Raw genomic sequence first — 57,671 nt, 5'->3', positions numbered from 1 at the left:
TGCTGTTCATGAGAAGAATCTCAGTACGGTACGCCCGTTTTGCATTTTCCTCATTCTGCCTCTGTATCTTTGACACAATCCACGAGGTCAGAAGACTGACTGCGAACATCATGACAAAAGTTACCGGATAGCTGGCATCATAGGCTTCCAGACTATGCAGAGGTATTGTAAAGAAATAGTTGAACAGCAGGACACTCAGCACAGACGCCAGTACCGAGCATATATAGCCGGATGTGGTGATGGCAGTCAGCATGACCCCCAGCAGATAGACCATAATAATATTGGCCTCTGTCAGTCCCAGATATTTCATTCCCAGAGCAGCTGCCGTACTTGCCGCCATCATTCCAAGCATAATCAGAATGTCCGGACCTCTTATAAGACCTTCCAGAAATTTACCATTTTTCCTTATTGTATAATGTTTTTGCCCGACTCCGTTATGCAGATCAGGGATAATGTATACATCCAGGTTGGGCGCATACTGATTCAGACTTTCGACCAGTGTTTTTCTCGTCTGGCCAAACAGGATCTTGTGGGCTGTTCTTCCCATGACAATTTTCGTTACATTGCTGACCTTAGCGTATTCTGCAATCTGTCTGGCCACATCCTCTCCGTTTACGCTGGCAATTTTTGCGCCCAGAGTCCTTGCGAGACGCATATTTTCATCTCTTCTTTTTTTAACCTTCTCGTCTGCATTCTGAAGGTTTCTTGTTTCTACATACAGTGCGGTAAACTCAGCATGGAATGCATAGGCCAGCCGTGCTGCAGTGCGTATTACTTTTTCATTGGAAGGTGCCGGTGATATACAGGTCAGTACATGTTCGCCCGTTGAGTAGTCCCCGGAACCAAGCAGTTTTTTTTCTTCCTCTGCAAGGTGATTCACACGGTCAGCCATTCTTCGAAGGGCGATTTCCCTTAAGGCTATTAGTTTATCTTTTGTAAAGAAGTTCTGCAGTGCTCTCTGGGCCTGCATTCCCTGATAGATCTTGCCTTCCTTCATACGCTCGATTAGTTCTTCAGGTTCGATATCCACGAGTTTAACCTGAGACGCCTTATCAAAGACACTGTCTGGTATTCTTTCCTTTACCTGTATGCTGGTAATGCTGGATACATTATCGTTGAGGCTCTCCAAATGCTGGATATTTACTGTGGTATATACATTAATGCCGTGTTCCAGCAGTTCTTCGATATCCTGATATCGTTTCTGATGCCGGCAGCCCTGTGCATTCGAGTGGGCCAGCTCGTCAACGAGGATAACCTTTGGCCGCCGCTTAAGAGCTGCGTCCAAATCGAATTCCCGGATTTTTACCCCCTTATATTCCACCATCAGGAATGGAAGCTGTTCGATTCCTTCCAGAAGTGCTGTTGTCTCCGGACGGGCATGAGGCTCCACGTATCCGGCGACAACATCCACAAAGTTCTTTTTTAGATCTCTGGCCGCCTCCAGCATCGCATATGTCTTCCCGGTTCCGGCCGCATAGCCGAGAAATATTTTAAGGCGGCCAAACTCTTTCATGTGTATCTTATTTTCTTCTGCCTGAAGTTTATCAAGCATTTCTCGTGGACTTGGCCTTTTGTCTTCCGCCATAAGCGCCTCCTGCACTTTTTAGTTCTATATTTCTCCGATTGCTTTTGCAATGTCAAGATTACACTTCAGGACATTTACCCTGTCATGTCCAAATACGCCGAGTACCTTACCTTCTGTATTATTTTCAACAATTTTATCTAACTGTTCTTCACTTAAACCAGTTTCCTCAGCGATAGATGGAATTTGAATTCTGGCTGATTCCGGCGTGATATGCGGGTCCATCCCGGAACCAGAGGCAGTTAACAGATCAGCCGGAATATCGCCTTTCTTTACATCAGGATTCTGCTTGAGAAACTCTTCTACAGATTTTTCAGCACGTTCCTTTAATTCCTCATTGGAAGGGGCAAGGTTGGAACCGCCTGATCCCACTCCTGCGTATGTGCCGTCTTCCTTTTCTTCTTCGGTGTAGGTATTATAATTTACCCCTGATATACGGCCCTGGAAATATCTAGGATCGCCGGAGAAGTCCTGTCCGGAGATTGCGGAACCTGCCGCCTCTTCTGGGTCATTCGTATTTTTTCCGTCCGCGGTAATCAGGCTTCCATTTGCCTGATGCGGAAAGAAGAGCTGCCCTAAACCTGTCAGGGCTGCGGGATATGCAAAGCCACAGACAACAAGCATCAGGACGGTCAGGACGACAGCGCTTTTTAAGTATTTTAAAAATGATTTCATGAAACTTCCTCCCTACATTCCCAGCATCGCCAGAAGCGGTGCTACCAAACAGTCAATAATCTTGATACCGGCAAACGGTACAATGATACCGCCAAGTCCATAGATGCCCATATTCTTAAACAGCATCCGTTCTGCGCTCATCGGTTTGTATTTTACGCCCCGCATTGCAATCGGGATCAGACAAGGTATGATAATTGCATTAAATATAAGAGCCGACAAAATAGCAGACATTGGGGTTGCAAGATTCATAATATTAAGCATCTGCATCTGGGGAATCACAAGTGTGAACATTGCCGGAATAATTGCAAAATATTTCGCCACGTCATTTGCAATACTGAAGGTGGTGAGAGAGCCTCTTGTTATGAGCAGCTGTTTTCCAATTTCCACCACTTCCAGAATTTTTGTCGGGTCAGAGTCCAGATCCACCATATTTGCAGCCTCCTTAGCTGCTGATGTACCTGAGTTCATCGCAAGCCCTACATCTGCCTGTGCCAGGGCCGGTGCGTCGTTTGTGCCGTCACCGGTCATGGCTACAAGTTTTCCTTCTGCCTGTTCTTTCTTAATGGCTTCAATCTTATCCTCCGGCCTGCATTCAGCGATAAATCCGTCAACACCGGCTTCTTTTGCTATAGTTGCAGCAGTAAGCGGGTTGTCACCGGTACACATAATCGTCTTGATACCAATATCTCTTAGTCTCTGGAACCGCTCAACGAGCCCTGGCTTTACCGTATCCTTCAGGTATATAACACCATAGATTACACTGTCAGCCTCCACAACAAGCGGAGTACCTCCTAGCGACGCTATGCGCTCGACAATATCATCAAGATCTTCCGGAATTATTCCGCCCTTTTCAGACACCCGCTCTTTGATCGCATCCGCCGCCCCTTTTCTTATCTTGGAGCCGCTTGCCAGGTTCGCACCTGACATCTTGGACTGTGCCGTGAATTCAATGAATTCCAGCTGGTCTGCGGCGCTGTCATCGATTTTGGTGCCTATAGTGCGGGCCAGCTCCACCGTTGATTTTCCTTCCGGCGTAGGGTCACACAGGGAGGTCAGAACCGCATAGTCAATCAGATCCTCCTTTGACTTCCCATTCACTGGGTAAAACTCTGCTGCCAGACGGTTCCCGAATGTAATGGTTCCTGTCTTGTCGAGGATCATTGTATCCACATCTCCGCATGCTTCTACTGCCTTGCCGGACATCGCAATGACATTAAATCTTGTGACACGGTCCATTCCTGCAATACCAATCGCCGATAACAGGCCGCCTATAGTAGTAGGAATCAGGCAGACCAGCAGGGCAATCATAGTAGATATCGGAATCTGCACTCCGGAATATGTTGAGAACGGGTACAGGCAGACTACTACAATTAGAAAAATGATAGTCAGTCCTACAAGCAGTGTATTAAGCGCAATTTCATTCGGTGTCTTCTGGCGTGACGCACCTTCTACAAGTGCAATCATTTTATCCAGAAAGGATTCCCCCGGTTTGGAGGTAATCTTTATTTTCAACCAGTCACTTACGACCGTAGTTCCGCCTGTAACAGATGAAAAATCTGTCCCTGCTTCCCGGGTGACCGGTGCAGATTCTCCGGTGATCGCTGACTCGTCTACGGAAGCAATTCCTTCGATTACCTCCCCGTCATTGGGAATTACTTCACCTGCTTTGACAAGAACAATGTCATCTTTCTTAAGCTGGGAAGCATTCACGGTTGTCTCAGACCCGTCTTTATTGATAAGTCGGGATTTTGTATCCTGCTTTGTCTTTTTAAGGGAAGCGGCCTGGGCCTTTCCCCGGCCCTCCGCTACAGACTCTGCAAAATTTGCAAATAGTACAGTTATAAAAAGTATGACACAGACAATTCCATTGTACGTTCTTAAATATCCAAGTGATGCGTCATCGCCGAATATTGTCGGGATAATTGTCATGATAAGAGTCAGAAGGCAGCCGGCCTCCACAACAAACATAACCGGATTCTTTATCATATATTTTGGATTTAGCTTCTGGAACGCACCAATAATAGAACTTTTTAAAATGTCCCTTGTCACGAACTTTGATTTTTCTTGTTTCTTAGACATTTTCATTTACATCCTTTTCTTAAAATTTGCTAATACCATAGTGTCAGATGCTCCGCAACCGGTCCCAAAGCCAGTGCCGGGAAAAAAGTCAGGGCTGCGAAGATATATACAATAAATACAAGCAATATTGTAAATACTACATTATCCGTACGCATCGTTCCAATTGAGGCCTTCGTACGTTTCTTGGCAAACAGTGAACCCGCAATTGCAAGCTGTGCGACGATTGCTATATAACGCCCGAAGAACATTACAAGTCCGGCGGTTATATTCCAGAAGTAGGTATTGTCACTGAGTCCTTCAAATCCGGAACCGTTATTCGCCGCTGATGAAGAATATTCATATAGTACCTGTGAAAGCCCATGAAAGCCCGGATTCGTGATTCCTTCCAGACCAGCGGGAACTGCCAAGGCAAGAGCGGAGAATCCAAGAATCAATAACGGGTGTATAATCAGGACAAGTGCTACCAGCTTCATTTCCTTCCCCTCTATTTTCTTTCCCAGATATTCCGGTGTACGGCCTACCATCAGCCCGCAGATAAATACAGTGAGGATGGCGTACATGAGCATGTTCATCAGACCGACACCCTTTCCTCCGAACACACAGTTCAGCATCATATGTAACAAAGGTACCATTCCGCCAAGTGGTGTCAGTGTGTCGTGCATATTATTGACTGTACCTGTGGTGAATGACGTAGTGGTAGTCGTAAAGAGTGCTGACTGGTCAATGCCGAACCGCACTTCCTTTCCTTCCATGCTTCCCATATCCTGGCTGATTCCTGCTGTATCAAGTACCGGATTCCCGGCTTTTTCAGATACAAAGCAGATGGTTAAACCAATGAGGAAGATTACGGACATAGCAGCAAATATGGTTCTGCCCTGTTTTCCAAACAGAGGTTCTTTTGCCGTTTTATCTTCTTTTTTCCTGTCCTGACACATCTTGCCGAATGTAAGCACACATGCGCCCGGAAGAATCATCATAGAGATAAGTTCTATAGTGTTTGTGATAATTGTCGGATTCTCGAACGGTGTGGATGAGTTTGCACCGAGGAATCCGCCTCCGTTGGTTCCCAGATGTTTAATGATTTCCAGCGCCGCGACCGGTCCCATCGCAAAATCCTGAAGTTTACCAGTTATTGTATTTACTGTAATATTGCCTCCGAATGTTTCAGGGCATCCCTGCCAGATTAATATCAGGCCGAATATGAGAGACCACGGGAGCAGAATACGTGTTGTTATACGAACCATATCCTCATAAAAATTTCCAAGATCCTTGCTTTTGCCGGCAAGTCCCCGTAAAAATGCCATACATGCAGCATATCCGGAAGCAGCAGATGTGAACATCATGAAAATGATAACAAGCATCTGGCTCAAATAAGAGAGCCCGGATTCCCCGGAATAGTGCTGCAGGTTCGTGTTTGTCATAAAGCTTATAATTGTATTAAATGAAAGGGTTGGTTCCATCCCTTCTATATGATTGGGGTTTAAAAATAATATATACTGTAATCTTAAAACGAGATAACCCACAAACACCATGACCGCGTTGGTCATCAACAGACTTAATGTATAATCCTTCCAATTCATTCCTTTTCTATTTATACGGCAGACTTTATAGATTCTATTATCTACCCTGTCAAAAAAAGGATCTGCAAATGTCTTTTTCTTAACCGCAATATGGTACATATATCTTCCCATAGGTATAACGGCCAGAATGAAGACTACTAAAGTCAGCGCAATTTGTAACATGACTTTTTTTCCTCCTGATTTTATTTACTTTCATATCTTTATAATTTTTCTGGGTGAACAAGTGCATAAAATAAATATGCCGCCATTAACAGAATAACAATTCCCAGTAATATCATTTCGCGTCTCCTTCCTCTTAGTAGTTCATCTGTCTCGCTATTCGTTATTCCCATTGCCTGTATCCACCTGGCTGCTGCACCAGTTGGTGAAAAGCTTCATTAAGCTGAAGCATACAAACAGTATGGCTATCATAGCCAAATCCATCATGATAGTTCCTCCCTTCCTCTATTACACAACCTCCTCTACTGGTTCAACAAAAGGATACTGCGGCTGCCATAAATTAGGTATTAGTAAAGAGGCCGATAAAATAAAGATGCTATAAAGATGGAAGGCATATAACTGCCGTGGGCATAAAAAAAACAGGCATTTAACTGCCTGCTTTTTTGTGCTTATTCATCTGTTAAACGGTATCCTACTCCGATTTCGGTCAGTATATACCGCGGTTTCGCCGGGCTTTTTTCTATCTTGCGGCGAAGCCCTGCCATGAGGGCACGCAGCGCCTGTGTATCAGTACCGTAGCCGATACCGTATATTTCTCTTAGAATATACTGGGTTGTAAGTACCTTGCCGATGTTTTTGAAAAATAGTGCCAGAAGATTGTATTCCAACGGTGTGACATGGATTTCTGATCCATTCAGGTGGACCAGCCTCTTCTCAAAGTCTATTGATAAATCACCAACGTGTGCTTCCTTTTGTTCTGTATGGCTGCCTGCCTTGTACAGGTGCCGCAGGGCCACCCGGATTCGTGCCATCAGTTCCGTGGCAGAGAACGGTTTAGTCAGATAGTCATCCGCACCATTGTCCAGAGCCAAAGCCTTCTCTTTATCCTGATCACGGGCCGATACCACAATAATCGGCAGTTCCGACCAGCTCCTTACTTTGGTGATTACCTCCATTCCGTCAAAATCCGGTAAACCCAAATCCAACAGCATCAAATCAATCGGCTCTGACACAAGGGTGGAAAGTGCATTTTGCGCTGTACCAGCGGTTTCCACCTGAAAACCGTCCTGCTTCAACGCATAGCAGATAAAGTTGCGAATTTGTGTATCGTCCTCAACAACTAATATTTTTTCATTTCTGAGCGTCATCCTGTTTTACCTCCATTGGTAGTGAAAATGAAAATTCGGCGCCGGCCCCGTCTAAACGGTTGCGGGCAGTAATAGTGCCTCCGTGGGCATTTATAACAGATTCACAGATTGCAAGCCCCAGACCTATGCCACGCTGTGTATCCGTATCTTTTCCGTGTGTCGTATAGAATACCTGAAAGATGCGGGGAATATCTTTTTCTGCGATGCCGCAGCCGCGGTCTGCCACGGAAAAAACAGCCATATTTTTTCCCTGTTCCACCCATACTGAAACAGTAATATCACCTCCGACAGGAGTGTGCTTTACTGCATTGTCCAGAAGATTTACCAGTACTTGTATGATGAGACGGGCGTCCATCGGCACGAGCAGCACATCATCTGGGATATTTACAGAGATATCGTAGTCGGGGCGGCGTTTTGCCATAATTGCAATTGCACTGCCGATTACTTCCTCAACGGCTTCTTCCTGCTTGTCCAGAATCAATTTCCCTTCCTGCAGACGAGTTAAATTTAATATATTTTCAACAAGTGCATGGAGCCAGTCCGCATCTTTAAAGATACCTTCAGCCAGAGAATAACGTTCATCATTCTTTTCAGTCATGCCCATCAGCATTTCACTGGTTCCCATAATCCCGGAGAGCGGGGTACGAAGGTCATGTGAGATAGCCCGCAAAAGGTTTCCGCGGTAACGCTCCTGTGTTGCCTCTTCGAGTGAACGGAGTCTTTCCTGAACACTATGGAAGCGGTCCATTGCCATAGCCGTACTTTCTATCATGGTATGGAGCAGCAGTTTTTGTTCTTCGCTTAACTGCTCATTGATTTCTACAGGAATGCGGACAGTCCCCAGAACAGAATCCTGTCCGTGGATCGGCCAGTCACAAAATTCTTCCCCTGCATAATAGGACGTGCGGAGATTATCAATGTTGTGTCTCAGTTCGGAACCGTTTTTTATATGGCGGCGTACCAGTTCATGCTCATTTTTTTGCTGAATATAGCCCGTCTCGGGAATTCCACTTTCATCAAAGCATAAACACGCAGCATGACAGTTAAAAATCTTACTTATGGTATTTACTGCGACATTTACGATTTCATCTATGTCAGAAGTGGCAGCCAAATGATTAGTAAGCTGGTAAAGGGCAGTAGTTTCTGCTTCCTTTTCTTTCGCCTCTAACGCGTTTTGTTTAACCTTGGATGTCAGTGCACTGGTTATGATAGACGTCAGCGTCATGATTGCAAAAGTGATAAAGTATGTGGGGTCATTTACTGAAAGGGTAAAATAAGGGTCAGTAAAAACATAATTAAATGCAGCGGTAGCTGCAATTGTGGCAATAATACCATATACATAACCTTTTGTAAAACGTGCCGTTAGAATAACTGATAAAATATACACGACAACAATATTTGTTTCCGGAAAACGGAGTGACCGGAACAGCCATCCAGTGACTGTTGCAATTAAGATAAAGCAACACGTAATTAGTGTACAGGTAAGAACCTGTGCTTTCCTACTTTCAATTTTTTCGCTCATTGTACTTACCCCTTTCAAGCATGCATCCAGATATAAGTATAATATCCTTTTCAGGAAGTACAACACCTTTTTTAATTTTTATTGGACGGAGGGCCAGATTTTCCTCAATTCTATCACATACATTCCTTAGAAATTTTTAGTTTATCTAAAGGTTCTTTTTTAAAATTCTCCACAGAGTACTTCTGCTGATACCAAGCCTTTCGGCTGCTTTTGTTTGATTATTATTTTCATCTGTAAGGACTCGTAGCACTATTTGGTAGGTTATCTCAGAAAGTTTGCCTGACAAATCCAATCCGTCCGTAAGGAGGGACTGGTTGTATTTCTTTGGCTCTTTACTGAGCATGTTTTCAGTATTATCCGCAGTAATATAGGGGGTGTTGCAGGTAATGACAAGTTCTCTGACAATGCGTTTGAATTGGGTCAGATTGTTCGGCCAGTCATATTCTTCTAGAATTTTTATCGCATCAGTTTCAAACCCTGTAATCTGCTTTCCTGTCTGCATATTGACCTCATTGATGTAAAGGCTGCATAAGCTTGGAATATCCGCCAGCCGTTCCCTGAGTGGAGGTAATCTCAAAGTAAGGCAGGATATGTGACTTGTAAGGTAACTGAAAAAACTATTTGTTTCAGTGTTATTGGTGGAGTTCAATGAAAATAGTAGGTAGTTCCTTTTTAAAAGGTTAGAGTATTCGATGAACTCGATAAGTGATTCTACTTGAGGTTTCCCAAGTGCATCAATATTGTTAAAGAAGATTGTACAGTTATCTTTAAGCAAAGGTGAATCCGGGCTTGTTGTAAAGGTTTTCCAGTATTGAGAGGATACTTTGCCGCACAGAATGGTATATATTGGAAATCCGTGAAAACGGCTCTCCTGATATAATATAGATGCGGCTTTTGATTTGCCGGTCCCGGGTTCTCCTAGAATAAGAATAGGCTGTGGTGCATTTTGGGCATATTGACTGATTGTATGCTTCAGACCGCCAAGGGAATTTGCACTATTGAAATACGCGTTATAAAAGTCTGGGATGTCAGACCCCCCTTCATTGATTTCTATTGCCCCGCTGTTCATATACTGTGGCATGGGCGAGGACGCAATAAAAATAAAAAGATATTTTTGATTCTGAACTGTCTCTTGTCTGGAAGAAAAAAGGTACATTTTATTATTGATATTTTGTTCAGCAGTAAAAGTAGCAGAGCCCCAAAATGTGGTAAGCATTCTGGAAATATATTTAAATACTGCTGTATTTTCATCTGTATCATCCATAGAACTATACAGTGTATTATTATTTGAATCGAGTATAATAGCAGTCTCTGGTGAAGATGAAAGTGCCTGTGTAAATATTCTTAACTGTTGTTTAATGTGCGTGTAGCTTCGGCTCACTTTTAAAGCCTGGTCAAATGCATTTTCAATACTTTCAGTACCGGAAGTAATGAGGATGGCATTGAGCCCAAGGGAACGAGAAAGGTTATAGACAATAGTATCACAGAGAATAATCTGGCACTTTTTTTGCTGAAGCCGTTCTAATGTGGTCAGAGCGTGCTCTTTACTGGTTACAGTAATAATTTCAGATTTGTACCGGAGTAAATCACATAATATTGCTGCACAGGATGTTATGCCTGAAAAACCTACGATAGCGACTGACTTCCCATAACCCTCTGCAAGTTTAAGACCGCGTAGGATATCATATACAGAAAATGAAATTTCAATGACTGGAATAGTGGTATTTTTAGAAAGCAGCTCCGCAGTTTGACCGCGGGATATGATAACATCAAAGTTTTTTTTATTCAGGTGTTTTACAATATTAACGCCTTCGTTTAAATCCGCCTCATAGACAGTTAATTCTATCGTGTTTCGTCTCTTTCCTAAGAGAAGGATTAATTCATACATCCCTCGATATGGTGCAATTGCTAAGATTTTTGTTTTTTCCATAACCGTCACCCCTTTTTGATTGTTTTAAAATGAAACGAAATATAATAAATAATGATAAATGTATTGAAATGAAACAATAATAATGTAAAACATAACTTAAATTAAAGCTGTAATATCATTATAGTATAGATATGAAACAAAAACAAATGCTTTTTGAAAAGGGAGGGAAAATATGTATAGTCCTATAATTGGGATATCAATGGGAGATCCGGCGGGAAATGGAGCGGAGCTTACAGCGAAATCCCTATCTAAACGTAAAGTGTATGAAAAGTGCAGACCGATTGTAATTGGTGATGCAGAGTGCATGAAGATGGCTTTAAAAGCCATAGGTAAAGAAGAGATTCAAATCCATGCCATTTCTAAAGTGCAGGAGGCAGAGTATTGTTATGGCGCCATAGATGTTTTAGATATGCATCTCGTAGAAATTGGAAAGCATCAATACGGAAAGGTTTCTAAAATGTGTGGCGAGGCATCTTTTCAATATGTAAAAAAGCTGATTGCTCTGGCTATGGAGAAAGAAGTTGATGCGACAGTAACTAATGCAATTAATAAGGAGGCTATTAATCTTGCAGGGCATCATTATTCGGGACATACAGAAATCTATGCGCATTATACAGGAACTTCCCAATATGCCATGATGCTGGTCCATGAAAAACTGAGGGTAGTGCATGTTTCGACACATATTGCACTTAGGCAGGCGTGTGATGCAGTAAAGAAGGACAGGGTATTGGAGGTTATTCGGCTGGCAGATGACGCATGCAGAAATATGGGAATTGTAAATCCAAAAATTGGTATTGCAGGGCTGAATCCACATTGCGGTGAGAATGGTATGTTTGGAAGGGAAGAGATAGAAGAGATACAGCCGGCTATAGAATTGGCTATGAGAGAAGGAATCTGCATACCGGAAAAGAAACCAACCCCTCCGGATACTGTATTTTCTAAGGCATTGGGTGGCTGGTATGATATTGTTGTGGTTATGTACCATGACCAGGGACATATTCCTTTAAAAGTGAAAGGGTTTGTATACAATGAACAGGCAAAGGCGTGGGATGCAGTATCCGGAGTCAATATAACCTTAGGATTACCCATTATAAGGACGTCTGTAGATCATGGTACAGGATTCGGACATGCAGGGGATGGAAGCGCCAATGAAATCAGTTTGATGAATGCGATTGATTATGCAGTTTTAATGGCTGGAAATCAGCGTAAATAGGAGAAATGGCATGGTTGAATTGCTGGTAATAGCGGATGATTTTACAGGCGCATTGGATACAGGGGTACAGTTTACGAAAAAAGGAATTCAAACAAAAATCATAGTAGATTCCAAGTGTCAGTTAAAAAATCAGGACAATAATGTGCAGGTGCTGGCAGTGAACACAAATTCAAGAGCAATGGATCAGAAACAAGCCTATGAAGCTGTATATAAATTAGTTCATGAAGCCAGAGAAATAGGGATTCCTTATATTTATAAAAAGACGGATTCTGCCCTGAGGGGAAACATAGGAGGAGAACTGAGCGCAACGATAGATGGGAGTGGCCAAAGGAGGATGGTATTTATTCCCGCATATCCTGATGCAGACCGTACGACAGAAAATGGTATCCAATACTATAAGAGCATACCCATCAGTGAGACTGCATTCGGAAGAGATCCTTTTGAACCGGTGAAATTCTCTTTTATTCCGGATATCATAAAGCAGCAGAGCCATGTACCTGTACATATAGCCAATGTCTCTGAATTGGAAAAGCTACTCGATACAGTGAGTGAAAAAGAAGTATGCGTGGTTAATTCGAAAAGTAACGAAGATATCCGAAAAGCGGCAGACATTTTGAAAGAAAAGGAAGGGTATAACGTATTTGCAGGGTGCGCAGGATTTGCATCAATGCTGCCTTATATTTTGGGTATGGAAGGAAAATATTTTTTTAAGCCGAGAATGACCACAGGAGTCATTGTATCCTGCGGAAGCCTGAACCCTATAACGGAAAGGCAGATAAAATATGCAGAACAGAATGGTTTTGGAAGAGTTCATTTATCCGCTTTAGGAAAATGGGATACCCAGAGTAAAGGGATTGAGAAGTTTCTGCAGTCAATTTACAGGCAGTATGAAGAAAAAAAATGTGTGATTATAGACTCTTTTGAAGAAGGAAAGGAATTAGATGAAAATACGTTACAGAAGGAGAAGATGGAAGAAACGAGATTTCAGGTAGCGAATATACATGGGCTAATTATGCAGAAACTTTTAGAAACGGGATTTGATGCTACTTATGTAGTGACAGGTGGTGATACCTTAAAAGGGATTATGGATGTCATCGGTTGTGAGAAATTGAATCCTGTCACTGAAATTGAAAAAGGTGTTGTACTGTCCAAAATGGAACTGAAAGGGAGAGAGATTCAGGTGGTATCAAAATCAGGAGGTTTTGGCGGGACAGATATATTTTGTAAAATACGCCGGACGGTAACGCGAGTACGTTTAAGAGGAGGTACGTTATGAATATGGAAATAAGAATGCTGGTAGCCTTGGGGATAGGGCTCATTTTAATGATTTTATTAATTGCCAAAACAAAGCTGCATCCGGTAATGGTACTTATTTTTGTGTCGGCTGGAATTGGTGTCGCGGGGGGAATGGACATAGCAGAGATAGGAGGCGTGATTAAAAATGGGTTCGGCAATACCCTTGGAAGCATAGGCATTGTAATTGGCTTTGGTATGATGATGGGACAGATCATGGAGAAGTCAGGGGCGGCCAGAGTTATGGCAAATACTTTTTTGAAACTGCTAGGTAAGAAAAATGACGATTTAGCATTAGGAATAACGGGATTTGTCGTTTCAATTCCTATTTTTGCAGACTCTGGCTATGTAATTCTTCTGCCATTAGTCAAAGCAATTTCAAAGGCTACCAAAAAGTCTATTGTAACTCTGGGTTTTGCCTTGGGGATGGGGCTGCTGCTCGCTAACGTATGTGTGCCACCGACACCGGGACCATTAGCCGCTGCCGGGATTTTTGAAGTGAATATGGGGTTGTTCATACTTTTCTCAATTGCAATGTGCCTGCCTTTAATCGGTGTATCCACACTATGCGCACGCTATTTTGGAAAAAAGTATTATAGAATACCGGGTAATGAGGAAGGCGAGTTTATTACGGCTAAGAACGGAGATGAAAGGGATGATTCAACAGAGATAGAGAGAGAGGACAGAGAACTTCCATCTGCATTGATATCGTTTATGCCCATCATAATACCACTGCTGTTAATTATGATTAGCAGTATTATTGGTATGGTTTATGGTAGTGGAGGAGAACTGCCGGTTATATTGAAGTTTTTAAATCTTCTGGGAAATCCGATTATCGCAGTCGGTTTAGGAACACTCGCGGCTATATATGGCTTAGTTGGGAGTACGCCAAGGAATGAAGTGATGGACATTATGGAACAAGGACTGAAAGGTGCGGGAATGATATTGTTGGTAACAGGTGCCGGAGGGGCACTTGGAAATATAATCAGTGCGAGCGGGGCAGGAGACTCTATTGCCCAGATGCTGTCAAAAAGCCCGATTCCAGTTATTGTGATTCCATTTGTTATATCAGCTGTTTTAAGGCTGGTACAGGGGAGTGGTACAGTAGCAGTCATAACAGCGGCATCCCTGACAGCGCCTATTTTAATTCCGATGGGGGTTAACCCGATTTTTGCGGCATTTTCAGCCTGCATAGGATCACAGCTTTTTGCTATATTTAATGATAGTTTTTATTGGCTGGTTGTTAGGTCGACGGGGTTAAAGACTGTCAAAGAACAAATCAGTGCATGGAGCTTTACAGAATTTATAACTGCTTTTGCAGGTCTGATAGAAATTTTAATTGTAAACGCAATCTTTGGATAGAGAAAAGAGAGGGAAGCATATGAGTAGTAAGTATGAGGTAAATCAAGAAATAAAAGCGGGAGTTATGGCGTCAATGCCTATTATTGGTGAAATTAATGATGTGAAATTAAGGGACAAGGTGTTGGATGCGTGGGCTCTGACCTTAGAGGAAAATGAATTCAAAAGAATGGAGGAAATACCGGGGCTGCCTGTACTGGGGGAATACTGCAGCCAGCCTAAACATATTACGGCAGTAACGAAAATGGTATTGGGGATGGTGGAATGTATGAATGAAGCTTTAGAAGAACCGCTGAAGCTTGACCGTGATTTGCTTTTGGCGTGTGCAATCTGCCATGATTTGGGGAATCCATATGAGTATAATATCCGGAAACGGAAAAGGTGGGAGGAACATCCTTCAAAAGAGGGATACCCATGCTTAAGACATACTTTCTATGGAGCCCATATTGCGCTGACAGTGGGGCTTCCCGAGGCAGTAGCCCATGCCTGTGCCTGCCATTCACCGGAAGGGCAGTTTGTGGAGCGGAGTTTGGGGACAACAATTTTGTATCATGTGGATGATGCATTTTGGAAAATTCTGAGGTCAGCTTACGAAATAAGCTAGGAAGGAAAGAGATATATTATGGCTAATAAGTCACATTATCAGTTTAACGAAACAAAAAGAGTGGCATATTCTACGATAAAACCTTGGATAAGACAAATATTCTGCACAAATGGATTAAAAGAGGCTGATGCAGAGATTGTAGCAGATTCTTTGGTAACAGCTGACGCAAGAGGGGTATATTCTCATGGGATTCTCAGGACATCGATTTATAGAAAGAGAATACAAAAGGGTTGTGTTGATGTGAATGCTGTTCCGCAAGTGATTGTAGATAATGCTGCAACGATGGTTGTTGAGGGAAATAATGCGATGGGACAGGTCGTAGGGCAATATGCTATGGAGAAAGCAATAGAAAAAGCAAAGGTATATGGGATATCTTTTGTCAGTGCCAGAGGAAGCAACCATTATGGAACCTGTGCCTATTATGCACAGATGGCACTTGCGGAGCAGATGATAGGCATATCAGCAACCATTGGCGGGGGAAATCTTATGGCGCCTTGGGGCGGAACGGATGCAAGAGTTGGAAATAATCCATTTGGTATAGCAATACCAGCTGAAAATGCTTTTCCTGTTGTGTTAGACATGGCCCAGAGTGTGGTTGCCAAAGGGAAAATAGTAATGGCAACAAAAACGAATACACCAATCCCAAAAGAATGGGCATTTGATAACAACGGCAGAGAGACGACAGACCCATTTAAAGCAATGCAGGGAACAGTTAGGCCAATTGCAGATTATAAAGGATATGGGATAGCGGCCACGGTAGGTTTTCTCTGCTCTGTAATTAGCGATGCGGCTATAGGTTTATCATTAAAAGATGTTTATGAAGATTTTTCAGGAGGATTAAATAAGGGGCAAATGTTTATAGCGATAGACCTTGCACATTTAACAGATGTTTCCGCATTCAAAAGACGCATGGATAGAGAAATTGCTTATATAAAGGCTTCTCCGCCAGCAAAGGATATGGAGGAAGTATACCTCCCGGGGGAATTGGAGGCAAGGAAGCAGGAACAGCAGATGAAGGAGGGGATTTTATATCCAATTGAGGTTCTTGATGAAATAAAAGAAATCAGCACTAAAGATAAGGTAAAAATACCGGCAGGAATATGATGCAGCTTGGGTCATAGCGGATATCAACCAGCAGTATGATATCTGCCATGACCTGCCATTAGCAAAGAAATATTTCAAGAACTCCTTGAAACAGGATTCTTTAATTATGTACTTCGCCTGAAAGAAAAAGGTGATCGTAACGCCGGAGGATTAAACTTCCCTCAATTTTATCGCCGAGGCCGCCTTCCTGCGGCGGTTTTCTTCCAGGGCAGCGTAATGTTTTCTGGTTGTATCCACATCGCTGTGCCCGAGTGCATCGGCCACGAGATAAATATCCCCGGTCTCCTTATATAGAGAGGTTCCAAATGTGGAGCGGAGTTTATGGGGGGTTATTTTCTTGTTCGGCACGAAGACCTGGGCATATTTTTCGACAAGATTTTCAACTGCATGGACACTGATCCGTTTTTTCTGGACGGAATAGAAGAGTGCATTTTCATGTCCGGCCAAGGCCTGCGCAGCTATTAACTTTCTGGGGCCGTCAATGTAATCTAGAAGGGCGTCCTCCACCTCCCGGCCAAAGTATAAAACCGCTTCATCCCCGCCCTTGCGGATAATCCTCATGCTTCCTTCGCGGAAGTTCAGATCGTTCAGATCCAGACCGACACATTCTGACACGCGGATTCCGGTCCCAAGCAGGAGAGTAACGATCGCCAGGTCGCGGACTTTGGTCTTTTCATAATAGGCTTTTTTCTGTCCGGTCAATTGGCTTCCATAACTTTCCATGCCGTCCAGAAGAATCGCCACCTCATCCGGTTCTAAATGGATAATAGCCTTATCATACTTCTTAGGCATATCTACCTGCATGACAGCATTATTTTTTAAAAGCTGCTTTTTATAGAAGTAATTAAAGAAACTACGCAGGGAGGAAAGCTTTCTGGCAATGCTGCCGGTCGAGTTTTTCTGTTTGGCAGTTTCAGTCTGATAATATTTTAAATATTCCTGATATTCTTCAATATCATCACTTTTTAGTTGGTCTAAATCATTTAGAGTGATTTCCCATACCTGTTTTCCGCATAAAGAGGGGTTATTCTCAAGTAAAAAATGAAAGAAAACCAGAAAATCATAGGCATAGGAAATACGTGTACGCGGACTGGTTCTTCCTTCAACAGCCCGAAAATAATCTTTCGCATATGGAGGTAACGTCCCTAGCAGTTCCCGTAACTGCAGTGTGTAGTCAATGTTCTTTTGTTCGTGGTAACTTAAATTTTTTCCGCCCATCAGGTCACCGCCTTGTTTCTATTAAATTTGTAATTAGATTCTGATACGTTTTGGAGTAATTATATACTGCATTAACTGAAAATGTCAATGATCTATGAATTAAACAAAGATTTGTTTCATAGATTGAGGTTATTCAAAACGTGCCGTACACTCTCCTGCACGGCACGTGAATCAGTAAAGTCAACGACCTGTAGCTAAATTTATAACGCAGCCAACGGCAGGGGCAAAGAGTTATATTTTCTCATACCGCTCTGTTCCCCACCATCTTGGCGTGAGTTCCTCCAGCCTTACGGTTTCTCTTGTATTGTAGTCAACCATAATTTCAATATCTTTATTCTTTATAGATAACTGCATCAGAAATTCACGTCTGCTGCTGCCTTTTCATATAATTTTTCCCAGATATCCATAGGTGCTTCCTTTCCTATTTACTCTCACTGCCAATCAGAACCTTTTTCCCCTGAAATGCAAATCCATATTTTCTGATTTTATTATCCGGAATTCCCTTTTGGATAAGTGATGCCGCATAATTTTTTTCGTTTATCTGCCGAATTGCTGCCTGTACAGTGTCGGAAAGCTCCCGTTCATCATCCATATCCTGTACTTTAAACTCCAAAATCACAGCATCATCCTCATGGTTTTTAGGTACCAGCATTACGTCATATCTCCCGAATCCACTTTCCCGATTAGAGGTTAATTCATACCGGTTTGCCAATTCTACGATCAATCCGAGGACAAACCCATGATAAAAGCGCTCCGGTTCACTTTCTGAGGGCTTCCTGCCTGTGTCAAAGTAACTGAATGTGGATGCAGAGATTCTATTCATATAAATATTCATGGCTTTTAAATCATCCTGTAACAAAGCCCGTATAAATTCGTTATAATTAGAGGCAGAATAAGCAAACCAGTCCCGTACCATATCGTGAAACATAACCTTGACTTCATAATTGGTAATTTCTAACTCGTAAACATGTTTCCATTGCCCGTAATCCCCCTCGTGGATTGACTGCCCTTTTACCTTGAGGTAACCACTGGCTAAAAGCAGGCTCCATATTGCCCCCTCGTCCAGATTGAGCTGGTTATATATAATTTGTTCGTCAATTGCGGTGGATATGCTTCCACCTAAAAGTAAAGTCTCGAAGGTTTCCTTTACCTGTTTTGTACCTTCCTGAATCACTTTTCTCACAAGGCGGTTGCTGCTTGTATTCGTCCAATACGGTCCGACTTTTTTCTTATCCAGAAAGTTAATGATTGACCACGGGTTATAAAGCTCTTTTTTCTCACCAAATGTAAAACCGTCATACCATCGTTTGACTTCTGCCTTGCGATCCCATAAATCATATTCTTTCAAAGCCACATCAACTTCTGCTTCTGTAAAACCAAACATTTCATCGTATTTTGAAGAAGTTGTTGTAACAATTTCAAGATTATTCAGATCTGAAAAAATAGATTCTTTGCTGATTCGCGTAATCCCGGTCATGATAGCCCGCTCAAGGTATGGATTGTTTTTAAATGTTGCATTAAAGAGACTCCTTGTAAAAGCAGTAAATTCATCCCAGTAGTCTCCGACAAAAGACTCCTGCATGGGGGTATCATACTCATCCAGAAGAATGATTGTTTTTTTCCCGTAATACTTAAACAGATAACCTGACAATCTGCGTAGTGCGATCGTAATTTCGTAATCTTCCATTTCAGCGGATACTTTGCGGAAATATTCTTTTTCCCGGTCATTTAGGATATCACCGTTCAGTAAAAAATCGTTATCATTATATAGATCCACGATAATCTCACATATTTTTTTCCTCATCTGTTCATATGAAGTCTCCTTGACATCAGAAAAAGTAAGTGAAATGACGGGATATGTTCCCTGTAGTTTTTGAAATTCTTTGTCAGACCATATATATAATCCTTCAAAAATCTGACTGCATTCCGAATACTTTATTGAAAAAAACTGTTCAATCATACTCATTGTGAGTGTTTTCCCAAAACGTCTGGGTCGCGTGATCAGAGTGACATCATCTCTGGACTCCCACCATTCTTTAATTAATTTTGTTTTATCTACATAAAAAGTATTCTGCTCTCTTATCTTTCTGAAGTCCTGAAGTCCGATTGCTATTGTTTTTGACATAATCTCATCACCCCGATTTCCATATTTTCATTATTAATGGTAATATTATATCGAAATTATACTATGTTTTATTTGCGAAGTAAACTATAATGCGGGCTGATGAGTTTTTATTCAGCCTTATAAACAGTAAAGTGATTGCGGCTTGTGAAAAAGGAAATATTACGTATAATGGTAATTATAGTTATAGATTGTAAAATCAGTTAGGCGGTGCGGCATGGAACTTAAAAGGGATATATACAAAAAATTACTTGACTGGAAAAATAAAAATACTCATAAAGTATTGGAATTAGAAGGTGCAAGACAGGTTGGAAAAACATACATTTTAGATAAATTCGCCAGACAGGAATATAAAAGATATCTTTATATTAATATGGTTGGCTCAACAGGTGCTGACTTTTTAAAGTGTCTGGATGCAGCGAGCAGTTGGGAGCCAGGGCAGAAACGGGAAGAACATCCGATTCACAAGGCCTTACTGCTTTATGATCCTGAATTTAAAGATGAGGAAGAAATTCTGGTTGTGATTGATGAAATACAGGAATCAGCAGTGGTCTACAGTAGGATCCGGGAGTTTGCAAGGGATTTTAAAGCTCATTTTATTGTGACTGGTTCTTATTTGGGTAAAACGCGGGATAAGGAATATTTTTTATCGGCCGGGGATGTGGATACGCTTACGATGACCACACTTACATTTCCGGAATTTCTGGATGCATTTGGGAAGAGGGATGAATATGAAAGCATCAGTCTGTATGGTGAGTCAGAGCATGTATTATATGATGAATTAAGACAGTATTTTGAAATATACCTTCAGATTGGCGGATATCCGGAAGTTGTGATTACTTATCTGCAGAGTAATAGTATTCAGGAATGTGAAGCAGTTATTGCGAACTTGATACACATTTTTGTGAAGGAATCTTCCAAATATTTTGAAAGCCCTCTTGAACTGGAGATGTTTGAGAAAGTGTTTTCATCAATTGCAGTTACTCTTTTAAAGGAGAAAAAAGGTACAAAGGATTTAACTACAGATCTGACAAAAATTATATTTAAGGAAGAAAGTGGCAGGATATCTAAAAGAATGACAAATTATGCTATAAGCTGGCTGTACTTATCACACCAGATCGGGTATTGCAGTATGAGCGTAGACTGTAGTAATCTTGATATCGTGGATAATTGCAGATATTATTTTAACGATTTGGGTGTGGCAGGGTATTTCCTTAAACTTACAGGAGAGCCGCTTGAAACTATAGAGGGGGTTTTGTGTGAGAATTTCGTATATCTGGAGCTCATGAACCGGATTAGAAAGCGTGAAATTGCGGGGCAGGTACCGTGGTTTGCTATAGATAAGAAGATAATGGTATTAGATTAAATAATGGCACATGATCTGTTGGTACGGGTCATGTGCCATTTTAATTCACAGTGTCGTATACTTTACTTTCAGTTTTCGGTATGCACCATGATTTTCTCCCCTTTGGCATCGCACTTTCCGTTAAAATGAAAACCGAGCTGCTGATACATGGCAATTGCGGCCGTATTGTTATCGTATACGCTCAAATAGATCTGGTCTTTGCCATATTCCCGGCGCAGACGTTCCAGCAGGGCGAGAACCGCGGCCTTCCCATACCCTTTTTTCTGATACTTCCTGTCAATCAGGAGGCGGTCCAGCCACACTTCCCCCTCTGGCTGTAAATCAGCGAAATAACCATACATGGCAAATCCGACCAGCAATTCATCATCATAAATTCCCACTGGTTTCCATTCAGGATATTCATCGGCCTCTGTCAGGCAGTCCCTGACACTTTCAATAAAGCCGGCCTGTTCCGGCAATGTCTGTAATCTTTCTACTTCTCTCCTGTTTGCCGGAAGGACCGGCTCAAAATGTAAATTCATAATCATACTCCTGTTTTCTATCTTATTTTCATAACAAAGTCAAATGCAAACAGGCGCAGGCTGTACAAAGCCTGCACCGGATTTCACTATAGGTCCCGAACCCGCAGGGCACGGATGGCGTTGAGGATTGCAATAATCATGACGCCTACATCTGCAAAGATAGCATACCACATATTTGCGATACCGACAGCACCTAATGCCAGACATGCAAATTTAATTACTAAGGCAAAGCTGATATTTTCGTATACAATGCGGATACACTTTCGGGAAATTTTGATTGCCTTCGATATCTGCATAGGATCATCATCCATCAGCACGACATCTGCCGCCTCGATGGCTGCATCTGAACCCATAGCGCCCATAGCGATTCCAATGTCTGCACGGGTCAGTACTGGAGCGTCGTTAATGCCGTCGCCGACGAATGCCAGTTTTGATTTTTCATTCTTGGCGGAAAGCAGTTCTTCCACTTTGGAAACCTTGCCGGCAGGAAGCAGCTCACTGTACACTTCGTCGATTCCCAGCGTTTCAGCTACCTGCTCAGCCACGCGTTTTGTATCGCCGGTAAGCATGACTGTTTTTTCCACGCCGGCTTTTTTCAATTCTGCAACAGCCGCTTTTGAATGTGGTTTAACAATGTCTGAAATCAGGATATGGCCGGCATATTCTCCATCGATAGCGATGTGTACGATCGTTCCTGCACTGTGGCATTCATAATACGTAATACCAAGCTTTTTCATCAGTTTGCTGTTACCTGCGGCAATAGATTTACCGTCTACCTGAGCGGTAATACCATAGCCGCCGATTTCTTCGATGTCATTCACACGGCTGTGGTCGATTTCCCTGCCATATGCCTTTTGAAGGCTCTTGCTGATCGGATGGGAAGAAGCACATTCGGCCAGTGCCGCATATTCCAGAATCTGTGCATTTTCCAGCTCGTTATGGTGCACTCCGATGACTTCGAATACACCCTGCGTCAGAGTACCGGTTTTGTCAAATACAACACATTTCGCCTGAGACAAAGTTTCCAGATAGTTGGAGCCTTTGATTAATATCCCTTCTTTACTGGCTCCGCCGATACCGGCAAAAAAACTGAGGGGGATACTGATAACCAAGGCACATGGACAACTGATAACGAGGAAGGTTAATGCACGGTAAATCCAGACACTCCACTGCGCAGTTGACCCCATAATCATCTGGACAAGAGGCGGCAGGAAGGCTAATGCCAGTGCACCATAGCAAACGGCAGGTGTATACGCTCTGGCAAATTTGGAAATAAAATCTTCAGACTTTGATTTACGGGAACTGGAATTTTCCACCAGTTCCAGAATTTTTGAAACTGTAGATTCTCCAAATTCTTTTGATGTCCGGATTTTTAATACGCCTGTCATATTGATACAGCCGCTGATGATCTCATCTCCGGTTTTGGCGTCTCTGGGCAGGCTTTCACCTGTGAGCGCACTGGTATTTAAGCTGGAACTTCCTTCTATAATAATACCATCCAAAGGAACTTTTTCCCCGGGCTGCACGATGATTATACTGCCGATGCTAACTTCGTCCGGGTCAACCTTTATAAGTCTGCCATCTTGTTCAATATTGGCATAGTCAGGGCGGATGTCCATCAGGGCACTGATGTTCTTACGGCTCCTGCCCACGGCATAGCTCTGGAACAGTTCGCCGATCTGGTAAAACAGCATGACTGCTATGGCTTCATTGTAGTCCCCGCTGCCGGAGTAGATGGCCAGAGCAAATGCGCCTACGGTAGCTACTGACATCAGAAAGTTTTCGTCAAAAACCCTGCGGTTCATGATGCCTTTTCCGGCCTTTTTCAGGATATCATAGCCGATAATCAGGTAGTCAGCCAGATAGAAAAACAGGCGAAGAAATCCGGAAACCGGAATAAAATTTAATATAACCAGCATGACAGCCGCAATAATTATGCGGGCCAGCATTCTTTTTTGTTTTTTGTTCATGGAAACCCTCTCTTTCAATCTGAATCGCCAGATACGCGGATCAGAGTTCAATCTCGCAGTCAGGCTCTACTTTTTTGCAGGCTTTGAGTACTTCTTTCATAACCTTTTTCGGTTCCTGGCCCTCAGTAAATTCTACAGTCATCTTCTGTGTCATAAAGTTTACAACAGCAGAGTCCACACCGGAAGTTTTGCGTGCAGCGTCCTCCATCAGGTTTGCACAGTTTGCACAGTCTACTTCGATTTTGTAAGTTTTTTTCATAATAAGATACCCCTTTCAATGAATAAATATTTTCAATTATACAATTAAGCACTTGTTTAATTGTTATGACTGAAGTATAATGCAGGTAAGGATTCAAGTCAATGCCCCGAAGGTAATGCCTGCCAAACGGGCTAAAATCATTTCTATTTAGAGCAAAAGAGTAACTGTTTATGGTTCTGAACAGTTACGCAAAAGGAGGTTTTATATGGAGATTATGGAATTACCGCATCACCAAGGAACGCAGGATACGGCGGTTGACTTACGGGAACAGCTCTCCCATATCGATCATTTCCAGATGGTTACGGAAGTATTCAGACAGTTAGGGGACACTACCAGAATCCGTATTTTCTGGCTTTTATGCCATTGTGAGGAATGCGTCATCAATATTTCGGCAATGATGGAGATGTCAAGCCCGGCAGTCTCCCACCACCTTCGTCCACTGCGTGACAGCGGTCTGATCGTCAGCCGGCGGGCGGGGAAAGAAGTATACTATAAGGCGGCAGACACTAAACAGAGCCGTCTGCTGCATGAGATGATAGAGAAAATGATGGAAATCACTTGTCCTGATTAGAGCATGTATAAAGAATGAACGAATAGGTTCTGGAACAGGAGAACAAATATGGAACATAATTTAGAACAAATAGAGCAGGGACTTTCCCTGCTTCATGATGGAAGCCAAATGGAAACCTGCCGGCTTTTCCTCGGTATAGAGTTGTCTTTCTTTACTTTCAGATCTGACCAGCTTACGCTGCCTCACGATGCCCTGGCACACGTTCTGGAAATCAATTACTGCAGGGCCGGACGGATGGGCTGGAAAATGGAAAATGGGAACACAGTTTACCTCGGGCCGGGGAATTACAGCCTGCACACGATGGACGTCTGTGCCAATTCTGTTATGACATTTCCGAATAATTATTATGAAGGATTTGCACTTTGTGTTGATTTGGATCTGCTTTCCAGTGATCCACCGGAACTGCTGGTGGGCACAGGAATCACCGGGGAGTTTTTGCACCAGAAGTTCTGTAAAAGCGGAATCCTGACCTCTTTTGCGGGAAACGCACAGACGGAATCTATTTTTTCCGGGTTCTATGACCAGCCGGATGAATTTTCCCTGCCCTGCCGGAAGTTAAAAGCCTTGGAACTCTTGTTGTACCTTGGCAAATGCAGTGTCTCTGCCAATGAACATCTGGCTGATTATCAGGCCGATCAGGTCGAGATTATCCGGAATATTCACGAGCAGCTCACCAGACACATGGAGCAGCATTTTACAATAGAATCTCTGGCAAAACAATATCTGATAAATCCAACGACCCTGAAGACCGTATTCAAAGCAGTCTATGGAAACTCTATTGCCGCACACACAAGAGAACACCGGATGGAGCGTGCCGCCAGTCTCCTGCTTGAAACGAACGACAGCATATCCCAAATAGCACAGGCTGTAGGGTATGGAAACCAAAGTAAATTTACAGCGGCGTTTAAAGAATACTTTCAGGTACTGCCGACGGAATACCGCAGGCAGCACCGGGGCTAATTATTATTGGGTATTCTATAAGTCCTCTCCGTTACTTTCGATCACCTTTTTATACCAGTCAAAGGATTTCTTTTTGATTCGCTTTAAGGTGCCGTTACCTTCGTTATCTTTATCTACGTAAATAAATCCATAACGTTTTTTCATCTCACCTGTTGTGAATGACACGCAGTCGATACAGCCCCAAGGGGTATATCCCATCAAATCCACACCGTCTGAAATAACGGCTTTTTTCATCTCTTCTATGTGGGCTTTCAGGTATTCAATACGGTAATCGTCACGGATAGTCCCGTTAGTCTCTACCTTATCTATAGCGCCAAAACCATTTTCCACAATAAAAAGTGGGATCTGGTAACGTTCGTATAATTGGTTCAGTGCGTAACGAAGGCCGGCCGGATCAATCTGCCATCCCCAGTCACTTGTTTTTACATAGGGATTCGGGACACTGCCGGGGAAACCGTCGACTCCATTGCCGTCTGATGCTTCATCCGCTTTTACTGCATTTGTCATATAGTAGCTGAGACCGACATAATCCACAGTCCCTTCTTTTAATATTCGGGCATCTTCCGGCTCCATCCTGATATGGATATTTTTCCTCTCCCATTCCGGCCATATATAGGATGGATAGTATCCGCGCACATGAACGTCCCCGAAAAGGTATCTGTCATGCATAGCTTCCACGGAATACATCATATCAGCAGGATTGCATGAATATGGATAAAGCGGCACACAGGCCATCATACAGCCGATCTGAAAATCAGGATTGATTTTATGCCCTTCTTTTACGACAAGGGCGCTGGCCACGAGTTCGTGGTGGACAACCTGATACATGCATTCTTCCGGATGTGGGGAGTTATTGAAAATGACCCCGGAACAGGTATATCCGAATAAAGGGTACTGATAGTTTTTCTGGTTATTGATTTCGTTAAATGTCATCCAGTATTTTACTTTATCCTTGTACCGTTCCATAACCGTCAATGAATATTTTACAAAGAAATCAATGACTTTCCGGTTCGCCCATCCGCCGTATTCCTTTACCAGATGATAAGGCATCTCGAAGTGTGATAAGGTTATAACAGGCTCAATGTTATATTTAAGGAGTTCGTCAAACAGGTCATCATAGAAATTCAGTCCCTCTTCGTTTGGTGTTTCTTCATCCCCCTTCGGGAATATTCTAGTCCATGCAATGGAGGTCCGGAAACATTTAAATCCCATTTCTGCCAGAAGTTTGATGTCCTCCTTATAATGTCCGTAGAAATCAGAGGCCTCATGATTTGGATAGTAATATCCCTCCTGAATCCCGTCTGTAATCCTGCGGTCCACACCGTGGGCGCCTGCCGTAAGTACATCGGCGATACTGATGCCCTTCCCGCCTTTATCCCATCCGCCTTCGACCTGATGAGCGGCAACTGCGCCGCCCCATAAAAAATCTTTCGGTAATGTACGCATATTTTATTCCTCCTAAACAGTCCTGATGACGCTGTCTTTCAGTGCTTCGTGTCTGCCTTTTTCGATCTCGATTTCTCTGTCGGCATCGGTGATAATATAGATGACAGTAGCGTCATACCCTGCCTTCTGGATTTTTTCTTTATCAAATTCAACAAGCAGATCTCCTTTTTTTACAGAGGAACCCTGTTGGACATGTGAGGTAAATCCGTCACCTTTTAGTTCTACGGTATCGATTCCAATGTGGATTAAAAATTCATTTCCGTTCTCATCAGTCAGCCCGACTGCATGCCCTGTCGGGAATACCACAGATGCCGTGCCGTCAAAAGGTGCATAGACCCTGCCCTCTTTTGCCTGGATACCAACGCCCTTTCCCATAGACTCTGATGCAAACACCTCGTCATGAACCTCTTTGACCGGAATAACGTTTCCTGTCACCGGTGAGGCGAATTCTTCTCCGGATTCTTTTTTTACTTCTATATTTTCGGCAGCTATGTTTTCAGCTACAGGTTTTTCTGTCTCGTCTTTAAATCCGACGATAAATGTTAAAACTGCTCCGAGTACAAATGCAACAGCAATAGAAAGCAGAAGTCCGAAAAACTGTGTTGTGTGGCCGGATTTGAAGTATGCTGGAAGCGTTGCGATTCCGGGCATATTGTATCCCCACGATACGGCGTTGAATGCACCTGCAATTGCGCCGCCGACCGCACCTGCAATACAGCCGCAGATCATTGGTTTCTTTAGCCGCAGGTTAACACCATAGATGGCGGGTTCCGTGATTCCAAAGAGTCCGGTAAGCGCCGCAGAGGCTGCTACCCCTTTCATCTCTTTATTTCTCGTTTTGAGAAATACTCCGAGAGCGGCCCCTGCCTGTGAAAATACAGCCGATGCCTGCAGGCCGGTGAATGTATCATATCCAAGGGCCGCATAATTTCCAACAGTAACAGGAGTGATACCCCAGTGTACGCCAAAGATAACAAGAACTTCCCATAATCCGCCTACTACAATACCTGCTATAATCGGGCTTAATCCGTAAAGTGTATTGTAAACCCCTCCGATCGCCCCACCGATTGCATTTCCAACAGGTCCGAATGCCAGCAGTGTGAGGGGAACCATAATTGCAATGGTAAACATAGGGGTAAAAAGGTTACGCACCACAAGTGGAATGTATTTATCAAAAAATTTCTCTATATAAGATGCAATCCAGATCGCCAGAATAATCGGGATAACCGAAGAGGTATAGCTTAGGAGCTTCACATGAATACCCAGGAAATATACTGGTTCTCCGGCATTTACCATAGCAATGTAATCCGGACAGACAAGTGCACATGCAATTACAATACCGATAAACTGATTTAGGCCGAATTTTTTAGATGCTGTCACTGCGATCATTACGGGCAGGAATGTAAATGCTGTCCATGATACAAAGTTCAGAATCTGATAGGTTCCGCTTGCGGTATCCATGATATTTGCTGCAACGAGCACACCCAGAATTCCCTGCAGTATACCGCACGCAGCCAGTGTGTAAAGGAATGGTGCAAAGATTGCGGAAATAATGTCCACAATGCGGCTGACAACGCCGACTTTCTGGCCGCCGCCCTCATTTGCAGTATCTTCATTGACCGTTACCTGACTGATGACAAAACCATAGGCATCCTTCACGTGGTTCCCGATCACCACCTGAAACTGTCCTGAGGCCTGTACCGTAGTAATTACCCCCTGAATTTTTGAAACCTTGTCTTTGTCGACAATGGATTCGTCTTTCAGAATAAAACGTAGCCTCGTTGCACAATGTGTAACATTCTTAATGTTTTCATTTCCGCCAAGCTCTTTCACGAGTTCATCTGCTGTTTTGCGATAATCAATAGCCATCTCTCTTTCTCCTTTTTCCCTTTCCTGCTTCAAATCATTTTTCTGTATCGTTTTACTGTTGCAATTGTACCACTGTATTTTTTTATTATCTACAAAAAACAAAATCCTGAAACATGTATGGAATATAAAACATTTGTTACAAATCTGAAACATGCTGTAACGAAAAAGACGGCCATTACAGCCGTCTTCCAATTGCTTCTATGAGATAAACTACGGGGACCTGTGTTGTTGTATTAATATGGTTCCCCATGTTCTGTTCCATTACATAATAAGAGAGATTGTAGTCAGATATCTTTGCAAGTGTTGTTGAACTCCTGTTTGTAATGCTGATGATTTTACACTTATTTTCCTTGAACTGGTTTACCATCTGGATCACCTGTTCCGTCTCCCCGGAGACAGACAGGGCGATGACTGCCGTTCCGGCGGCTGCATCTACAACCGGAAAATACGGATCTTCAATATACTGGCTGAACTTTCCCAGATTAGAGAAATACCTTGCCCCGTATTTTCCGAGAATACCGGAAGTGCCAAGACCAATAAATATCACCTGCCTGGCCTCTCTCACAATATCAGCTGCTTCGTTCAAATTCCGCTGGGAAGCCTGTGCCCCTGCTTTCTGGAAATATTCCTGCATCTCCTGCAGGTCCTCTATATCCTGTTTTGCTTCGTCTTTTTCCATGTACATCTTAAACTTGACTTTGAACTCTGAATACCCGTCAAACCCCGCCTTTTTACACATACGCATCACGGTGGAGGTTGAAACATGAACTGCCTGCGCAAGCTCACGCACAGTCATATAGACGACTGTCTGCTTATTTTTCATGATATAGTCATAGACAAGCAGCTCCAGGTCATTCAGGGACTTTACAACTTCGTAATTAAATATTTCCATAGCATTGGAATCCCCCCGATAAACTTCTCATTTATAAAGTATTATACCAAGTCAGCGGGAGACGCACAATAGAAGTTTCGGTGTAACATATAAAAGCAAAACTTATTTTGCCCGTTTCTTGGATTCCACATCAAAGATGACTGCCGCAAGCAGGACAGCTCCTTTTACTACTTTCTGCCAGTTAGCATCTACTCCCATGATTGACATTCCCAGATTGATTACACCCATCAATGTAGCACCGATAATTACGCCCGGTATTGTACCGCTTCCGCCGTATGCTGATGCACCGCCGATGAAGCAGGAGCCAATGGCATCCATTTCGTAACTTTCTCCTGCTGTCGGGCTTGCCGAGCTTAGTCTTGCAATTGTGACCATTGCGGCAACTGCGGCCAGAAGCCCCATATTTGCGTATGCAATGAAATACACTTTATTTGTATTGATACCGGAAAGCTGGGCCGCCTTTTCATTTCCTCCGATTGCATAAAGGTGGCGCCCTACAGTCGTTTTAGATGTAATGTACCCGTAGATAAGAACGATGACAGTAATCCAAAGAAGGATATTCGGAATTCCTTTATACTGTGCCAGTCTCCACATGAGAAGCATAATTGCCAGACCGATAACGGCACATTTCATGATATCGCTTCCTAATGGAGTAACGGCATAGCCTTTTTTTACTTTGGCCCTTCTGCCCCGGAATGTAATAATGATGAAGACTGCCGCTGCAAGTATTCCGACAAGGAGACATGTAATATTCAATCCGTCACCGTGGAAAAAGTCGATAATATAGCTGTTAAAAAGCATTAAGTATTTTTCGGGCATAGGCGCGATGGTATAACCGTCGAGTACGATATTGGACAGCCCGCGGAACATCAGCATACCAGCAAGGGTGACTATGAAAGGGGGAATACGACGGTAGGCGATCCAGAAGCCCTGCCATATACCGATTACAAGTCCTGTGGCAAGCATAATCAGTATACTTGCGAATATGTTCATCTTCAGGTTAACCATGCAGGTTGCCCCGACTGCACCAACGATACATACGATAGACCCGACACTCAGGTCAATGTTGCCCCCCGTTAAGATACATAAGAGCATACCTGTTGCTAGGATAAATACATATGCGTTCTGTGAAATCAGGTTGTTGACATTCTGTGGAAGAAGCATTCTCCCTCCAGTCTTCCATGTAAAGAATAATGTTACAATGATTAATACAATTACCATTGTATATTTCTTTAAAAATGCTGAAACATTTGCCTTTTCCATACTCTATTCTCCTTTGCTTGATTTCAGGATCCGACCCATGATGATCTCCTGTGTTGCCTCTGCTGCATCCAGTTCACCGCAAATCCGGCCTTCGTTCATGACATAGATGCGGTCCGACATTCCGAGGACTTCGGGTAATTCCGAGGAAATCATAATCACAGATTTACCGGCTGCCACAAGGTCATTGATAATGCAGTAAATTTCATATTTTGCCCCGACATCAATTCCACGGGTGGGTTCATCCAGAATTAATATATCCGGTTCTGCAAACATCCATTTTGCAAGAAGGACCTTTTGCTGGTTGCCTCCGCTTAAGTTTCCTACATTCTGCTCTACGGACGGGCATTTCGTCTTCAATTTGCCCCTATACTCTTCTGCTACGGCAATCTCCTTATCCTTATCTATCACACCGTGGCTGCTGACTCCCGGTAAGTTTGCAAGAGTTGTATTTACACGGATCGGGTTGCTCAGGATTAACCCGTTCCCTTTTCTGTCTTCTGTCACATATGCGATCTTGTGTTCGATCGCTTCACGCACATTATGCAGCTTTACTTCCCGGCCTTTTATAAATAGCTGCCCGGAAATATCGTTCCCATAGCTTTTTCCGAAAATACTCATGGCGAGCTCGGTGCGCCCTGCTCCCATAAGCCCTGAAATCCCAAGGACTTCACCTTTCCTGACATGCATAGATACGTTATCTACTACTTTCCTGTCAGTATATACCTGATGGTGTACGGTCCAGTTCTTTACTTCTAATGCCACATCGCCAATATTTTTCTGCGTTCTTTTCGGAAAACGGTCAGTCAGTTCCCGGCCTACCATGCCCTGAATAATACGGTCTTCTGTAAATGTATCTTTTTCTTTGTCCAGTGTTTCAATCGTGGAGCCATCCCGGATGACAGTAATCTTATCTGCAACATAGGCAATTTCATTCAGCTTATGTGAGATTATGATGGAGGTCATGCCCTGTTTTTTGAATTCCAGCATCAGTTCCAGAAGGGCCTGGGAATCTGCTTCATTCAGGGAAGAGGTCGGCTCATCCAAGATCAGAAGCCGGGCTTTTTTGGCCAATGCTTTAGCAATCTCTACTAACTGTTGTTTTCCAACCCCAATGTCCTTAATCAATGTCCGGGAAGATTCTGAAAGACCCACCTGCCTCAGATATTTATCTGCCTCACCGTAAGTCCTGTTCCAGTCAATGGCAAGCTTTTTCCCCTGCTCATTTCCCAGATACATATTCTCTCCTATTGTCATCTCGGGGACAAGCGCCAGTTCCTGATGGATGATAACGATTCCTTTTTCCTCGCTGTCTTTAATCTTATGGAACTTACAAGTCTCACCCTCGTAAATAATATCGCCCTCATAGGAGCCATGAGGATAGATTCCGCTCAGGACATTCATAAGCGTGGATTTGCCTGCTCCGTTCTCACCAACCAGGGCGTGTATTTCACCTTTTTCCACTTTCAGATTCACGTTGTCCAGGGCTTTTACTCCCGGGAAAGTTTTGGTAATATTTCTCATTTCCAATAAAATATCTGCCAATTTTATTCCTCCCTTTCTTCACAGGCACAGGCGGACATAACTGCCCGCCTGCCCGTTTACCCACATCACTTATTTGAGATCGTCTTCTGTATAATATCCTGAATCTATCAGCATTTCTTTATAGTTATCGATGGTTACAACTGTAGGATCACAAAGGTAAGAAGGGATGATTCCTGTTCCATTGTCATAAGATTCATTATCATTTGTTTCTGCATCTGAACCGCCCATAATTGCGTCTACCATTTTAACGGTCTGTTCTGCAAGTTTTCTGGTGTCTTTAAATACTGACATGGACTGTTTGCCTGCTACGAGGTTCTTTACATTCGGCTTGTCACAATCCTGTCCCGTGATGATTGGCCATTCGCCGTTATAGTTTGTATCCAGTGAATTCTCGACTCCAAGTGCTGTTGAGTCATTGGAGCAGAGTACCACGTCAAGATTCTTATCTGCATAGTGGGAAGCAAGGATGGCATCCATTCTGGACTGTGATTTCTCTGCAGACCAGTCTTCTGTTGCAACTTCCTCTTTTGCTACCTGTCCTGACTGGACAACCAGTTTTCCGGAATCAATATATGGCTGAAGTACATCCATTGCGCCGCCATAGAAGAAGTTTACATTGTTGTCACCCGGGTCACCTGTGAAAATTTCCATATTGAAAGGACCCGCAGCATTGTCCAGATCAAGGGCTTCTACAATATATTCCCCCTGTTTCTGCCCTACCAGATAATTGTCAAATGTTGCATAGTATGTTACTGCGGAAGAATTCATAATCAGGCGGTCATATGAAATAACCGGGATTCCTTCTTCTTCTGCCGTTTTCAGTGGTGTTCCCAGAGACTCTCCATCTATGGAGCCGATGACAAGTACTTCACAGCCGCCGGAAATCATATTTTCAATCTGTGAAACCTGAGTATCTACTTTATTACTTGCAAACTGAAGGTCTACCTCATATCCGGCTGCCTCCAGCTGTTTCTTCATGTTCTCTCCGTCCTGATTCCAGCGCTGAAGGTCTTTCGTCGGCATTGCGACACCAATTTTTCCGCTTCCGGCCTCTGTCTTTTTTTCCTCTTTCTTTCCTGAGTCAGTACTGCCTGTTTCATTTCCGCTTGTACATGCTGCCAGTGAGAATGCCATTGCCCCCGCAAGTCCGATTGCCATAAGTCTTTTTGCTCTGTTTTTCATAATGCTTCCTCCATTCGTTTCTTGTTTTTTGATAGTTATAATATACCAATACTGCGTCTGGAGATGTTTGTTATCATCTGCACATATTTACCTGATGAGACAGCAAAAAAAGAGACCAGCATTTTTTTGCCAGCCTCTTTTTGCCAGTGCTATCATTAAAAAGTCTTCTTCCTGTTCAGATCCGGTTTACTCTACATTGAGATAAACATCGCTTCTTGGATGGAAGCCGGAATCTACGATAACCTCATCCATATTGTCAGCAGTTACCGCTACCGGGTCCAGACCATAATAGGGTACCTGGTCGCCATTTTTATTTACCTTATACTCGGACCTTCCAATGAGATCCCCGACCAGACTTTCCCCTTTTGCCAGCTTCACTGCGCATTCGGCAGCGATTCTGGCCAGTTCTTCAATTGGCTTATACACGGTCATTGTCTGTGTACCTTCTACAATCCTCTGGCACGCATCCAGATCTGCATCCTGCCCGGTAACGATAACCTTGCCTGCCATCTGGCGCTCACTCAATGCTTTGATTGCATATCCGGCCAGTCCGTCATTGCCGCACATGACTGCATCAAATTCGCGGATATCCTGAAAAGCTTCCGTAACCGCCTGAAATCCATTTTCCGGCGCCCAGGATTTGGCGTTGGTCTCACTGACAATGTTTAGTTTACTGCCCTCTATTTCTGCCTTAAAACCATTCAGGACATCCATGCTGTTTGTATCTGCTTTTGGTCCGCTGATCAGCACGACATCTCCGCCATCAGGGAGTTTTTCCATCATCGTATCTGCCATAAGCCTTCCAACCTTCCCGCTGTCTACTGTAACATATAAATCTGCGCCAGTGCTCTGCAGCAGCCGGTCATAAGAGATCACATCTATCCCCTTTTCTCTTGCCTGCGTGATAACTTCTGACAGTGTGTAACAGTCCACCGGGATTACAACAATGGTATCGACGCCTTCTTCAATAAACTGCCTGATCTGCCGTTCCTGTTTCTTGACATCTCCATTTGCATTCTGCACGTCTACCTGTGCTCCCAGCTTCTTAGCTGTGTTTACAAAAATTTCCCGATCCCTGATCCATCTTTCCAACACAAAAGTGTCAAAGGTAATCCCGATTTTCAGCTCCTTACTTTTTTGATCTTCTTTCTTATCTCCCTGTTTTTCTGCCGTATTGCAGGATGCCAGCAGCATAGCTGCTGCCAGACAGATACTAAGGAGCCGCCATTTCTTTTTATACATCTGTCCTTCCCCCTTCCCGGTACTCAGTCGGTGTCAGCCCTGTCCATTTTTTAAAGATACGGCTAAAATAATTAGGATCACTATAGCCGGATTCATGGCAGATTTCCTTGATACTTTTCTGGCTGTAGCCCAGCTCGTTTTTTGCATATTCAATCCGAAGCTTCGTTACATATTCTATGTAATTGACGCCCTCAGCTTCTTTGAAAAGTTTGCTGAGATAATAAGGGCTTATATTGACCTGTTGCGCCACTGTCTCCAGAGATAAGTCACTGGAAAAATGAGACGCGATATAAGAGAGCGCTTTTTCTACTACATTATCTGTCTTTTCCTGCTGCTTCATGGCTACGTGCCGGCATGCGGCAGACATTTTTTCGACAAACCATACCTTCAGCTCATCATAGTTCTGCAGGGCCATTACAATATCCAGATATTCCTTCCTATCCTCAAGGCGGTAAACAATTGCGCCCTGCAAATATGCAGTCTGCTCCGCAAATAAAACAAATTCCATGACCTTGAGCCTTGCTACATTGTTCAGCTCCTTTGTCGTTTCACGCAGCCATTCCATGAACTCAATTGCACATTTACGCATATTCTGTTCATCTCCTCTGGAAATTGAGGCAAATAACTCTTTTTCGAGCTCGCTCGGATAATTATCTTCGTAAATGCAGCCGACGGACAGATCTTTTGCATGTGTAACTTTCCCGACACCCTGGCGTACCGCCTCCAAGGCCTCTTTGTAAGATTCAGTAGCTGCCCCCCACTGTTTCACCAGACCAATTCCCGCTTTAAATTTTAGCTCGGTCTGCTGCTCAAGTTTACGGAGCAGGGAACGGATATTATCAATTTTTGCTACCCGTTCTTCATAGGACTCCTCCTCTTCATTACATGGCACAAGTACAATGACCTTGTTGGCCATGAGGGCGCCGACAATCCCGCCTGTCATTTCTTTGATGATTTCCCGGAAGATTAGATAATGCTTCTGAAGCCGGATGCCAGCACCTACTGTGTTTGACAGGACCCCTTTACGCAGCTCATCCCCGCATTCAATCACCAGTGCGTAGCTGTAAGCTGTTTCAATATCCAAGAGTCCTCTATATGTGGCCTGTTCTTCCTCTCCGGCCTCTTCCAGCAGCACGCTGTAGATAAATCCGCTTTCAATCATGGGGACAACTGCTTCCAGTTTTTCTTTTACTTTCAGGTCATATCTGGCCTTTTCTTTCCGTTCCTTTACTTTCGCAAGAGCTTTTCTCAGGACGTCAATCACGGTATCTTTTCCGATCGGCTTTGTCAGATATGCCATTACCCCGACATCTATGGACCGCTGTGAATATTCGAATTTATCGTAAGCAGTAATGACGATAAAAATAACATTTTTATTTTCCTTTCGTATCTCCTGCATTGCTTCAATTCCGTTGATACCGGGCATCTGGATGTCCATGAAGATAACATCCGGGCGAAAGGATTCTGCTAGTTCTATTGCTGTTCTGCCATTTTTCGCAGATTCGATCTCACATTCGTTTCCAAATCCTTTGCGTATCATAAACTTTAAGGATTCCTGCACAATCCCCTCATCGTCACAGATTAGTATCTTAGCCATCCATATTTCCCCCTCTTTCTCTAGGAATTGATATTACCGTTTCTGTTCCGCCCTGTCTGCCGGGTCCTATGTAAAACACATCCTGAGTATTATAGTACCTGCGCAGGCGGTTGATTACATTGTCCAGGCCGATACCTGCCGAATCCCTCTCCTGCTGGCTGTGTGCACTTTCTCCGTTCATGATTTTCTCTGCCTTCTCCGGTTCAATTCCCGTCCCATTATCCGTCACTTTAATATAAATATAGTCACCGTCGCTATAGACAAAAAGAGAGATTTCGCCGTCCCCTTCCATGCCCCGGATTCCATGATTTACAGAATTTTCTATTACAGGCTGGAGAATCATGCTTGGCATAGATACATCAAGCAGCCGTTCGTCGATCTGCTTGTTATAATGGATCTCTCCTGAAAATCTGACATTCAGGATGTATACATAATTGTCTGCCAGTTCCAGTTCTTCCTTCAATGTGGTATCCTTGTCCATCATCCTGACATTATACCGGAAGAAATCAGCCATGTTCTGTATGAAAGTACACGTCTGCTCCGCCCCTTCCATCATGGCAAGCTGGGCCCCTGCATTCAGGCTGTTGAAGAGAAAATGTGGGTTAATCTGTGCCTGCAGGTATTTTAGCTGGGCTTCTTTTAAATCATTTTTCATTACCAGTTCGTTTTCAATCAGGCGGTTTTCCCGTTCGTAATTCTCTTTCGTAGTCCGGATGTATTCCCGTATGCTGTCAAGCATCTTATTGCAGGCCTTCGCAACAGTACTGATTTCATCACCTGTCTCCACAATTGGGAAGGTGACCTCCATATTGCCCCGGGCGATTTCATTTGCCGCATCTGCAAGTTCTACCAATGGCTTTGTGATACTCCTTGTCATCACTATCGTCCAAAATGCCGCGACGGCAGCTACTGCGCCTAAAAGTACCACGCTTATCATGACCACGTAGTTCAAAGAGGTCCGTAAAAGGGAATACTTTTGTGAATTCTTTAAAAAGACAGTTGTATTATTGCTGTGGATGCTCGTCTGCAGAAAATCATATAACTGTTCTGCTTCCTGATATAATTCATTATATCTTGTGACATTCCGTCCCCGTTTTGCTGTTACTGCATCTGTGGTTTTATCCAAATAGGTCATAGATATATTGAATATATTCTTCTCTGCCAGCCTGATCGGGTTATTGACGGTCCCCTCATTCAGCCCCTCCAACATATCACGGTATTCCTGTTCATACAGATAATAGCTTTCTAAGGAATCTGAGCTCTTTGTATTCAGGTATTGACCAAGCATATCCTCCAGGTTCAACAGCGTCTCGGATAGTTCATTCAACTGGATATTGCTGCTGTATACACTGTCTATTTCCCGGATTGTTTTATTCAGTCTGAAATAAACATAGATGTTTACTATAAGTACTACAGCCACTACAAGCACAAAAATCTCCAGCAGCTTCATCCGGATTGATTTATATCTCCTGCCTCTTTTCTTATTCATCTTCCTGCCCCGCATAGTCATCAATATTTTCCTGTGTAATCAGCTTTGAATCTACCTGCAGATATTCGCTTACATAACCTTTCTGGAAATAGTCATTAAGACCGTCGATTCCTGCACGTCCGATTTCCTCTGTTTCAATTACAATTGTGGAATCAATGATCCCTTTCTGTATCCCATCGAGTATTTCTGAGGATGTATAATAACCAATGATCGAAACCTTCCCGACCAGGTTATAGTCAATCACGCACTGGCATGCACTTATGGTATCCGCTGCGTTCAGACAGACAATCATATCCGGGCGTTCTTCTTCGCCAAGCAGGATATCCCGGATTGTCTCTTCCGATTCGAATTCCCCGCCACTGCCGGATGCCGATGTGGACCAGACAATTTCTTCACCTGGAACTTTCTTAGTTACATAATCCCGGATGCCGGAATAGAGCAGGTTGGGGGTGGACTCCTCTTCCTTCTGCCCGGTCATGACTGCAATCCTGACAGCCCTGTCTGATGCTTTCTCTACTGTCTGATCCTGTTTGCCAATCAGCTTGACTACCCGTTCACCGTACAGTTCACCGAGCCGGTAATCATTTGCGGTTACAAAGCTTAGTCTCTTGCTGTTTGGATTATCCTCCAGAATGGTAATGACAGGTATCGGCACTTCATTGTCTGCTGCTTCCTGAATCAGCTTATTCGTGTCCTCAGAACCGTCCGCCCTGACAATAATCCCGTCTACTTTCGCGGCGATTGCCATTTGCAGCAGCTCCTTACAGCTATAGTCTGAGGATAGGCCCGCACCAAAATTCTCTACATACATGCTGTACTTTTCGCCCTGTGCTCTGGCTCCTTCATAGATAGAATTCCAGAAATCATCCTTGGAGGAGCTTCCGCCGATCATTGCAATATGGTAATCATAACTTTTTTCTTCCTCTGTTCCATTATCTCCCAGAGAAATTTTCCCGTTCAGCGTTATCTCCGCTATGCCGATTACGGCAGTCACAAGAAGGATCATAGCGATGACCAGGATATGTATTTTTATATTCTTATTCTGAAACTTTTTCATCTCGGGTCCCTTTTCCACGGTTTTTCTTCTATTATATCAATTCCTGATTTCCTGCACAGGCAAATAATTCATACAATTATAGCATTTTTTTGTACTGGTGCAGCAGAATATTGGAAAAATCAGAATTAGTATCGGGGGGCTGCATGGAAATTGTGAGGAAATATAGTATTATTGATGTTATTTACATCTAATTTGTTAGGCTATATAATAAAACTATACATAACTATAAATGAAGCGAGGGGGCTTTACTATGATTTCAGGGAAAAATATGTACAGCAGAAACTCAGATAACAGAAAAGCAAAGAAGTGGTACGAGAAAACAGTATGGATAATCATTTTACTGATTCTTTTTTTCCCAGTTGGTCTATACCTTATGTGGAGATATACTAACTGGAAGAAGCCGGCCAAAGTTATAATAAGTGTATTTATTGCATTTGTAGTTTATTCAGCAGTTACTGCGCCGGGACTAGAAAGCGTGAAACTACAGGCTGATACTGCCACAGTATATGATATTAATGAACAAATAAAAATAGACAAGAACATTACACCGGAATCATATTCTTTGTCTGAAACAGCATTTAAAACTACTGGCGGCAAGATTAAAATTTCTGGGAATAAGATCTTTTTTATGTCAGATGAACCTGGAATATTCGAGGTTTATGCTGAGAGTTCCGGAGTAAAAAGTAATACTGTAGCTTTTAAAATAGAAGACAAAGCAGCTATCGCTAAAGAGAAGTCGGACAAAGAAGCTGCAAAAGCTAAGAAAAAAGAGGAAGAGGCTGCCCAAAAGGCGGAGGAAGAAAGGCTGGCTGCTGAGGCACAAAAGAAGGCTGAGGAAGAACGTATTGCCACTGAAGCGGCTGCACAGGCAGAGCAGGAAAGAATTGCCGCGGAACAGGCACAGCAGCAGGCAGAATTCCAGCAACCGCAGGAAAATATGGTCTGGATATCTGCGACTGGAAGCAAATACCATAGTTATTCCAGCTGTGGAAATATGAATCCAGATAATGCATACCAGATGTCACAATCTGAGGCAGAAGCCAGTGGATATGGAAGATGTAAAAAATGCCATTAACAGTTCAACTCCCAGTCTATGAACATCATGATAGATTGGGAGTAACAGTTTATCCGTCGTCACAGAGAAGCTGAGTCTATGAATGCCGACTCGAATGTTCTTCAGCTAACCGATACGTTATCCCATAGTTATCCAACAGATATCCACATGTTACAAACAAAATTTTGAAGCCAATACAAAGAAAATATATTGTAATCGAATCTACAGTATGATATTCTAAACCTGCTCATGGAAGTTCTATCCATGAAATAAAAGGATCCGTTTATTCAAATGGTCAGGAAACAGACCATCTAAATGGGAATATTCCCCCCGTTTTACCAGACAATTCAAACAAAATACGTTTCGTTTATATAAAGAAGGGGCTTGATTATACCTGCCGTATTTCTTATACTTTATGTATAAGAAAATGTAACTGTTTAAAATCTACAGGCAGTTACCAAGAAACCAAGCCTCTCCTGTGAACGGAACCAAGCACAAAGGAGGGTGCTTATGACAGTAAAAGAAAACAGAGAATACAAGAACAGTATGTTTGTAGACCTATTCTTCGAGGATGCACTGGCGGAACAAAATGATATATCTCTCTATAATGCACTGCATGATGAACCGCTGCCCGAAGGAACCTCGATACAGAAGATACGCGTAGATGATATCCTGTATCTGAACTTCAAGAATGATGTCTCTTTCGGGGTCGGCGGGAAGGTCATGGTGTTCGGGGAACACCAGACTACCATCAATGAGAATATGCCGCTTCGGAGCCTGATGTACATCGGGCGGGCATACGAGAAGATTGTCCCGGTCAGGGACAGGTATAAGAAAAAGCTGGTAGAGCTGCCAAAGCCTGAGTTTTACACGTTCTACAACGGCGAGAAAGACTGGGTAACAGAAAAGGTCCTAAAACTTTCGGATGCATATATAGTTCAGGATGGTCCCTCTATGCTTGATCTGGAAGTAAAAGTGATCAATATCAACCCGGCACAGCAGCATGAGGTTCTGGAAAAATGCAGGGTTCTGAAGGAATACGGACAGTTCGTTGATATATTACGGGATTATCAGGCGAAAGGGGACGGCGATGCCTTCAAACATACCATTGAGCAGTGCATAGATTCCGGTATTCTCGCAGACTATCTAAAAAAGAAAGGCAGTGAGGTGATCAATATGCTGATAGCCGAATATGATTATGATATGGACATCGAGGTACAGCGTGAGGAAGCATATACCGAAGGGCTGAGCCGCGGCAGGGAAGAGGGCCTTAGAGAGGGACGAGAAGAAGGACATAAGGAAGGCTGTAATTATAAGTTAATTGAACAATTAAAAAAGAAACTGTCCAAGGGAAAAAGTCCGGAAGAAATTGCTGATGAACTGGAGGAATCTGTTGAGATTATACAGGAGCTTATTGATTCAATGAAGGAGGACTCCTGAAATCTGAGAGTGTCTGCGGTTGTAATACAAAAGTACATAGCTTCTATCTTTACGAAGCATTATTTAGGAAAATTTGGACTCTCACTAGGGTTTAACAATTATTTTACATCATCTATAGAAGTGGGAGTCTAATCTGTCTTTCATGATAAATTCTTTCCATGAAACAAAAGGATCCATTTATTCAAATGGTCAGGAAATAGACCATCTAAAAGGGAATATTCCCCCGTTTTTACCAAACAGTTCACACTAAAATACGTTCCGTTTATATAAAGAAGGGGCTTGATTATACTTGATTTATTTCTTATACTCTAGGTATAAGGAAATTGTAACTGTTTAATAGCTACAGGCAGTTACCAGAAAAACCAAGCCTCTCCTGTGAATGGAACAAAGCACAAAGGAGGGTGCTTATGACAGTAAAAGAAAACAGAGAATACAAGAACAGTATGTTTGTAGATCTATTCTTCGAAGATGCACGGGCGGAAGAGAACGAGATCTCTCTATATAATGCGTTGCATGATGAGCCGCTGCCCGAAGGAACCTCGATACAGAAGATACGCGTAGACGATATCCTGTATCTAAACTTCAAGAATGATGTCTCTTTCGGGGTTGGCGGGAAGGTCATGGTGTTCGGGGAACACCAGTCTACCATCAATGAGAATATGCCGCTTCGGAGCCTGATGTACATCGGGCGGGCGTATGAGAAGATTGTTCCGGTCAGGGACAGGTATAAGAAAAAGTTGGTAGAGCTTCCAAAGCCTGAGTTTTACACGTTCTACAATGGCGAGAAAGACTGGGTAAATGAAAAGGTCCTAAAACTTTCGGATGCCTATATGGTTCAGGATGGTCCCCCTATGCTTGACCTGGAAGTAAAAGTGATCAATATCAATCCCGCCCAGCAGCATAAGGTTCTGGATAAATGCAGGGTTCTGAAGGAATACGGGCAGTTCGTTGATATCTTACGGGATTATCAGGCAAAAGGGGACAGCGATGCCTTCAAACATACCATCGAGCAGTGCATAGATTCCGGTATTCTCGCAGACTATCTAAAAAAGAAAGGCAGTGAGGTGATCAATATGCTGATAGCCGAATATGATTATGACATGGACATCGAGGTACAGCGTGAAGAGGCATATACCGAAGGGCTGAGCCGTGGCAGAGAGGAGGGTCGAGAGGATAAGTTAATTGAACAGTTAAAAAAGAAACTGTCTAAGGGAAAAAGTCCGGAAGAAATTGCTGGTGAACTGGAGGAATCTGTTGAGACTATACAGGAGCTAATCGCTTCCTTAAAGAAGGACTCCTACTAAAGTCTACTAGTTATTTCTTGCTACCTACAAACAATGCATACATAGATTCCGGTATTCTCGAAGACTATCTAAAAAAGAAAGGCAGTGAGGTGATCAATATGCTGATAGCCGAATATGATTATGATATGGACATCGAGGTACAGCGTGAGGAAGCATATATCGAAGGGCTGAGCCGGGGCAGAGAGGATAAATTAATTGAGCAGTTAAAAAAGAAACTGTCTAAAGGAAAAAGTCCGGAAGAAATTGCTGATGAACTGGAGGAATCTGTTGAAACTATACAGGAGTTAATTGCTTCTTTGAAGAAGGACTCCTACTAAAGTCTACTAGTTATTTCTTGCTACCTGCAAACAATGCATACATAGATTCCGGTATTCTCGCAGACTATCTAAAAAAGAAAGGCAGTGGGGGGATCAATATGCTGATAGCCGAATATGATTATGATATGGACATCGAGGTACAGCGTGAAGAGGCATATACCGAAGGGCTGAGCCGGGGCAGAGAGGAAGGGCGTGAGGATAAGTTAATTGAACTTTAAAAAAAGAAACTGTCTAAGGGAAAAAGTCCGGAAGAAATTGCTGATGAACTGGAGGAATCTGTTGAGACTATACAGGAGCTTATTGCTTCATTGAAGAAGGACTTCCTTCTCTTTTTATTCCTGCGAGCAACAAGCCAAGGTCAAGCCTGCCTGACTTTGGTTGCTACTGCGAGGTATTTGCTTATATCCGGTATAAATGAACTTCCCCTGTGATGCCGCTTCCCCCAGCCGGTGGAACTGCCAGCATTTTCCGGTATCCTTCCAGTAGTGGATAGCATTGCCGTTCTAACGTGGTAGCTACTTCGATCCGCAAAGTATTCTCCCCTTCTCTCCCGGACAATTCATAGATATAGTCAGGCACAATCTGAATCCCTGCGCTGACTCCGTTTAAAAATACCTCCACACCCTCTGCTGCATCAGTAATTATAAGTTTTAAGGCACTGTTTTTTTCAAGGCTGAAATGTGTTTCGTATCTTACAAACCCGGAGAATTCCGGCTGTTCCTCAGCAAGCTTGTCTGGCAAAACAAGTCCTTTGGCGGGTCCGAATGCAGGATAGGATGCCCCCTCGCATGTGGAACGTTTCCAATCTGCAAGAGTAATTTCATTTCCCAAAGAAGCCGTTGGAGCATATAAATTTTCGGTGTACTCTCCGCATACAATAAAAGAACTTTTTAGTGGTACTAGCTTTATATTGATTTTCAGGCCACCGTTCATCGCAGCTGCATCTGCAGTTTCTGCGCGGTTGGACCATGCATCATACAAATATGCATCTCCATAGATTCCTGGCAGATAAATCGCGCCTTCGTACACTTCTGTTCCCTCATTTACGATCATAAAAACCGGAGTGTCCCCCAAAATATGCAGAATGCGGATTCTGTCATTCGACGGCTCCAACAGTGGTGCAGGCAGTTCGCGGGCAGATACGGCATCTGCGAGACTGCCAAGAGGTACCTCAGGGCATTCCAGCAGAATTTCTGGCAGCCCGCCTTCTCTATCACAAAGAGCTGTTGGCTTTCTATCTGCAAAAATTACAGAAAGCCCGGCCTTTTTCAGTTCTGCCAGCCCCAGAGCTGCGGCTTCTGGAATCCGGCGGCATCCGGGAACAATCAGTATGTGATATTCCTGTCCGTTTACCAGAAAGGGGTTCCCTGTCCGGGCTTTGTAAAATTCCGGTTTTGCGAAAACGTCGGCGGGGATCACATGGCAGTCAATCTGGCGGTCATAAAGTACGCGCAGTGGTTTTTCAAACGGCATGGCGTCTTTGTCACACCATTCGGCTTCCCCGTGGTAAAGGATAGCTGCCGGTACCTGATGTTTCCCGGAGCTGGTGATCGTGGCTGCACGATTCATGTAATTCATCAGTTCCCCGAAATGGCGGTACTGTGGATTGTGTCCGTGTGCATAAAAATGCGGCGGGCAGTCCGGGTCCGGGAAGTCCTTCCCGCTAAACGCATGAGGTACGAAGTAGTTAATCCCCCGCACTAAAAAGTGGTCTGCCAGATATTTTTCCAGTTTTACGCCTTCCTGCCATCCGTAGTTCCCAAAGATTTCACACATCGAATTTCCTTTTTTCAGTGGTTCGATTGCAGCCGCACTCTGTGCCAGTTTGGCAAGGCCATAGTGGTAAAATTCTCCGTTTCGCGGCTGACGCATATGATTTACTTTCGGCTCATCTTCTCCCTGCGGCAGTACCTGCCCGCCAATATCGTCGATTCCTGCCATGTCCTGTCCCTCAAGGCCTCTGAAATAATGCCCGAGGCTGGAGCCGGTCCTGCAGTGCTGGCCGTCGTCTTCAATGACATGCCCGATATAAGACACGTGGTGTTTTCGGCACCAGTCTCCGATCTGCCAGCTGAAACTTTCTCTGACAAGGCTGGTCAGTTCATCCATATACACATAATGCGCCAGTGATGTCTCCGAATCCGTTTCCTGACTCCAAAGTGCGGAAAGCTTCTGCTCCCATCCTGTTCCCAGCCGGGCCGCGATTCTTTCCTGAAGGGTTTTTCCCCAGGGCAGGTCCTGGCGGCACCCTAACAGGTTTTCTTTATTGTATAAAAAACCGTTTCCCAATTCCGGCTCATCGGAGAAAAATCCAGCAATTGTATTTCCGAAATCTGCGGCATAATGCTCGTAGTGGGCTTCATATACCGTATCAATTAATAATTTGCAGCTGTCCTTTTCCGTGACATTTATGTAGTCACGATGATACCCGCTGTTATGACTTGCTGTGATAACACTTAACCGGCACCTGCCCGGTGCCTTTTCAAAAGTGACAGTTTCTTTTCGGGCCTGCCCGGTGAGGTCAAGAATTGTGCCGTCTTCCATTCGTGCAGTGACACTCAGAATGATATCGGTATCATGGCTGAATACCCTTGCCGGTGGCTGGTTAAAATACATCGCCTCCATTGCAGAGACATTTTCTCTTTCCGGTGCATCCATTAATCCCTGTTCCCGCAGTTGGATGCACTGTATTCCGGCGCTGCCCGTTAGTTCCAGTGTATTGCAGAATAGATTCTGTTTGCACAATCCATCCACGGCCTGAAGTACAGCGCCGTTGGCAAACCCGGTGGGGAAATGGCTGTCATCCAGTATCCACACTTTCATATTCCGTTTGCGCGCCTCATCCAGAATGATATCCATGTCCTGCCACCATTTCGGGCCGCAGAAATCAGGGTGGGGCCTGCTCTCTATGCAGACTGCCCCGCAGTTTGCCCCGTGTATGGCCGCCATCATTCCGCGTATTGTGCTTTCTGATTCCCCGTGCTGCCAGAAAAAGGGCAGGATATGGTTATCCCAGTTTCCATTTAATATTTTTTCGATAGTCTGATTCATAGATCCTTATACCTTTCTTTGAAGAATACATGATTATAAATGCATCTTTAAAAATTCCGCACTGACTTGCAGGGATTTTACAGGTGATTTATCAACCCAGTTTTTGTGGCTTTCTAAAATCACGGCATCTACATTTACTTTTTTTGCCTGTTCTATTAATTCCTCCAGATTCAGATTGCCATATCCCAGTTCCATGCTGTCGGATTTTAAGATCGGGGTCATGGATGGGCCATGTGCCCTCGTACCCCGGTCATTTATATGGTACAGTTTCATCCTGTTTCCCAGCATTTCCATGAGCGTAATTGGGGAAACCCCGGCCTCCGCCGGCCAGTAGGAATCGAATTCAAAATTCACATATTCCGGATTTGTTTCTTCCGTAATTAAGTCAAATGCCGTTTTTCCATTCTCCACTTTCCGGAATTCACAATTGTGGTTATGGTATAAAAGGGAAATATGATCCTTTTTTAGCCGTTCTCCCGCCTGATTCAGATCTTCTGCCAGATGAAGAACAGCTTCTTTATCGGAATAGTCAAACCGGTACATACCTGTAATGACAATCTTGTCTGTACCGAAATTTTTTGCCTCCTCAATCACAGTTTCTGGTTCTCTTTTTATCGTTCCTAAATCTTCATGTATGCTGACAACAGACAGCCCGGCTTGCTTTACTAATTTGGCCCAGTCGAGGCCGCCGCCTTTTCCTACGGGCATCCCTGCCATCTGGGTCATCATCCGCACGAGAAAAGAAGTCGGACGGATCATAAACCCGTTTAATTCGATTCCGTCATATCCGGCTCTCCTGACCGCATCTAATGTCTCCACTGCCTGCTTTTCATTTTTTGTTACCGTTCCCAGCATAATCTGCTGAACTGCTTTTAATGCCATTTTGTATAGTCCATCTCCCTTCGTATATATGAATTTTATAATAGAGCGTGTTTTTCTGTGTTATTTTTCTCGGGATTATGTTCAATAATTAAAGGAGTTACCGGAATATCGTCCTTTTTTACCTGTTTTTTCATGAGCATATGGTACCGCCAGAGACATATACCAAATGCAATTCCTGCCGACACCCCGTCTGCCACGGTATGTGCTGCTGCGATCCCCGTAAAGCCTAATATCCGGTTCATGAAATATAGGGATGGAATCAACAAAACCCCCTGTCTTAGAAGAGAGACCCCTGTGGCGGCCATTGCATTTCCGGCTGCCTGCAAAAAGCTGGTGCTGAGGTAATAAAAACCGACAACCGGGCTTGCTATGACCAAAAACAGGAGCATGCTTTCTCCCATTGCTATTGCATCTGTGTTCTTTAGAAACAGTCCAATCAGTTCATGTCTGGCAAGAAAGCTTGCAGCAGCTGCAAACAGGCCGAGTAAAAATGTAAGCAGTCCCACCTTTTGCAGGATTTCTTTTAACCGGGCCAGATTGTTTGATCCGTAGTTGTAAGCCATCAGTGGCTGTACACCCATGCAGATTCCCATCTGGATCATGCCGATGATCATGGTCGCTTTACCCGCTGCCGCCATAGCAGCAATGGCATTGGTTCCATAACCTGCAAGGAGCTGGTTGGCAAATGTGGAGGCAAATCCGGACAGCAGTCCGCTGATCCCATTCGGAAGGCCCACGGCCATAATATGAAAAATGACTTTGGGATTTTTGCGGGCGTAAATAGGTGAAATGGTTAAGACATCTGCCTTTTTTATAATATAATAAATATAAAATATGCTGCTGACCAAATTCCCGGTTACAGTCGCGACTGCCGCCCCGCTTACACCCATATGGAACCCAAGAATTAGTATGGGATCCAGAATAATATTCAGTACCGTTCCCGCCATGTTTCCAAGCAGTCCTTCTTTAATCGCACCGTCTGCCCGGAGGATACATGCCATAGCAGTCGAAAAGAGCATAAATGGCACACCAAATGTAAGGGTCTTCATATACGTTTCTGCATAGGGTATGATTTCTTCACCTGCCCCAAGAAAATGCAGCAAAGGCTTTGCACCTGCCGCAATTCCGGCCAGACAGATTATACCGAATATTAATGTTGCCAGACAACATACACTTGAACATATTTTTGCTTTTTCTATGTCTCCTTCCCCGGAAGCACCTGCAATGACAGAACAGCCGCCTACGCCAATCATCGTTGCCACGGCCATTACAAGTGAAAATACCGGCCCAACTACGGATACCGCTGCCACCTGGGCTGCATCTCCCAGCTGTCCGATAAAAAACATATCCGCCATGTTGTAAAATACCATAATGAGTATGGTGATACAGGAAGGCACAGCCAGGGAAAAGACTGCCTTCCATACTGGTTTATTATGAAACAGCTCCTGGCTTTTTAATACCTGCTCATTCATATCTTAAGAACCTCCATAATATACTTATGTTTTTAGACATCTGTTGATTTATTCAACATAATTGATTATAATCATGATAAAAGTTGAAAAACAGACTGATTACATATAAGGTGACAAATTATGACTACGGAACAAAAACTATCCTTTTTTCAGGAATTGATTAATTGCAGTTACCCTTTATATCACTGGGAATATGATTCGTCCATGAACCTCCTGAGTTCTAACTGGACAAAGGAGTTGTTTTCGGGGGACTTTTTTTCCTACATTGGTTTTCACAAATTAATCCAGAAGCACATCAGTGATGGGAATCAGTCACCGGTCATATTGGAGGCAGGCTATAACCTGATATGGATTGCCGGATTCGAGTTCAGGGATATGCAGCTTCACAGATGTTATTTTATCGGACCGGTTTTAAGTGGCAGGGATTCGCATATGAAAATCCGTAAAAGACTCGATTCATATGAACTCTCTGCAAAGCTGCGTTTTACTATTTTTAAAACATTTGAAGAGATCCCGTCCATCCCGAACAATATCGTAACACAGTATGCGGTCATGCTTCATTATTGCCTGAACCATGAGAAAGTTGTTTCTGGTGATGTGAGGTATCTTAATCCTTATGCATCAGATAAAGATACTGCAGTCCGCACGGACACTTCCACGCATACAGGAATCTGGGTGAATGAGCAGAAGCTTCTGAAAATGATTTCGGAAGGGGACCCCCATTATAAGGAGGCCCTTCAACAGTCCTCGTCGCTGAGTTATGGAGTCAAAGCAGAGTTTGGGGATCCCATACGCTCACATAAGAACAACAGTCTTGTTTTGCTTACTCTATGTTCCCGTGCATGCATAGAGGGGGGCCTTTCCCCCACAATTGCTTATGATTTAAATGACTACTATGCAAAAAGGATTGAGGAATGCAAGTCCTTAACCGACACTACAAATCTATGCTCGGAAATGCTGGAGGATTTTGTGGCACGGGTGCGTGAGGCGAAAGAACAGGAATCTGTCTCCGGTCTGATCCAGAATGCCTGTGAATATATCAAGAACCATCTGACAGAGCCTCTTTCCATAAAGGTTCTCGCCCACAACACAGGATACTCGGAATATTATTTCTCCCATAAATTTAAAAAGGAAATGGGATGCAGTGTGAATGACTATATATTGCAGAACCGGCTGGAACAGGCAAAACTGCTTCTGGCAGGAACGAATGACAGTATCCAGACGATCAGCGATAACCTTTCCTTCAGTAACCGCAGTTATTTCTACACTTGTTTTACAAGACATGTCGGCATTTCACCGAGTGAATACCGCAGGAAAAACGGGAAGCTTTGAGGGGCTTCCCGTTTTTCCTACTCACCTTTGATGGCTGCCTTTTTTTCAGTAATTCGTTTTTGAATATCTACCATATCCGCTTTCGTTAAATGGCAGAATTTCATAGCAATCAGGGTGAATATCCATCCAAGGATCGGCAGGCCGAACATGATGATTGTGGTCACCCAGAAAATCTGTGGTGTTGAAGCATCTCCGGGCTGGGCATTGTCGAGGTATACCCAATCAGGGCAACACAGCCTGTTGCAATGACAGCAGAGAATGAAGAAACAATTTTGTCAATGAAGCTGTAAATACCTGTGACAACCGCAGGAACGTAGCGTCCGCTCCGGTCCATTTCGTAATCGATAATATCTGACATAAATGAGGTACCCGCTGTTGTAACACACATATTCGCACCATTTTTTGCCAGAGTCAGAATTACATAGAGGATCATGAAAATACCCATGTCGGCGATTTTTTTCGGGTCAATCACAATGAAGAATCCCCACATGACCACACTGATCACGATACAAATCCGGGTCCAGCTTACGATGGTAATCTGGCTGCCGTGCTTTCCTGCATATCTGGCCCCTACGACGGCAAAAAGAAGGGAAGGAAGCATCCCGATTACACTGAGTATTGTTGCAAGCCCCATATTTCCGATAATAATTCCGTTCAGCATAGTTGTTATGATTGCCTGAGAAGTTGTCTGCTGGGCAATCTTGTCAGAAGCCGAAGATATGATGTAGCACTGTAGCGGACGGTTATTTTTCAGGATTTCAATCATGTCTTTGAGCTTAAGGCTCTCTTTTTTCTTCATGAGGCCGGTAAAGTTTTCCGGTTTATCATATTCAGAAACACCGATGCATACGAGAACGACACCGACTGCGGCAACTGCCAGGCAAAGCTTGCAGGCACTTGCTAAAAACCCGAGATTGTATGTACCGCCGAACTTCGGGAGAAGGACCACGTTTAACACAATACTCAGTACCATTGGAAGAAGGTAATTCAATGCCGTTGACCAGACACTGACCGTGGGGCGCTGTTTCGGGTCATTGCTGATTAAGGGGTTGATGGTGAGTGCAGTCATATTGGCAATTGTGTAGCCAATGATGTATACAATGTAGCACAGGGTAAACGCGACAATTCCAAGGCCTTTTCCGGCGCCCCAGTTGTACATGGTCATTAGGGCAAGCGCTTCAATAACAAAACCAATTATTATTAGAATCCTTATTTTGCCAAACCGTGTGTTGACTTTGTCATAGATAAATGCAAGGAGCGGGTCGGTTATTCCGTCAAGGATACGCGTCCATGTCAGGATAACGCCCACAACAGCGGTGCTGATCCCAAAGCCGATACTTGCCGTGTAGCTTGCCAGCCCGATGAGTGAGTACATGCTCATTCCGATAAATGCATTACATGCAACTAAAATAATCTGCCAGAGTTTTGCCCGGCGGTACTGTACACCGTCAATCTCACTCTGCGTAAGTTTTTCTTTCTTTGCCATGATAAATAAATCCTCCGTTTCCCTTGTTCGTGTCTGTAACTATGAATTTACTATAACCGAGATATGGAAAAGATGCAGTTTAGAAATTCGCAGAAATGTTTGGAAATTAGAGAAATGTTATTAAAATAAATAATCCGCATGTTTCGTGACCTTGCTGGTCGGAAACATGCGGATGAGTCACGCGAGATTATGGGGATACCACGTTTTTTTACAGCGGTAAATCCTTCTTTGAAAATCTGACTGCTCCAATTGCATAAGTGACAATTGCGACGGCAAGTAAAATCAAAAGCTTCCATACAAAGGCTGTATCCACGCTGCCGGTTCCGACGGTTGACAGGGCATCTACGTCATAGAGGCCGACCAGAGTCAGTTTATTAAATACGCTGAGTTCTTCGACACCCATGCCGGTATTGACCATGTTCTCAGAACCAAACAGGCCGATCATGGATGCAAGGAAGAACCAGACTGCAAGGCCACCGCCAAAGGCCATTGATTTCCTGCTCTGGGAGAAGATGCAGCTTCCCATATAACACAGTCCGCATACTGCTTCGACCAGAATATACATTCCGCCGAACAGGGCAAGAATTCCAGGTACATTTACTTCGTCGTAGAATAAGTATGTGGTTCCTATTCTTGTTGCACATACAATGGCGATTATCAAAAGCGGTACAATAATCATAAATACCATTTGTGTGATGGCTACTGCCGAGCGTTTGGTCGGTGTAGACAGGACATAGGCCATAGAGCCGCGGTCGACCTGACTTGAAATCAGGGAGTTAGCCAGAATGACGATAAGAATAAAAATTGGAAGCAGGCCCATAGCCGTGTAATACATCTGATTCATCATGGATGCCGGGTTCATTTCGCTCATTTTTTCAACCATATCCGAAGAAACACCCATCATGTCGAGTGTGACGGTAAGCATTTCTGAAATCGTCAGTTCTTCCTTATCAAACACGCCATTCGTTTGATTTAAGGCATATACATATTCAAATTGCTTCACATATTTTTCAAGGCTGATATCAGACTGTGACAGTCCGTCAATGGCTTCCTGAAAACCTTTCGTGCTGAGATCCATGTCAGCCTGCGCATTCAGCATCTCAAAAGCAGTCTCATATGCAGCTTCATTGTCACCGCTTATAAAATCATCGTAAGACAGCTCCTGCTGCGTCATTGTGTCATAGGTTGCCAGCGCTCCGAGGCAAGTATAAAAGTTTTCCTGATATTCTGTGACATCGACATCGGATTTTTCTGTTGCCATCATGCTCATGGCATAGTTCATGACATTCCCGAGAAGTATCATGATAAGCAGGATGGCGACGCATAATCCCCAGTTGGCTTTGATGGTCTGCCCCATTAAGGGCTTTGAAAAGAATCGAGCTGTTTTTTTATTTGTTTCCATTTTGAGTCAGTCCCTCCTTGTATGCTCTCATAAACTGCTGCTGCAGTGAGAGATGAATTTCCTGTAAATTTACAATCTGGTAGTTTTTGAGCATATTGAATAAAGTGTCCAATTGTTCAACAGAGCATTGAACGGTGCAGGTATTTGCATCTGTGCCAGCGGCTGAAAACGGAGCCGTTTCTATAAACTGCTGTTTCTGCGGTATTTGCTCAAATTCTATGATAAAATCTTTCATGGCCGGATGGCGTAAATCATATAATGAGGTGGTCGCAATGAGATGTCCGTCCTTTATCATTGCGACTCTGTCACATACGGATTCAATCTCCTCAAAAATATGGCTGGACATAAAAATGGTATGCCCTTTTTGCTTCTCCTCACGAATCAGCTCCAGAAACGCCTCCCGCATCAAAGGGTCAAGCCCTGTGGTCGGCTCATCCAGCACGAGAATCTGCTTTTCACCCATCAGTGCGGCAACAATGGCTGTCTTCTGTTTCATGCCCTTACTCATCCTTTTCAGGTTGGCAGTGGGGTCCAGCTGCAGCAGTTCGATGATATGATTCATGTATTTAAAGTCTGTAACTCCGAGATATTTCGCCTGAGATTTTAGAAATTCGGTACCTGTTTTCAGCGCCGGAAAAGCAATTTCTCCGGGAACATAACTGACATTTTTCATAATATCCGCAGAACTTTTCCATGAATCAAGGCCGCCAATAGTTGAACTGCCGGAATCAGGCCTTATAAATCCCATCATATTACGGATTGTCGTGGTCTTCCCGGAACCATTTGTTCCGACAAAGCCGAATACTTCTCCTTTGTGAACTTCAAGATTTATATCAAAAACACCGCGGCCTTTGCCATAGTCTTTAGTCAGTCCGTTTGTTTTTATAATGACATCGCTCATCATTTCACCCCCTCGAATACTTTATCTTCATGATAAAACTGCATAAAATAATCTTCCAGCGAAAAGGGGAACTCTGTAAAATCACTGACATGATATTGGGAAATATCGGCAAGGAACGGTGTGATTTCACTTTTTTTCAGCTGGATTCTGGCGCGCAGCTTTCTTTCGTTTATGGAGGTAAAATGATAATGATGTCCGGTGAAGTCCTGCCACTGCTTTTTATCCTGAAAAGTAACCCGGTAGATCTTGTCGCTTTCTCTTTTCAATACTTCAGGGTCAAATTCAGAAACAATTTTTCCATCCCTGATGATTGCAATTCTGTCGCAGGAAGCGTCTACTTCATGGAAAATGTGTGAGGACAAAAATATAGTTTTCCCTCTCTTCTTTTCTTCCAGAATATACTCAATGAAGATTTCCTGCATAATAGGGTCAAGCCCGGACGTTGGTTCATCTAAGATTAATATTTCGGGGTCGTGTAAAAATGCAGTAACAACCGCAAGTTTTCGCTTGGTTCCCAGACTCATCTGCTTTAATCCGATATTAGGGTTGAGTTCAAACTTTTTCAGTAATGTATTCAAATAAGATGCATCTGTAACACCTCTCATTTTCTTTTGCATTTCTAAAAACTGTGTACCGGTCATTCCGTCCGGCAGTGCAATTTCTCCGGGCAGATACCCGACTTCGTGCTGAAGCTCTGCGGAATAATCCCAGCAGTCGTTTCCGTTGATAGTTGTTTTCCCGCTCTGTGGTTTCGAAAACCCCATTAAATGTCTAATGGTTGTGCTTTTTCCCGCCCCGTTCGGTCCGAGAAATCCGAAGCACTCTCCTTCATCTACATGAGCAGATACATCGAACACACCTCTGCCGTGTCCGTAGTCTTTTGTCAATTTGTTGACTTCTATAACTGACATTCGTATCTCTCCTTTACTTGTTTTATGCAACAATACGTTGTATGATGTGATTATAAATAAATCAGTCTGCTTTATCAAGCAACAATGTTGAACACACTGTTGCTTGATGATGGAAGATAAATTATGTAGAATTTTTAGCAGAGAGGAGTGTGTGCCATGAAAAAACAGCCGGAAGTAACCGCGGCCACAAGGAAAAAGTTAATGGATGCTTTCTGGACAATCTATAAAGAAAAACCGATCGAAAAAATATCAGTATCCGAGATTACAAACATGACCGGAAATAACAGAGGAACATTTTATCACTATTTTAAAGATGTCTATGCGGTTTTAGAGCAGATTGAAGATGATCTGATAAAAGAAGTGGGCAGGGATGTAAACAATTTTTTAAGTGGCCATTCTTTTGAAACGAATTCGCGGAACCTCGATTTGCTATATTCAATCAGTATGCCGATTTTTAAGAAGCATGAGGAGAAAATTTTCACCCTGCTTGGCCACAACGGGGATCCCCAATTCAAAAATAAGTTCCGGGAAAGCTTCCGGGCTATGCTGATCCAGTTCTGGAATCTGCCGGAACAGACCCAGTATCTGGAGTACCTGATGGAATACACTTATTCAGCGATGACGGGATTAATGGCCAAGTGGTATGAAAACGGAAATGACCTGACAGATGATGAATTCTTCAAGATGGCACAGGGGCTGGTTGCAAATGGAGTTCTGGGGTTCTCAATCGGACAAGCTGGCCTGCCGGGCCGAGGACTGCCATTGCCATAAACTTACGCAGTACATCGCTGTCTTGAGCGGCATGGACATTCCAAACCATCTGGAAGTTTTCGACCCCCGGGTATAGTTTGTAGAGTGTCTCCTCGGGGAGAATAAAGAGTGACGCCAACACACCGGTGGCATCCCGGCTTCCTTCCTTCACAATTCCCATAGCATTCAAATCCATATCCTGTCCGCCGTAAGTTTTCAGATGGAGCACATCGCCTATTTGGGGCGTATAGTCATAGCCGGACAGGATACGGTCGCTGCTGTCCGAAATTAGAATACCATTGCCCTCTACTAATGCGTCGTAGTCCGCAGTTCCTGCGGCAATCCGATTTTCCGGAATCTGCTGGCCGAATTGTTCCCTCGTCATGCCGGTTATGATGAAGGGGTCCGCCTTCCCTGGCAAATCAATCTCCACTGTGACAGCGTCATAGGAGGTAATTGCATCAACATCCGGCAACGCCAAAATCTGCTCACGCAGGTCGTTATAGAGTGGATTGTCCAACGCCTGCTCCGGAATCTTCTCCATGTCTACGGCATCCTGCCAGGAAATCATATAATTGCTCCCATCCCCCATGAACTTCGTCGTCATACTATCAAAGTTGATGGAATGATAGAGCGTCGCCAATGACCTTTAAGCGGCCATATTCTTTCACCATACTCTTGACCGAAATATAGAAAATGTTGTAAATCACGATGCCACAGGCCAATAGGATCACGAAAGCAGCAGGCAGGGCATACCCGCCTGCATTGTTGCGGAAACCCTCCATGTTAAAATAATTGGAGCTGAAGAAAATCTCTTGCTCCGGGACTTCCTGCGCCGCGAGACACGTGAGGATAGCCTCCTTCAGATGGTCTGCATCCATCTGCTCTCCTCCCCGATAGCACATACGAAACTCAAATTCAGGTGCCCCATCGAAATACGCTGTTACAAAGGCTTTTGAAACGATAACCTCAAACATACGGGAGAGATTCCCTGTTTGAAGAATGCCCGTTACCGTATAGGCCTGTTCCCCGCACCCAAGGTCGAGTTTGAGCTGTTGCCCGGTTTCATGCGGCAGATGGAAATAATCTAAAAATGCACTTTCCACCAGAATCTCATGCTCGCCTTGTGGCATTTGCCCCTCAACTGCGGGCTTATTCCCCAAAACCATCCAGTTGGTGTCGGCATAGAGTACACTAAGAACGCTGTCCTGATAACGGAAGATTGGGAAAGTACCTGACAGGCCCCAGCGCTCTACTTCCGGCTGTGCGGCCAGATTGTCGATCCGCTCCTGAGTAGACTTCTGTATCATGACTTGATACTGCCCGCGGATGTCCCGCTCTACTTTCGCTTTCTGTGTAGCAGCAAAAAAACTTAGCCCCGCCATCAAGGCAACCGCAAGGGCGATGGTGCAGCAAATGAGCAAATTGCGGAGCTTTTCAGCCGCTAAACTTTTTTTTGCCAGTTTTTTTACAATGCGGCTTGTATCATTGTCAAAAGGTAATGTCATGATGTCACCTCCTTTATGGACATCATATCACGAGAAGAGGCATCTTCGCTTGACCTGCTCTGCCCTTTATGAATTTGTTCAGCTTATTTACCGTTTAAGCCAAAAGTTTTACATAGATCTCTTTTTCCGTGTCAAGCACAAAGCCGCAAGACAGTAGCAGACCGCAGGATGCCTTATTTTCTGGCTCCGGCTGCACCACAATTCTTTTAGCGTCAGGGTGGAAGGCAATCCTGTCTGTTAAGTCCGTCACAATCATTTTGCCAAAGCCATTGCGGAGGCAGTCGAATTCCCCAATCATATAGTCAATACTGTAAGACCCACCCAACGCTGTGTAGCCTCCCCAGAGCTCATCGCTGTCTTTGCAGGCGTAATACTGGCAAAAACCGATAGGCTGACCTTCATGCTCCACAATAAAGTGGTGAATCCAGCAAAACTCGCCGTCCTGCTCCTCAACTTCATGGATCCAATCCAGTGGATCGTGGTACCACCTGGCAACGTGTGGCGTATACAGCCATTTCTTGAAAACGGGCAAATCCGTCTGTTCCATTTTTCTAAGTTGTATCATATCTTCCTTCACAACCTTTCTCATCTTGTCTTACTCTGTTGTACGCCTTCATTACAAAGTTTCGGTAGCTTCCTGATTTTTTATAAAATCATATGCAAAAGATACTGCTTCACACGTAAGGTTTTCGCACATATGCGGTGGGTCGTTATCTGTAAAACCATTAGGGCGCAAATGGTAACAGCTTAACGAACCAAACCGTTGCGTAAACGCTTCTGCAAAATTGTAGCAAACAGACACAATCGTTTCCTCATTTTTTCCAAGCTGACTATAATAAATCCCTATAAACATTAAGCCACCCTCAACCAACCCACATTGTGCCCTGAATCCTCCTGCACCATGTAAACCAATGGTTGATAGGAGTGTTTGTGCATTATATTCAATATTAAAGAGTTTTCCCAAGCAAATTAAGATAGTTCTTGCGCAATTTATATCGTTATTCCAATATAGCTCATGTACTTTCTCTTTTATATTCATTTTACACG

General features: G+C 43.6%; 50 protein-coding genes (1 of these 50 running past the window's edge). 14 read left to right on the top strand and 36 right to left on the bottom strand.

Features of this window, described 5'->3' with window-relative positions; translation table 11 throughout:
- From A8806_RS13420 to A8806_RS13385, 8 genes are all read right to left on the bottom strand, one after another.
- Positions 1–1,585, bottom strand: partial view of a DUF4118 domain-containing protein gene (locus A8806_RS13420; protein WP_109731720.1) — the 5' portion only. Its footprint begins 458 nt before the window's first position; the window shows 1,585 of its 2,043 coding nt (coding positions 1–1,585); its start codon is at positions 1,583–1,585; its stop codon lies off the left edge, out of view.
- Between the two features lie 24 nt (positions 1,586–1,609).
- Entirely contained in the window at positions 1,610–2,257 is a 648-nt protein-coding gene (kdpC, locus tag A8806_RS13415) for a potassium-transporting ATPase subunit KdpC (protein ID WP_109731719.1), read from the bottom strand.
- A gap of 12 nt (positions 2,258–2,269) precedes the next feature.
- Positions 2,270–4,336 carry a potassium-transporting ATPase subunit KdpB gene (gene kdpB / locus A8806_RS13410; protein WP_109731718.1) on the bottom strand — a complete coding sequence of 689 codons (2,067 nt, stop codon included), beginning with the start codon at positions 4,334–4,336 and terminating at the stop codon, positions 2,270–2,272.
- A gap of 29 nt (positions 4,337–4,365) precedes the next feature.
- Positions 4,366–6,078 carry a potassium-transporting ATPase subunit KdpA gene (kdpA, locus tag A8806_RS13405; RefSeq protein ID WP_109731717.1) on the bottom strand — a complete coding sequence of 571 codons (1,713 nt, stop codon included), beginning with the start codon at positions 6,076–6,078 and terminating at the stop codon, positions 4,366–4,368.
- A gap of 38 nt (positions 6,079–6,116) precedes the next feature.
- Positions 6,117–6,194 carry a K(+)-transporting ATPase subunit F gene (kdpF, locus tag A8806_RS27125; protein ID WP_109731924.1) on the bottom strand — a complete coding sequence of 26 codons (78 nt, stop codon included), beginning with the start codon at positions 6,192–6,194 and terminating at the stop codon, positions 6,117–6,119.
- 330 nt (positions 6,195–6,524) lie between these two features.
- Positions 6,525–7,223 carry a response regulator gene (locus tag A8806_RS13395; protein WP_109731716.1) on the bottom strand — a complete coding sequence of 233 codons (699 nt, stop codon included), beginning with the start codon at positions 7,221–7,223 and terminating at the stop codon, positions 6,525–6,527.
- Positions 7,207–8,745, bottom strand: coding sequence for an ATP-binding protein (locus tag A8806_RS13390; RefSeq protein ID WP_109731715.1), 1,539 nt, complete (start codon positions 8,743–8,745; stop codon positions 7,207–7,209). The genes A8806_RS13395 and A8806_RS13390 overlap by 17 nt, the downstream gene beginning before the upstream one ends.
- A 145-nt stretch (positions 8,746–8,890) precedes the next feature.
- Positions 8,891–10,675, bottom strand: coding sequence for a sigma-54-dependent Fis family transcriptional regulator (locus tag A8806_RS13385; RefSeq protein WP_109731714.1), 1,785 nt, complete (start codon positions 10,673–10,675; stop codon positions 8,891–8,893).
- A 172-nt stretch (positions 10,676–10,847) separates the two neighbouring features.
- On the opposite strand from A8806_RS13385, the gene pdxA reads away from it, so the two are divergent.
- The 5 genes from pdxA to A8806_RS13360 are packed head-to-tail and all read left to right on the top strand — an operon-like array spanning position 10,848 to position 16,248.
- The gene (gene pdxA, locus A8806_RS13380; RefSeq protein WP_109731713.1) at positions 10,848–11,888 is read left to right on the top strand and encodes a 4-hydroxythreonine-4-phosphate dehydrogenase PdxA; all 1,041 of its coding nucleotides are present in this window, start codon (positions 10,848–10,850) and stop codon (positions 11,886–11,888) included.
- Between the two features lie 10 nt (positions 11,889–11,898).
- Positions 11,899–13,164 (top strand): four-carbon acid sugar kinase family protein, encoded by a 1,266-nt coding sequence (locus tag A8806_RS13375; RefSeq protein WP_109731712.1) that lies wholly within the window; start codon positions 11,899–11,901, stop codon positions 13,162–13,164.
- Entirely contained in the window at positions 13,161–14,543 is a 1,383-nt protein-coding gene (locus tag A8806_RS13370; protein ID WP_109731711.1) for a GntP family permease, read from the top strand. The genes A8806_RS13375 and A8806_RS13370 overlap by 4 nt, the downstream gene beginning before the upstream one ends.
- Before the next feature lie 19 nt (positions 14,544–14,562).
- A complete protein-coding gene (locus A8806_RS13365; protein WP_109731710.1) occupies positions 14,563–15,144 on the top strand; it encodes an HD domain-containing protein in 582 nt (193 codons plus the stop codon).
- A gap of 18 nt (positions 15,145–15,162) precedes the next feature.
- Positions 15,163–16,248 carry an Ldh family oxidoreductase gene (locus A8806_RS13360; protein WP_109731709.1) on the top strand — a complete coding sequence of 362 codons (1,086 nt, stop codon included), beginning with the start codon at positions 15,163–15,165 and terminating at the stop codon, positions 16,246–16,248.
- Between the two features lie 150 nt (positions 16,249–16,398).
- Here the strand turns inward: A8806_RS13360 and A8806_RS13355 are convergent, their stop codons facing one another.
- The 3 genes from A8806_RS13355 to A8806_RS13345 form a co-directional block, all read right to left on the bottom strand.
- The gene (locus A8806_RS13355) at positions 16,399–17,466 is read right to left on the bottom strand and encodes a tyrosine-type recombinase/integrase (RefSeq protein WP_109731708.1); all 1,068 of its coding nucleotides are present in this window, start codon (positions 17,464–17,466) and stop codon (positions 16,399–16,401) included.
- A gap of 231 nt (positions 17,467–17,697) precedes the next feature.
- Positions 17,698–17,820, bottom strand: coding sequence for a hypothetical protein (locus A8806_RS26755; RefSeq protein WP_278321110.1), 123 nt, complete (start codon positions 17,818–17,820; stop codon positions 17,698–17,700).
- 67 nt (positions 17,821–17,887) lie between these two features.
- Positions 17,888–19,591 carry an AAA family ATPase gene (locus tag A8806_RS13345; protein ID WP_109731707.1) on the bottom strand — a complete coding sequence of 568 codons (1,704 nt, stop codon included), beginning with the start codon at positions 19,589–19,591 and terminating at the stop codon, positions 17,888–17,890.
- Positions 19,592–19,805: 214 nt separating this feature from the next.
- Between A8806_RS13345 and A8806_RS13340 the strand changes: the two genes are divergently transcribed.
- Entirely contained in the window at positions 19,806–20,954 is a 1,149-nt protein-coding gene (locus A8806_RS13340; protein ID WP_242996079.1) for an AAA family ATPase, read from the top strand.
- Positions 20,955–21,022: 68 nt separating this feature from the next.
- On the opposite strand, the gene A8806_RS13335 is transcribed toward A8806_RS13340, so the two are convergent.
- The 3 genes from A8806_RS13335 to A8806_RS13325 form a co-directional block, all read right to left on the bottom strand.
- A complete protein-coding gene (locus A8806_RS13335) occupies positions 21,023–21,475 on the bottom strand; it encodes a GNAT family N-acetyltransferase (RefSeq protein ID WP_109731706.1) in 453 nt (150 codons plus the stop codon).
- 86 nt (positions 21,476–21,561) lie between these two features.
- Complete coding sequence (locus tag A8806_RS13330) at positions 21,562–23,445, bottom strand: heavy metal translocating P-type ATPase (protein WP_109731705.1); 1,884 nt, start codon at positions 23,443–23,445, stop codon at positions 21,562–21,564.
- Positions 23,446–23,485: 40 nt separating this feature from the next.
- Complete coding sequence (locus A8806_RS13325) at positions 23,486–23,704, bottom strand: cation transporter (RefSeq protein WP_109731704.1); 219 nt, start codon at positions 23,702–23,704, stop codon at positions 23,486–23,488.
- Positions 23,705–23,909: 205 nt separating this feature from the next.
- Here A8806_RS13325 and A8806_RS13320 point away from each other — a divergent pair, with 205 nt between their 5' ends.
- Both A8806_RS13320 and A8806_RS13315 read left to right on the top strand, forming a co-directional pair.
- A complete protein-coding gene (locus A8806_RS13320; RefSeq protein WP_109731703.1) occupies positions 23,910–24,275 on the top strand; it encodes an ArsR/SmtB family transcription factor in 366 nt (121 codons plus the stop codon).
- Positions 24,276–24,323: 48 nt separating this feature from the next.
- The gene (locus tag A8806_RS13315; protein WP_109731702.1) at positions 24,324–25,235 is read left to right on the top strand and encodes a helix-turn-helix transcriptional regulator; all 912 of its coding nucleotides are present in this window, start codon (positions 24,324–24,326) and stop codon (positions 25,233–25,235) included.
- A 15-nt stretch (positions 25,236–25,250) separates the two neighbouring features.
- On the opposite strand, the gene A8806_RS13310 is transcribed toward A8806_RS13315, so the two are convergent.
- The 10 genes from A8806_RS13310 to A8806_RS13265 form a co-directional block, all read right to left on the bottom strand.
- Positions 25,251–26,681 carry a 6-phospho-beta-glucosidase gene (locus A8806_RS13310; RefSeq protein WP_109731701.1) on the bottom strand — a complete coding sequence of 477 codons (1,431 nt, stop codon included), beginning with the start codon at positions 26,679–26,681 and terminating at the stop codon, positions 25,251–25,253.
- A 12-nt stretch (positions 26,682–26,693) separates the two neighbouring features.
- Complete coding sequence (locus tag A8806_RS13305; protein ID WP_109731923.1) at positions 26,694–28,550, bottom strand: beta-glucoside-specific PTS transporter subunit IIABC; 1,857 nt, start codon at positions 28,548–28,550, stop codon at positions 26,694–26,696.
- Positions 28,551–28,725: 175 nt separating this feature from the next.
- Positions 28,726–29,442 (bottom strand): MurR/RpiR family transcriptional regulator, encoded by a 717-nt coding sequence (locus A8806_RS13300; protein ID WP_330405355.1) that lies wholly within the window; start codon positions 29,440–29,442, stop codon positions 28,726–28,728.
- Between the two features lie 102 nt (positions 29,443–29,544).
- The gene (gene mmsB / locus A8806_RS13295) at positions 29,545–30,705 is read right to left on the bottom strand and encodes a multiple monosaccharide ABC transporter permease (protein ID WP_109731700.1); all 1,161 of its coding nucleotides are present in this window, start codon (positions 30,703–30,705) and stop codon (positions 29,545–29,547) included.
- A gap of 3 nt (positions 30,706–30,708) precedes the next feature.
- Positions 30,709–32,247, bottom strand: coding sequence for a multiple monosaccharide ABC transporter ATP-binding protein (mmsA, locus tag A8806_RS13290; RefSeq protein ID WP_109731699.1), 1,539 nt, complete (start codon positions 32,245–32,247; stop codon positions 30,709–30,711).
- A 69-nt stretch (positions 32,248–32,316) separates the two neighbouring features.
- Positions 32,317–33,429, bottom strand: a complete 1,113-nt coding sequence (gene chvE, locus A8806_RS13285) for a multiple monosaccharide ABC transporter substrate-binding protein (protein WP_109731698.1) — start codon at positions 33,427–33,429, stop codon at positions 32,317–32,319.
- 186 nt (positions 33,430–33,615) lie between these two features.
- On the bottom strand, positions 33,616–34,671 hold the full coding sequence (locus A8806_RS13280; protein ID WP_109731697.1) for a sugar ABC transporter substrate-binding protein: 1,056 nt from the start codon (positions 34,669–34,671) through the stop codon (positions 33,616–33,618).
- Positions 34,664–36,268: a response regulator transcription factor gene (locus A8806_RS13275; RefSeq protein WP_109731696.1), complete on the bottom strand. Its 1,605-nt coding sequence runs from the start codon at positions 36,266–36,268 to the stop codon at positions 34,664–34,666. Before A8806_RS13275 ends, A8806_RS13280 begins: the two co-directional genes overlap by 8 nt.
- Complete coding sequence (locus A8806_RS13270) at positions 36,261–37,757, bottom strand: sensor histidine kinase (RefSeq protein WP_181368713.1); 1,497 nt, start codon at positions 37,755–37,757, stop codon at positions 36,261–36,263. The genes A8806_RS13275 and A8806_RS13270 overlap by 8 nt, the downstream gene beginning before the upstream one ends.
- Positions 37,750–38,814 (bottom strand): sugar ABC transporter substrate-binding protein, encoded by a 1,065-nt coding sequence (locus A8806_RS13265; RefSeq protein ID WP_146203288.1) that lies wholly within the window; start codon positions 38,812–38,814, stop codon positions 37,750–37,752. The genes A8806_RS13270 and A8806_RS13265 overlap by 8 nt, the downstream gene beginning before the upstream one ends.
- Before the next feature lie 250 nt (positions 38,815–39,064).
- Between A8806_RS13265 and A8806_RS13260 the strand changes: the two genes are divergently transcribed.
- The 4 genes from A8806_RS13260 (at position 39,065) to A8806_RS13245 (ending at position 42,929) form a co-directional block, all read left to right on the top strand.
- Positions 39,065–39,889: a hypothetical protein gene (locus tag A8806_RS13260; protein ID WP_109731693.1), complete on the top strand. Its 825-nt coding sequence runs from the start codon at positions 39,065–39,067 to the stop codon at positions 39,887–39,889.
- A gap of 489 nt (positions 39,890–40,378) precedes the next feature.
- The gene (locus A8806_RS13255; RefSeq protein WP_109731692.1) at positions 40,379–41,308 is read left to right on the top strand and encodes a hypothetical protein; all 930 of its coding nucleotides are present in this window, start codon (positions 40,379–40,381) and stop codon (positions 41,306–41,308) included.
- A gap of 407 nt (positions 41,309–41,715) precedes the next feature.
- Positions 41,716–42,612: a FliH/SctL family protein gene (locus tag A8806_RS13250; protein WP_109731691.1), complete on the top strand. Its 897-nt coding sequence runs from the start codon at positions 41,716–41,718 to the stop codon at positions 42,610–42,612.
- A 98-nt stretch (positions 42,613–42,710) separates the two neighbouring features.
- Complete coding sequence (locus tag A8806_RS13245) at positions 42,711–42,929, top strand: hypothetical protein (protein ID WP_181368712.1); 219 nt, start codon at positions 42,711–42,713, stop codon at positions 42,927–42,929.
- A 399-nt stretch (positions 42,930–43,328) separates the two neighbouring features.
- Here A8806_RS13245 and A8806_RS13235 read toward each other — a convergent pair whose 3' ends face one another.
- Genes A8806_RS13235 through A8806_RS13225 form a run of 3 tightly spaced genes read right to left on the bottom strand, consistent with a single transcriptional unit; the run spans position 43,329 to position 48,334 of the window.
- Entirely contained in the window at positions 43,329–45,980 is a 2,652-nt protein-coding gene (locus tag A8806_RS13235) for a hypothetical protein (RefSeq protein ID WP_109731688.1), read from the bottom strand.
- 33 nt (positions 45,981–46,013) lie between these two features.
- Positions 46,014–46,862 carry a sugar phosphate isomerase/epimerase family protein gene (locus A8806_RS13230; RefSeq protein WP_109731687.1) on the bottom strand — a complete coding sequence of 283 codons (849 nt, stop codon included), beginning with the start codon at positions 46,860–46,862 and terminating at the stop codon, positions 46,014–46,016.
- A gap of 35 nt (positions 46,863–46,897) precedes the next feature.
- Positions 46,898–48,334: an MATE family efflux transporter gene (locus A8806_RS13225; RefSeq protein WP_109731686.1), complete on the bottom strand. Its 1,437-nt coding sequence runs from the start codon at positions 48,332–48,334 to the stop codon at positions 46,898–46,900.
- Between the two features lie 120 nt (positions 48,335–48,454).
- Between A8806_RS13225 and A8806_RS13220 the strand changes: the two genes are divergently transcribed.
- Positions 48,455–49,666 carry a helix-turn-helix transcriptional regulator gene (locus A8806_RS13220; protein ID WP_109731685.1) on the top strand — a complete coding sequence of 404 codons (1,212 nt, stop codon included), beginning with the start codon at positions 48,455–48,457 and terminating at the stop codon, positions 49,664–49,666.
- 17 nt (positions 49,667–49,683) lie between these two features.
- On the opposite strand, the gene A8806_RS26885 is transcribed toward A8806_RS13220, so the two are convergent.
- The 5 genes from A8806_RS26885 to A8806_RS13200 form a co-directional block, all read right to left on the bottom strand.
- On the bottom strand, positions 49,684–49,830 hold the full coding sequence (locus tag A8806_RS26885; RefSeq protein ID WP_330405353.1) for a hypothetical protein: 147 nt from the start codon (positions 49,828–49,830) through the stop codon (positions 49,684–49,686).
- A complete protein-coding gene (locus A8806_RS13215; RefSeq protein ID WP_330405352.1) occupies positions 49,827–51,152 on the bottom strand; it encodes an MFS transporter in 1,326 nt (441 codons plus the stop codon). Before A8806_RS13215 ends, A8806_RS26885 begins: the two co-directional genes overlap by 4 nt.
- 208 nt (positions 51,153–51,360) lie before the next feature.
- The gene (locus A8806_RS13210) at positions 51,361–52,554 is read right to left on the bottom strand and encodes an ABC transporter permease subunit (protein ID WP_109731684.1); all 1,194 of its coding nucleotides are present in this window, start codon (positions 52,552–52,554) and stop codon (positions 51,361–51,363) included.
- Positions 52,541–53,458 (bottom strand): ABC transporter ATP-binding protein, encoded by a 918-nt coding sequence (locus A8806_RS13205; RefSeq protein WP_242996078.1) that lies wholly within the window; start codon positions 53,456–53,458, stop codon positions 52,541–52,543. The genes A8806_RS13210 and A8806_RS13205 overlap by 14 nt, the downstream gene beginning before the upstream one ends.
- On the bottom strand, positions 53,455–54,366 hold the full coding sequence (locus tag A8806_RS13200) for an ABC transporter ATP-binding protein (protein WP_109731682.1): 912 nt from the start codon (positions 54,364–54,366) through the stop codon (positions 53,455–53,457). The genes A8806_RS13205 and A8806_RS13200 overlap by 4 nt, the downstream gene beginning before the upstream one ends.
- A 156-nt stretch (positions 54,367–54,522) precedes the next feature.
- Here A8806_RS13200 and A8806_RS13195 point away from each other — a divergent pair, with 156 nt between their 5' ends.
- Positions 54,523–55,137: a TetR/AcrR family transcriptional regulator gene (locus A8806_RS13195; protein ID WP_109731681.1), complete on the top strand. Its 615-nt coding sequence runs from the start codon at positions 54,523–54,525 to the stop codon at positions 55,135–55,137.
- Here A8806_RS13195 and A8806_RS13190 read toward each other — a convergent pair.
- The 4 genes from A8806_RS13190 to A8806_RS13175 form a co-directional block, all read right to left on the bottom strand.
- A complete protein-coding gene (locus A8806_RS13190; protein ID WP_109731680.1) occupies positions 55,046–55,687 on the bottom strand; it encodes a hypothetical protein in 642 nt (213 codons plus the stop codon). The two genes, A8806_RS13195 and A8806_RS13190, sit on opposite strands and share 92 nt — an antisense overlap.
- A 40-nt stretch (positions 55,688–55,727) precedes the next feature.
- On the bottom strand, positions 55,728–56,624 hold the full coding sequence (locus A8806_RS13185) for an ABC transporter permease (protein ID WP_109731679.1): 897 nt from the start codon (positions 56,622–56,624) through the stop codon (positions 55,728–55,730).
- Positions 56,625–56,718: 94 nt separating this feature from the next.
- Positions 56,719–57,213, bottom strand: a complete 495-nt coding sequence (locus A8806_RS13180) for a GNAT family N-acetyltransferase (protein ID WP_242996077.1) — start codon at positions 57,211–57,213, stop codon at positions 56,719–56,721.
- 27 nt (positions 57,214–57,240) lie between these two features.
- Positions 57,241–57,663 carry a C-GCAxxG-C-C family protein gene (locus A8806_RS13175; RefSeq protein ID WP_109731920.1) on the bottom strand — a complete coding sequence of 141 codons (423 nt, stop codon included), beginning with the start codon at positions 57,661–57,663 and terminating at the stop codon, positions 57,241–57,243.
- Positions 57,664–57,671 lie beyond the last annotated feature (8 nt).

The sequence above is a fragment of the Faecalicatena orotica genome (genome assembly GCF_003149245.1).
Classification (GTDB): domain Bacteria; phylum Bacillota; class Clostridia; order Lachnospirales; family Lachnospiraceae; genus Faecalicatena_A; species Faecalicatena_A orotica.
Note: the sequence above shows the minus strand (reverse complement) of the source record. Positions and strands in the feature narration are given on the sequence as shown.

Bases quoted from the DNA above. Each gene is read 5' to 3' on its own strand.
- A8806_RS13360 (WP_109731709.1), top strand. From the start codon at position 15,163: ATGGCTAATAAGTCACATTATCAGTTTAACGAAACAAAAAGAGTGGCA.
- A8806_RS13390 (WP_109731715.1), bottom strand. From the start codon at position 8,745: ATGAGCGAAAAAATTGAAAGTAGGAAAGCACAGGTTCTTACCTGTACA.
- A8806_RS13250 (WP_109731691.1), top strand. From the start codon at position 41,716: ATGACAGTAAAAGAAAACAGAGAATACAAGAACAGTATGTTTGTAGAT.
- kdpB (WP_109731718.1), bottom strand. From the start codon at position 4,336: ATGTCTAAGAAACAAGAAAAATCAAAGTTCGTGACAAGGGACATTTTA.
- A8806_RS13260 (WP_109731693.1), top strand. From the start codon at position 39,065: ATGATTTCAGGGAAAAATATGTACAGCAGAAACTCAGATAACAGAAAA.
- A8806_RS13245 (WP_181368712.1), top strand. From the start codon at position 42,711: ATGCTGATAGCCGAATATGATTATGATATGGACATCGAGGTACAGCGT.
- A8806_RS13255 (WP_109731692.1), top strand. From the start codon at position 40,379: ATGACAGTAAAAGAAAACAGAGAATACAAGAACAGTATGTTTGTAGAC.
- chvE (WP_109731698.1), bottom strand. From the start codon at position 33,429: ATGAAAAACAGAGCAAAAAGACTTATGGCAATCGGACTTGCGGGGGCA.
- A8806_RS13190 (WP_109731680.1), bottom strand. From the start codon at position 55,687: ATGATTTCCTGGCAGGATGCCGTAGACATGGAGAAGATTCCGGAGCAG.
- kdpA (WP_109731717.1), bottom strand. From the start codon at position 6,078: ATGTTACAAATTGCGCTGACTTTAGTAGTCTTCATTCTGGCCGTTATA.
- A8806_RS13315 (WP_109731702.1), top strand. From the start codon at position 24,324: ATGGAACATAATTTAGAACAAATAGAGCAGGGACTTTCCCTGCTTCAT.
- A8806_RS13235 (WP_109731688.1), bottom strand. From the start codon at position 45,980: ATGAATCAGACTATCGAAAAAATATTAAATGGAAACTGGGATAACCAT.
- A8806_RS13355 (WP_109731708.1), bottom strand. From the start codon at position 17,466: ATGGGCGGAAAAAATTTAAGTTACCACGAACAAAAGAACATTGACTAC.
- A8806_RS13270 (WP_181368713.1), bottom strand. From the start codon at position 37,757: ATGAATAAGAAAAGAGGCAGGAGATATAAATCAATCCGGATGAAGCTG.
- A8806_RS13310 (WP_109731701.1), bottom strand. From the start codon at position 26,681: ATGCGTACATTACCGAAAGATTTTTTATGGGGCGGCGCAGTTGCCGCT.
- A8806_RS13340 (WP_242996079.1), top strand. From the start codon at position 19,806: ATGGAACTTAAAAGGGATATATACAAAAAATTACTTGACTGGAAAAAT.
- A8806_RS13275 (WP_109731696.1), bottom strand. From the start codon at position 36,268: ATGGCTAAGATACTAATCTGTGACGATGAGGGGATTGTGCAGGAATCC.
- mmsB (WP_109731700.1), bottom strand. From the start codon at position 30,705: ATGGAAAAGGCAAATGTTTCAGCATTTTTAAAGAAATATACAATGGTA.
- A8806_RS13345 (WP_109731707.1), bottom strand. From the start codon at position 19,591: ATGTCAAAAACAATAGCAATCGGACTTCAGGACTTCAGAAAGATAAGA.
- kdpF (WP_109731924.1), bottom strand. From the start codon at position 6,194: ATGATATTACTGGGAATTGTTATTCTGTTAATGGCGGCATATTTATTT.
- A8806_RS13375 (WP_109731712.1), top strand. From the start codon at position 11,899: ATGGTTGAATTGCTGGTAATAGCGGATGATTTTACAGGCGCATTGGAT.
- A8806_RS13385 (WP_109731714.1), bottom strand. From the start codon at position 10,675: ATGGAAAAAACAAAAATCTTAGCAATTGCACCATATCGAGGGATGTAT.
- A8806_RS13210 (WP_109731684.1), bottom strand. From the start codon at position 52,554: ATGGAAACAAATAAAAAAACAGCTCGATTCTTTTCAAAGCCCTTAATG.
- kdpC (WP_109731719.1), bottom strand. From the start codon at position 2,257: ATGAAATCATTTTTAAAATACTTAAAAAGCGCTGTCGTCCTGACCGTC.
- pdxA (WP_109731713.1), top strand. From the start codon at position 10,848: ATGTATAGTCCTATAATTGGGATATCAATGGGAGATCCGGCGGGAAAT.
- A8806_RS13185 (WP_109731679.1), bottom strand. From the start codon at position 56,624: ATGACATTACCTTTTGACAATGATACAAGCCGCATTGTAAAAAAACTG.
- A8806_RS13370 (WP_109731711.1), top strand. From the start codon at position 13,161: ATGAATATGGAAATAAGAATGCTGGTAGCCTTGGGGATAGGGCTCATT.
- A8806_RS13325 (WP_109731704.1), bottom strand. From the start codon at position 23,704: ATGAAAAAAACTTACAAAATCGAAGTAGACTGTGCAAACTGTGCAAAC.
- A8806_RS13330 (WP_109731705.1), bottom strand. From the start codon at position 23,445: ATGAACAAAAAACAAAAAAGAATGCTGGCCCGCATAATTATTGCGGCT.
- A8806_RS13220 (WP_109731685.1), top strand. From the start codon at position 48,455: ATGACTACGGAACAAAAACTATCCTTTTTTCAGGAATTGATTAATTGC.
- A8806_RS13195 (WP_109731681.1), top strand. From the start codon at position 54,523: ATGAAAAAACAGCCGGAAGTAACCGCGGCCACAAGGAAAAAGTTAATG.
- A8806_RS13320 (WP_109731703.1), top strand. From the start codon at position 23,910: ATGGAGATTATGGAATTACCGCATCACCAAGGAACGCAGGATACGGCG.
- A8806_RS13215 (WP_330405352.1), bottom strand. From the start codon at position 51,152: ATGGCAAAGAAAGAAAAACTTACGCAGAGTGAGATTGACGGTGTACAG.
- A8806_RS13365 (WP_109731710.1), top strand. From the start codon at position 14,563: ATGAGTAGTAAGTATGAGGTAAATCAAGAAATAAAAGCGGGAGTTATG.
- A8806_RS13175 (WP_109731920.1), bottom strand. From the start codon at position 57,663: ATGAATATAAAAGAGAAAGTACATGAGCTATATTGGAATAACGATATA.
- A8806_RS13265 (WP_146203288.1), bottom strand. From the start codon at position 38,814: ATGAAAAAGTTTCAGAATAAGAATATAAAAATACATATCCTGGTCATC.
- A8806_RS13200 (WP_109731682.1), bottom strand. From the start codon at position 54,366: ATGTCAGTTATAGAAGTCAACAAATTGACAAAAGACTACGGACACGGC.
- A8806_RS13230 (WP_109731687.1), bottom strand. From the start codon at position 46,862: ATGGCATTAAAAGCAGTTCAGCAGATTATGCTGGGAACGGTAACAAAA.
- A8806_RS13300 (WP_330405355.1), bottom strand. From the start codon at position 29,442: ATGGAAATATTTAATTACGAAGTTGTAAAGTCCCTGAATGACCTGGAG.
- A8806_RS13225 (WP_109731686.1), bottom strand. From the start codon at position 48,334: ATGAATGAGCAGGTATTAAAAAGCCAGGAGCTGTTTCATAATAAACCA.
- A8806_RS13395 (WP_109731716.1), bottom strand. From the start codon at position 7,223: ATGACGCTCAGAAATGAAAAAATATTAGTTGTTGAGGACGATACACAA.
- A8806_RS13205 (WP_242996078.1), bottom strand. From the start codon at position 53,458: ATGATGAGCGATGTCATTATAAAAACAAACGGACTGACTAAAGACTAT.
- A8806_RS13305 (WP_109731923.1), bottom strand. From the start codon at position 28,550: ATGGCTATTGATTATCGCAAAACAGCAGATGAACTCGTGAAAGAGCTT.
- A8806_RS13180 (WP_242996077.1), bottom strand. From the start codon at position 57,213: ATGAGAAAGGTTGTGAAGGAAGATATGATACAACTTAGAAAAATGGAA.
- A8806_RS13335 (WP_109731706.1), bottom strand. From the start codon at position 21,475: ATGAATTTACATTTTGAGCCGGTCCTTCCGGCAAACAGGAGAGAAGTA.
- A8806_RS26755 (WP_278321110.1), bottom strand. From the start codon at position 17,820: ATGCAGTTATCTATAAAGAATAAAGATATTGAAATTATGGTTGACTAC.
- A8806_RS13280 (WP_109731697.1), bottom strand. From the start codon at position 34,671: ATGTATAAAAAGAAATGGCGGCTCCTTAGTATCTGTCTGGCAGCAGCT.